At 59.7% G+C, this 56654-nt stretch carries 54 protein-coding genes and 1 riboswitch (1 of these 55 only partly in view); of the genes, 30 read left to right on the forward strand and 24 right to left on the reverse strand.

Going from position 1 to position 56654, the window contains the following annotated elements:
- Positions 1-92: 92 nt before the first annotated feature.
- From lon to gspC, 13 genes are all read right to left on the reverse strand, one after another.
- A complete protein-coding gene (lon, locus tag DTF_RS0108405; protein WP_027714962.1) occupies positions 93-2516 on the reverse strand; it encodes an endopeptidase La in 2424 nt (807 codons plus the stop codon).
- An 88-nt stretch (positions 2517-2604) separates the two neighbouring features.
- A complete protein-coding gene (gspN, locus tag DTF_RS0108410; protein ID WP_027714963.1) occupies positions 2605-3504 on the reverse strand; it encodes a type II secretion system protein GspN in 900 nt (299 codons plus the stop codon).
- The gene (gene gspM / locus DTF_RS25405) at positions 3501-4034 is read right to left on the reverse strand and encodes a type II secretion system protein GspM (RefSeq protein ID WP_027714964.1); all 534 of its coding nucleotides are present in this window, start codon (positions 4032-4034) and stop codon (positions 3501-3503) included. The genes gspN and gspM overlap by 4 nt, the downstream gene beginning before the upstream one ends.
- A 3-nt stretch (positions 4035-4037) precedes the next feature.
- Positions 4038-5426, reverse strand: a complete 1389-nt coding sequence (gspL, locus tag DTF_RS0108420) for a type II secretion system protein GspL (RefSeq protein ID WP_027714965.1) — start codon at positions 5424-5426, stop codon at positions 4038-4040.
- Between the two features lies 1 nt (position 5427).
- A complete protein-coding gene (gspK, locus tag DTF_RS0108425) occupies positions 5428-6357 on the reverse strand; it encodes a type II secretion system minor pseudopilin GspK (RefSeq protein ID WP_027714966.1) in 930 nt (309 codons plus the stop codon).
- 23 nt (positions 6358-6380) lie between these two features.
- Complete coding sequence (locus DTF_RS0108430) at positions 6381-6986, reverse strand: type II secretion system protein GspJ (protein ID WP_162148619.1); 606 nt, start codon at positions 6984-6986, stop codon at positions 6381-6383.
- Positions 6987-6994: 8 nt separating this feature from the next.
- A complete protein-coding gene (gene gspI / locus DTF_RS0108435) occupies positions 6995-7408 on the reverse strand; it encodes a type II secretion system minor pseudopilin GspI (protein WP_027714968.1) in 414 nt (137 codons plus the stop codon).
- A gap of 31 nt (positions 7409-7439) precedes the next feature.
- Positions 7440-7922 carry a hypothetical protein gene (locus DTF_RS0108440; protein ID WP_027714969.1) on the reverse strand — a complete coding sequence of 161 codons (483 nt, stop codon included), beginning with the start codon at positions 7920-7922 and terminating at the stop codon, positions 7440-7442.
- A gap of 55 nt (positions 7923-7977) precedes the next feature.
- The gene (gene gspG, locus DTF_RS0108445; RefSeq protein WP_035056345.1) at positions 7978-8427 is read right to left on the reverse strand and encodes a type II secretion system major pseudopilin GspG; all 450 of its coding nucleotides are present in this window, start codon (positions 8425-8427) and stop codon (positions 7978-7980) included.
- Between the two features lie 100 nt (positions 8428-8527).
- Positions 8528-9745, reverse strand: a complete 1218-nt coding sequence (gene gspF / locus DTF_RS0108450) for a type II secretion system inner membrane protein GspF (protein WP_027714971.1) — start codon at positions 9743-9745, stop codon at positions 8528-8530.
- Between the two features lie 129 nt (positions 9746-9874).
- Positions 9875-11572, reverse strand: a complete 1698-nt coding sequence (gene gspE, locus DTF_RS0108455) for a type II secretion system ATPase GspE (protein ID WP_027714972.1) — start codon at positions 11570-11572, stop codon at positions 9875-9877.
- A 22-nt stretch (positions 11573-11594) separates the two neighbouring features.
- Positions 11595-13679 carry a type II secretion system secretin GspD gene (gene gspD, locus DTF_RS0108460; RefSeq protein ID WP_162148620.1) on the reverse strand — a complete coding sequence of 695 codons (2085 nt, stop codon included), beginning with the start codon at positions 13677-13679 and terminating at the stop codon, positions 11595-11597.
- Positions 13680-13705: 26 nt separating this feature from the next.
- Entirely contained in the window at positions 13706-14602 is an 897-nt protein-coding gene (gspC, locus tag DTF_RS0108465) for a type II secretion system protein GspC (protein ID WP_027714974.1), read from the reverse strand.
- 381 nt (positions 14603-14983) lie between these two features.
- Between gspC and polA the strand changes: the two genes are divergently transcribed.
- The 4 genes from polA (at position 14984) to DTF_RS22670 (ending at position 20184) form a co-directional block, all read left to right on the forward strand.
- Complete coding sequence (polA, locus tag DTF_RS0108470; protein ID WP_027714975.1) at positions 14984-17659, forward strand: DNA polymerase I; 2676 nt, start codon at positions 14984-14986, stop codon at positions 17657-17659.
- 74 nt (positions 17660-17733) lie between these two features.
- On the forward strand, positions 17734-18378 hold the full coding sequence (locus DTF_RS0108475; RefSeq protein ID WP_035056349.1) for a class II aldolase/adducin family protein: 645 nt from the start codon (positions 17734-17736) through the stop codon (positions 18376-18378).
- Positions 18379-18486: 108 nt separating this feature from the next.
- A complete protein-coding gene (locus tag DTF_RS0108480) occupies positions 18487-19386 on the forward strand; it encodes an acyltransferase (RefSeq protein WP_027714977.1) in 900 nt (299 codons plus the stop codon).
- Positions 19387-19542: 156 nt separating this feature from the next.
- Positions 19543-20184, forward strand: coding sequence for a hypothetical protein (locus DTF_RS22670; RefSeq protein WP_051361169.1), 642 nt, complete (start codon positions 19543-19545; stop codon positions 20182-20184).
- A 64-nt stretch (positions 20185-20248) separates the two neighbouring features.
- Here the strand turns inward: DTF_RS22670 and DTF_RS0108490 are convergent, their stop codons facing one another.
- The 4 genes from DTF_RS0108490 to DTF_RS0108505 form a co-directional block, all read right to left on the reverse strand.
- On the reverse strand, positions 20249-22516 hold the full coding sequence (locus tag DTF_RS0108490) for a GspE/PulE family protein (protein WP_027714978.1): 2268 nt from the start codon (positions 22514-22516) through the stop codon (positions 20249-20251).
- Between the two features lie 256 nt (positions 22517-22772).
- On the reverse strand, positions 22773-23261 hold the full coding sequence (locus DTF_RS0108495) for a hypothetical protein (protein ID WP_027714979.1): 489 nt from the start codon (positions 23259-23261) through the stop codon (positions 22773-22775).
- Positions 23258-23809: an FMN-binding protein gene (locus tag DTF_RS22675; protein WP_051361170.1), complete on the reverse strand. Its 552-nt coding sequence runs from the start codon at positions 23807-23809 to the stop codon at positions 23258-23260. The genes DTF_RS0108495 and DTF_RS22675 overlap by 4 nt, the downstream gene beginning before the upstream one ends.
- 87 nt (positions 23810-23896) lie before the next feature.
- Complete coding sequence (locus DTF_RS0108505; RefSeq protein WP_051361171.1) at positions 23897-25102, reverse strand: hypothetical protein; 1206 nt, start codon at positions 25100-25102, stop codon at positions 23897-23899.
- 291 nt (positions 25103-25393) lie between these two features.
- Here DTF_RS0108505 and DTF_RS0108510 point away from each other — a divergent pair, with 291 nt between their 5' ends.
- From DTF_RS0108510 to DTF_RS0108520, 3 genes are all read left to right on the forward strand, one after another.
- Positions 25394-25618, forward strand: a complete 225-nt coding sequence (locus tag DTF_RS0108510; protein ID WP_027714981.1) for a hypothetical protein — start codon at positions 25394-25396, stop codon at positions 25616-25618.
- Positions 25619-25691: 73 nt separating this feature from the next.
- Positions 25692-26150 (forward strand): hypothetical protein, encoded by a 459-nt coding sequence (locus DTF_RS22680; RefSeq protein ID WP_051361172.1) that lies wholly within the window; start codon positions 25692-25694, stop codon positions 26148-26150.
- Positions 26151-26152: 2 nt separating this feature from the next.
- A complete protein-coding gene (locus tag DTF_RS0108520) occupies positions 26153-26704 on the forward strand; it encodes a hemerythrin domain-containing protein (RefSeq protein ID WP_027714982.1) in 552 nt (183 codons plus the stop codon).
- A 116-nt stretch (positions 26705-26820) separates the two neighbouring features.
- Here the strand turns inward: DTF_RS0108520 and DTF_RS26840 are convergent, their stop codons facing one another.
- Complete coding sequence (locus DTF_RS26840) at positions 26821-27318, reverse strand: Spy/CpxP family protein refolding chaperone (RefSeq protein WP_051361173.1); 498 nt, start codon at positions 27316-27318, stop codon at positions 26821-26823.
- Between the two features lie 240 nt (positions 27319-27558).
- On the opposite strand from DTF_RS26840, the gene DTF_RS0108535 reads away from it, so the two are divergent.
- The 11 genes from DTF_RS0108535 to DTF_RS22695 all read left to right on the forward strand — a co-directional run bounded on the left by DTF_RS0108535 (position 27559) and on the right by DTF_RS22695 (position 36533).
- Positions 27559-29004 carry an ATP-binding protein gene (locus DTF_RS0108535; RefSeq protein ID WP_027714983.1) on the forward strand — a complete coding sequence of 482 codons (1446 nt, stop codon included), beginning with the start codon at positions 27559-27561 and terminating at the stop codon, positions 29002-29004.
- 285 nt (positions 29005-29289) lie between these two features.
- Positions 29290-30645, forward strand: coding sequence for a magnesium transporter (mgtE, locus tag DTF_RS0108540; protein WP_027714984.1), 1356 nt, complete (start codon positions 29290-29292; stop codon positions 30643-30645).
- A gap of 117 nt (positions 30646-30762) precedes the next feature.
- Entirely contained in the window at positions 30763-31551 is a 789-nt protein-coding gene (locus DTF_RS22690) for a CorA family divalent cation transporter (protein WP_051361174.1), read from the forward strand.
- Positions 31544-31741: a CorA family divalent cation transporter gene (locus DTF_RS27565; RefSeq protein WP_162148621.1), complete on the forward strand. Its 198-nt coding sequence runs from the start codon at positions 31544-31546 to the stop codon at positions 31739-31741. The genes DTF_RS22690 and DTF_RS27565 overlap by 8 nt, the downstream gene beginning before the upstream one ends.
- Positions 31742-31870: 129 nt before the next feature.
- Positions 31871-32209 (forward strand): hypothetical protein, encoded by a 339-nt coding sequence (locus DTF_RS0108550; RefSeq protein ID WP_027714985.1) that lies wholly within the window; start codon positions 31871-31873, stop codon positions 32207-32209.
- A 96-nt stretch (positions 32210-32305) separates the two neighbouring features.
- Positions 32306-32842, forward strand: coding sequence for a peptidoglycan-associated lipoprotein Pal (gene pal / locus DTF_RS0108555; RefSeq protein WP_027714986.1), 537 nt, complete (start codon positions 32306-32308; stop codon positions 32840-32842).
- 141 nt (positions 32843-32983) lie between these two features.
- A complete protein-coding gene (locus DTF_RS0108560) occupies positions 32984-33316 on the forward strand; it encodes a hypothetical protein (protein ID WP_027714987.1) in 333 nt (110 codons plus the stop codon).
- Positions 33317-33424: 108 nt separating this feature from the next.
- Positions 33425-33817 carry a hypothetical protein gene (locus DTF_RS0108565; RefSeq protein WP_027714988.1) on the forward strand — a complete coding sequence of 131 codons (393 nt, stop codon included), beginning with the start codon at positions 33425-33427 and terminating at the stop codon, positions 33815-33817.
- Positions 33814-34971, forward strand: coding sequence for an ABC transporter permease (locus DTF_RS0108570; RefSeq protein WP_027714989.1), 1158 nt, complete (start codon positions 33814-33816; stop codon positions 34969-34971). Before DTF_RS0108565 ends, DTF_RS0108570 begins: the two co-directional genes overlap by 4 nt.
- A complete protein-coding gene (locus tag DTF_RS0108575; RefSeq protein ID WP_027714990.1) occupies positions 34964-35650 on the forward strand; it encodes an ABC transporter ATP-binding protein in 687 nt (228 codons plus the stop codon). The genes DTF_RS0108570 and DTF_RS0108575 overlap by 8 nt, the downstream gene beginning before the upstream one ends.
- Before the next feature lie 298 nt (positions 35651-35948).
- Positions 35949-36533 carry a helix-turn-helix domain-containing protein gene (locus DTF_RS22695; RefSeq protein WP_035056354.1) on the forward strand — a complete coding sequence of 195 codons (585 nt, stop codon included), beginning with the start codon at positions 35949-35951 and terminating at the stop codon, positions 36531-36533.
- Between the two features lie 82 nt (positions 36534-36615).
- On the opposite strand, the gene DTF_RS0108590 is transcribed toward DTF_RS22695, so the two are convergent.
- Positions 36616-36882, reverse strand: coding sequence for a cupin domain-containing protein (locus DTF_RS0108590; RefSeq protein ID WP_027714991.1), 267 nt, complete (start codon positions 36880-36882; stop codon positions 36616-36618).
- A 324-nt stretch (positions 36883-37206) separates the two neighbouring features.
- On the opposite strand from DTF_RS0108590, the gene DTF_RS0108595 reads away from it, so the two are divergent.
- The 9 genes from DTF_RS0108595 to nfi all read left to right on the forward strand — a co-directional run bounded on the left by DTF_RS0108595 (position 37207) and on the right by nfi (position 48064).
- Positions 37207-38439 carry a sensor domain-containing diguanylate cyclase gene (locus tag DTF_RS0108595; RefSeq protein WP_027714992.1) on the forward strand — a complete coding sequence of 411 codons (1233 nt, stop codon included), beginning with the start codon at positions 37207-37209 and terminating at the stop codon, positions 38437-38439.
- Positions 38440-38638: 199 nt separating this feature from the next.
- Positions 38639-38983, forward strand: coding sequence for a hypothetical protein (locus tag DTF_RS0108600; protein ID WP_027714993.1), 345 nt, complete (start codon positions 38639-38641; stop codon positions 38981-38983).
- A gap of 44 nt (positions 38984-39027) precedes the next feature.
- Positions 39028-39288 (forward strand): GSU3128 family (seleno)protein, encoded by a 261-nt coding sequence (locus DTF_RS27670; protein WP_304412856.1) that lies wholly within the window; start codon positions 39028-39030, stop codon positions 39286-39288.
- A gap of 45 nt (positions 39289-39333) precedes the next feature.
- Positions 39334-40098: a DNA repair protein RecO gene (gene recO / locus DTF_RS0108610; RefSeq protein WP_027714994.1), complete on the forward strand. Its 765-nt coding sequence runs from the start codon at positions 39334-39336 to the stop codon at positions 40096-40098.
- 143 nt (positions 40099-40241) lie between these two features.
- Entirely contained in the window at positions 40242-41111 is an 870-nt protein-coding gene (gene glyQ / locus DTF_RS0108615; protein ID WP_027714995.1) for a glycine--tRNA ligase subunit alpha, read from the forward strand.
- A gap of 109 nt (positions 41112-41220) precedes the next feature.
- A complete protein-coding gene (gene glyS, locus DTF_RS0108620) occupies positions 41221-43287 on the forward strand; it encodes a glycine--tRNA ligase subunit beta (protein WP_027714996.1) in 2067 nt (688 codons plus the stop codon).
- A gap of 176 nt (positions 43288-43463) precedes the next feature.
- Positions 43464-46133, forward strand: coding sequence for a pyruvate, phosphate dikinase (gene ppdK / locus DTF_RS0108625; protein WP_027714997.1), 2670 nt, complete (start codon positions 43464-43466; stop codon positions 46131-46133).
- 268 nt (positions 46134-46401) lie between these two features.
- Positions 46402-47367 (forward strand): D-2-hydroxyacid dehydrogenase, encoded by a 966-nt coding sequence (locus DTF_RS0108630; protein ID WP_027714998.1) that lies wholly within the window; start codon positions 46402-46404, stop codon positions 47365-47367.
- Between the two features lie 13 nt (positions 47368-47380).
- Complete coding sequence (gene nfi, locus DTF_RS0108635) at positions 47381-48064, forward strand: deoxyribonuclease V (RefSeq protein WP_027714999.1); 684 nt, start codon at positions 47381-47383, stop codon at positions 48062-48064.
- Between the two features lie 52 nt (positions 48065-48116).
- Here the strand turns inward: nfi and DTF_RS22700 are convergent, their stop codons facing one another.
- Both DTF_RS22700 and DTF_RS0108645 read right to left on the reverse strand, forming a co-directional pair.
- The gene (locus tag DTF_RS22700) at positions 48117-48986 is read right to left on the reverse strand and encodes a Rossmann-like and DUF2520 domain-containing protein (RefSeq protein WP_035056358.1); all 870 of its coding nucleotides are present in this window, start codon (positions 48984-48986) and stop codon (positions 48117-48119) included.
- Positions 48983-49639, reverse strand: a complete 657-nt coding sequence (locus tag DTF_RS0108645; protein WP_027715000.1) for a fumarylacetoacetate hydrolase family protein — start codon at positions 49637-49639, stop codon at positions 48983-48985. The genes DTF_RS22700 and DTF_RS0108645 overlap by 4 nt, the downstream gene beginning before the upstream one ends.
- Before the next feature lie 190 nt (positions 49640-49829).
- Between DTF_RS0108645 and DTF_RS25420 the strand changes: the two genes are divergently transcribed.
- Positions 49830-51002, forward strand: coding sequence for a rhomboid family intramembrane serine protease (locus DTF_RS25420; protein ID WP_051361177.1), 1173 nt, complete (start codon positions 49830-49832; stop codon positions 51000-51002).
- 212 nt (positions 51003-51214) lie between these two features.
- On the opposite strand, the gene glpK is transcribed toward DTF_RS25420, so the two are convergent.
- Positions 51215-52693: a glycerol kinase GlpK gene (gene glpK, locus DTF_RS0108655; protein WP_027715001.1), complete on the reverse strand. Its 1479-nt coding sequence runs from the start codon at positions 52691-52693 to the stop codon at positions 51215-51217.
- Between the two features lie 118 nt (positions 52694-52811).
- Between glpK and DTF_RS0108660 the strand changes: the two genes are divergently transcribed.
- Complete coding sequence (locus DTF_RS0108660) at positions 52812-53126, forward strand: DUF3467 domain-containing protein (RefSeq protein WP_027715002.1); 315 nt, start codon at positions 52812-52814, stop codon at positions 53124-53126.
- 48 nt (positions 53127-53174) lie between these two features.
- Here DTF_RS0108660 and DTF_RS22710 read toward each other — a convergent pair whose 3' ends face one another.
- Entirely contained in the window at positions 53175-55289 is a 2115-nt protein-coding gene (locus DTF_RS22710) for a bifunctional diguanylate cyclase/phosphodiesterase (RefSeq protein WP_051361178.1), read from the reverse strand.
- A 53-nt stretch (positions 55290-55342) separates the two neighbouring features.
- Positions 55343-55723, reverse strand: coding sequence for a response regulator (locus tag DTF_RS0108670; RefSeq protein ID WP_027715003.1), 381 nt, complete (start codon positions 55721-55723; stop codon positions 55343-55345).
- A gap of 371 nt (positions 55724-56094) precedes the next feature.
- A riboswitch (cyclic di-GMP riboswitch) is annotated at positions 56095-56169 on the reverse strand.
- Positions 56170-56498: 329 nt separating this feature from the next.
- On the opposite strand from DTF_RS0108670, the gene DTF_RS0108680 reads away from it, so the two are divergent.
- Positions 56499-56654 carry the 5' portion of a DUF3047 domain-containing protein gene (locus DTF_RS0108680; protein WP_027715005.1) on the forward strand. The gene runs 498 nt beyond the window's last position, so 156 of the gene's 654 nt are visible here — the first part of the coding sequence; the start codon lies at positions 56499-56501; its stop codon lies off the right edge, out of view.

Below are 56654 nucleotides of genomic sequence, written 5' to 3' on the forward strand. Positions count from 1 at the left end.
GTAAAACAACTCCTTGTTGTGATGAAGATGTGCGGGCGCAACCTATGCGCTGCTCTGAATCAAAACGATAAACCGGGCGAGGCATGCCTACCCTACGGTTTTCTCCCGTTAAATGCAACGCGGTATACATCTTCATAATCTTTTGAAAAATGCACCTCCAGCCCTTCCTTCAGATAATCGGGCAACTCGGCAAAATCCTTTCTGTTCCCCTCGGGGAAGATGAGCATTTTCAGCCCCGCACGGCGGGCGGCGATGGTCTTCTCTTTCACGCCGCCGATGGGCAGCACCCGCCCGGTGAGGGTCAGTTCGCCGGTCATGCCCAGGCTTTTGCGCACCGGCTTGCCGGTGATCATGGAGAGGAGCGCGGTGGTCATGGTCACTCCCGCCGAAGGCCCGTCCTTGGGCGTGGCGCCGGCGGGAACATGGAGATGGACGAAATGGTTGTCGAAGTAATCGTCCGGGGCTCCGTAGGTCTTCAGATGGGCCATCGCATAGGAGTAGGCGATCTCCGAGCTCTCGACCATCACATTGCCGAGCTGCCCGGTCTGCTTGAATCCCTTGCTCTTGCTTGGCATGGCGGTCGCTTCGATCTGGAGGGTTGCTCCGCCCATGCTGGTCCAGGCCAGTCCGGTGACGACGCCGGGCACCCCTTCGAAAACTTCCTCCTCGACGAAGGACGGCTGCCCGAGATAGTCGGTCAGATCCTTCTTCTCGACGACGATTTTCTCCTCCCTGCCGGAAGCGAATTCCCGGGCCGCCTTGCGCATGATCTTGCGAATGCGGTTTTCCAGATTGCGCACCCCGGCCTCGCGGGCGTAACCGTCGATGATCGCGGCGAGGGTCTCCTTGCGAATGGTCACCAGCCCTTTTTTAAGACCGTGCGCTTCCAGCGCCTTGGGAATCAGGTAGCGGCGGGCGATCTCCAGCTTCTCCTCGAGAATGTAGCCGGAGAGGCGGATGGTCTCCATGCGGTCGAGGAGCGGAGCCGGTATGGTGTCGAGCTGGTTGGCCGTGCAGACGAAAAGGACATTGGAGAGATCGAAGGGGACATCCAGGTAGTGATCGCGAAAGGCGGAGTTCTGCTCCGGATCGAGGACCTCGAGCAGAGCGGAGGCGGGATCACCCTGGAAAGAGGCGCCAATCTTGTCGATCTCGTCGAGCATAAGCACCGGATTTGCGGTGCCGGCGCTCTTCATGGCCTGGACGAATTTGCCCGGCATGGCGCCGATGTAGGTGCGGCGGTGCCCCTTGACCTCGGCCTCGTCACGTATCCCTCCGAGGGAGAACCGGTAGAACGATCGTCCCAGGGCGCCGGCGATGCTCTTCCCCACCGAGGTCTTGCCGACCCCGGGAGGGCCGACGAGGAGGAGGATGGAGCCGGAGATGTCGCCCTTCATCTTGCCGACGGCGATGAATTCGAGAATCCGGTCCTTGACGTCCTCCAGGCCGTAATGGTCGCGGTCGAGCACCCGGCGGGCCTTGTCGAGGTTGTACGAGTCCCTGCTGAATTGCCCCCAGGGGAGGATGGTCAGCCAGTCCAGGTAGTTGCGGGTGACGTTGTATTCGGGGGAGTTGGGTTCGATCAGGCGCAGCTTCTCGATTTCTTCGCGCACCGCGCGCTCGGCTTCGTCATTGAGCTTCAGTTTTTTCAGGCGCGCTTCGAATTTCTCAATCTCCGCGGTTTTCCCCTCCTTCTCCAGACCGAGCTCCTTTTTGATCGCCTTGAGCTGTTCCTTGAGAAAGAACTCCCGTTGCTGGGCGGAAACCTTTTCTTCGATCTGTTTGGAGATCTTTGTCTGGAGCTTGGAAACTTCCAGCTCCTTCTTAAGCAGGACCAGAACCCGGTCAATGCGCCGGCGAACGTCGAAAGTCTCTAGAATCTTCTGCAGCTCCTGTCCGTCCGCGCTGGTGAGGTTGGCGGCAAAGTCCGCCAGCCGCCCGGGATCATCCATGCTGGAGCGGTTGAGAAAGAGTTTGATCTCCTCGGAGTACAGGGGGTTGATCTGGACCAGTTCCTTGAGGGTGGTGATGATGGCCATGGAGTAGGCCTTGAGCTCCGGATTGACCGAGAGCTCGGCCCCGTAGTGGTAGCGCACCCGGGCGAAAAGCCCCTTCGGGTTCTGCCCCATCTCCTCGATGGTGAAGCGCTCGAGGCTGTTGATCAGAAGGTGGACGCTCTCTTCCTCCTCATGGATGACCTTGAGGATCTTGGCCACCACTCCGATGCGGTGCAGATTCTCCGGCGCGTCTTCATCCTCCGGGTTCCGAACCAGGACCAGTCCCAGAGCCTGGGAGGGGGTCGCCATCGCTCTCTTGACGGCGGCCACTTGAATATCGCCGGTGATTGCCATGGGAATGAGGATGCCCGGAAAAGCGGGACGAGGTCTCAGGGGAAGGATCGGCAGAGCGGTAGGGAGGACTTCGGCGGCAACAACCAGTCCCTCCTGGCGGTCTTTGTCCTCGGATCTGTTTCCGTTTAATTCGGCTTCGATGAAATCTTCCTTCTCTTCGCTCACGTAATCACTCCTTGCAGAATCATGCTGATGACTCCGAGCAAGCTAATCATTGTGGAGAGGAATGTCAACGGCAGACCGGATACGGAGACTATTTGACGACAGGATTCGCCACGGTGCCCGTGACCCTGAACCGGTAAGAACCATCGCGGCCGGGTTGCCGGAACAGGTTGAGCAATTCCGCCATCTCCTTGTCCAGGGACGGGGTCGGGGAGAGGATCACATTGAGATTGAGTCTGCTGCTTTCGACGGTTCGGCCGAAAAGAAGGGTTCCTCCGCCGGAAACCTTGAGGTCGCCTCCCTCGGATTCGAGCTGCTCGATTTTGAAGGAGTTCCCCCTCCCTGAGCCCCGCAGGGAAACGGCGCCAAGGGAAAGGGTGTCGCTGCCGATGCCGACGGATTTGAGCCCGATGACCCTGATGTTCTCGAGAGTGACCTCCATCCGTGATTCCGTCGTCGGCTTCGCCGGCACCGTGGTGACGAGTTCCCCATTTTTCAGATTCCCTGAAAGACGGAGACTGGTGAGCGAAGGCAGGGGGGTGTCAAAGATGACCCGGGCGATGCTGACTTCCATGTCTCCGTTTCGGCGAATGGTCCCTTCCCCCGCCCCGCCCAGTATATCGGTATGGATCGCCACGCCGGGATTCCTACCGAACAGGGAATGCCAGAGCGGTTTGACCGAGACTTTGTCGAAGGTCAGCGAGTACGGCTGCGGCTGATCGATTTTGAGAATAAGCGTTTCTGCTCTCATTGCGGGGGGGAATCCGAGGGAGAGCGCCATCAGGTCCGCTTCCACCGGCGTGCGCCCGTTGATTTCATATTCGACGCGTTCCTCCAGGGCGGAGACGGGAAAGAAGAAATACAGGCTTGCCACAAGGCCAAGGATCAGCGAGGCCAGGGCGCCGAGATAAAAGCGGAGCTTCGGTTTGGAAGAGGAAGGGAGCGTTTTCCCCCGGGCCGTTCTAAGGCGATGGAATCGGTTTAATTTCATGCACTGCCTCCGAAGGAGGAGATGGTCATGGTGGTATCGAGCAGAGCGGGATCGTCGAAACGGGTGCGCACCCGCAGGTTCTTGACCTGCAGATAGGCATCCGCCGATTCGACGCTGAAGAGGAAACGGACCAGCTGATCCAGGCTCAGCTTCTCCAGTTTGATTTCCACCGATTCCTCCTGGCGGCCCTCCCGCGTGGCGGTCTGCTGGGGTCTCATGTAGATGAGGTTTTCCTTGGTGGCGACTTGGGTAGTCTGCGATTCGATAAAGGAGAAGAGTGAGAAACCCTTGGACTTGGCCAGGCGGGTCTGCGCCTCGGCAAGCTGCCGCTGCAGCACCCGGTATTCCTGCTGCAGGGCGTCCACTTCCCGGACCTGCTTTTGGCGAGCGGCGATTCGGGCGTCCAGTCGGGACATCGCCCCCTGGTAGGGAAGGATGAGACCGAAGACCACGACGGTAATCAGCACGGCAATGCCGCCGACGATCAGGGCCGTGCGGTCGCGCCGGCTCAGTTGGGATAGATCAAACATGGCTTATCCTGGTTTGGCGAAGGAGAGGTTGAGACGGAAGTCGACCCGGGTTCCATCCAGACTCATCTTCGCGTCTGCGATCTGGGCCTGGGCAAAAAGAGGGGACTGCTCCAGGCTGCGGGCGATCTGGTTGATGGCTTCAAAGGAGGTGGATACTCCCTCAAGGCGGACCGATTCCGCCGAGAAATTCATATCCCTTATATCCAGGGTCACCTCGGCGGGGATGCTGCTCGAGATTTCCTGAAGCACCCTCAGAACCGAACCCTGTGGTCCGCTGCCGATCTGCCAGGCCTGCTGGCGCAGCTCGGTGATTTTACTGCGCATCTGCAGGGGGATGTCCACCATGGGGGCGGCTCCGGGAAACGTTTCCCGGAAGGCCGTCACCATCTGCTGCTGCAATTGCTCGGCCCGTGCTGCCTTGTGCGCGTAGTTCAGGTAACCGGTTCCGGCCACGATCAGGATGGAGAGAAGAAGGATGGAGGCCGCGGCGATCATTTCCCTTTTCAGGGTCGACCATTCATTTTTCAGAGCGTAGCGGCCGCGGCGGAAATTGAATTCCCGCTGCTTGGCCGACATCGCCGCCCGCAGGGCCAAGGCAACCGCCGGAAGATATTCCGGCTCGACCTCCCGGTGGTCCAGCGTGAAACGGGGGATTTCCACTCTCCGCGTGCCCGGGCGCAGGATGTCCAACAATTCCGGGGTGACCTCGGGGCCGATGAGGGTCAGGGACGGGCCGCCCGTATGCGCTTCGTGCTGCAGGGAGGCGCTCTCCCGCAGAAGCATGCGGGCGGTCTCCTGAACGGTCGCTGCAGGGGAGGCGGGAATTACCCGGTAGTCGCTCACCCGCCCGGCCGTCACCAGGGCGATGGTGGTCTCCCGGACTCCCAGGCTGGCCAGGATTCCGTCCGGAATATGCTCGCGCAGCCCGCGCACAAAGGCGAAGGGAGCCAGGTCGACGATATGCACCGGAATATCGGCCCTGTCGAAAACCTCGACAATTTTCTCCAGGGCATCGATGCTCACCGCTGCGGCGGTGACCCGGTACAGATTCTCCTCGGCGGGAACCGGCGCCTGGAAGTCGACGGCGTACTCGTCGATGGACACCGGCAACTGCGAGGAGAGCTCGAAGGAGAGGGTGGACTCTATCTTTCGGGTATCGGCAAAGGGGAATTTGAGCCGGCGCACGAAGGTCCCCAGCGCCGGCAGGGCGGTCGCCAGCCGGTCGCCGAAGATGCTGGTGCTGCCGACGATTTCATGCACCGCCGCCGCCATCTCCTCGGTACTGCCGAATCTCTGCTTCCCCAGGGCGATCAGCCGCTGGTCGTCCTGGGCGAGGATGGCGATGCGCAGGGTGTCCCCGTCGATATGGATGCCAATCGTCCGTCGTTCCATCTCAATCCACCTTCATGTAGTAGATGTCCTTGCCGTTGCCGCTGACCACAGCAGTGACCTGCCGGGCGCCGTCGCCGACCCTTCCCAGGGAGGTGATGCGGAATGTTTCCCCGGCCACTGTCACATCGATGTTGCGGTTCAGGGCCGTCCAGTCGTCAAGGGTCAAAATATCCTTCACGTCATCAGCGCTTTCGAAGGGAGCCGTCTCCCGGGCGAGGAGGATTTCATCGATGGCCTGGGTCGAAACGTCCTTGTCCCAGGCCTGCAGAAGTTCGGGGGTAGCGGTGTTCAGGTTCAGGTTTGCCGATCCGTTCACCGAAATGTGGGGGAGTACGACAGCCAACACCTCGGGGGTGAACCCTCTCACCATGGACAGTTCCTCGATCGAGATCATGGCCGTGTTCGCCGCAGGATAGGGGGAATCCAGCCCCTGGTAGTAGGCATCTTCTGCGCCCGTGACCGGCAAGGTGCTGTTATCCTCGAAGATGATCTGGTCGTACACGTTCCCCGGTTCATCGATCCAGTCCACCACGGCCGCCGTCAGGTCCCCGGGGGATTGAAGACCGAGGATGTCGAAGAGACGGTAGAGCCGGCGGATCATGACCGTGTTCGGGTTCCCGCCGGCACTGACCAGGGTGTTGAGATTGAGCTTTCCGTCCAGGTCCTCGATGGTGATGAATACGGAGCCGTTTTCACCAATCGGATAGCCTGGGATGCCCTGCCCCCAGAGTTCGCTCGGATGATCCCAGGCATTGGTGTCGTTCTGCAGGATCATCCGTCCCGCCTCCACGCCCCCCTTCCCCAGATACCAGGCACGGGTGCTGTCGCGGAAGGTCTCCGTGAGCCGCATGTCAACATGGGTGGAGAAGGCCCATTCCGTCAGCAGAGCCGAAAGCAGAGCCACCACCACAAGGACCAGCAGCAGCACCATTCCTTTTTCCTGGCGCAGAACTCTCATTGCGGCACGTCGAAGTTGGAACGAAACGGAACCGATTGCTCCCCGCTGGGCATGGTGATGCTCACCTCCACCATCTGCGGCAGACCGTCCCGGACGGAGGAGTCCCATTCGTCTTCCCATTGCCCGTTTCCGTAAAACCGGAAAGTCATCTCCCGGATGCCTCTGGCCAGCGGGTAACCTTCGCGATCCTGAAGCAGTACATCGAAGGTGGTGTATTCGTCGCGCATCAGCACCCAGGTGTCCGGCTCCTCCGCCTCAGTGTCGGGACGCAGCTCATAGCGGACGACGGAAATGGCGCCGCGACGGCCGCCGAAGGGGGTCCCTGCGGTGGTGGTCAGCTCCAGGAAGGTATAGTTGTCTCGAGTGCGGCCTGCCATGAAGCGGGTCTGGCGGTTCGCCTGCCGCCAGTAGGTCCCCCGCAGTTCGCGGCCGAGGCGGTCATAGAGAACCCGGGTCTGATGATAGCTTTCACCTTCCGCTTCCAGTCGCTGTTTCGCACCGCTGACGGAGGTGAAGACGCCGTACACCGCCGTCATCAGCAGGACGGTGACGGTGACCGCAACCAGCACCTCCAGAAGGGTGAATCCATTCTGTGTCCTCAAGGTTGCCGTCATCGGAAAATGAAAGAGTTGAGATCGACCAACTCGTTGCGTGACTCATCCCCCCAGGCGACGGTGACCGTCACGATCTGGAGATTCGGCAAGGGAGTGTCTTCGTAGTCTAACCGCCACCGGAATTCGGCAAAAGGCTCATCGAATACACCTTCTTCATTCAGTACCAGTAAAGCGCCGCCAGCCGCCTGGATTTCAACCTCGGTCATGCGCTGCTGAGCCAGCAATGTGGCCTGAGTGATCTTCTGCAGATGAGCGTTTACGGCAATGCTGCGGTTGCCGAGCCCCATCAGGGCAACCAGGGCAATGGCGACAATCGCCAGGGCGACCATGACTTCCAGCAGGGTGAAGCCCGCTGTTCCAGTATCGAACTTCGATCCTGGAACGGCGATGTTGCAGGTTTCAGGTTTCAAGTTCAACTCTTCACGCCTCACCCCTCACTCCTCACAGATTTTTCTCGAACTCCCGATACCCCTCGTAGATCTCCGTGGAGCCCGTAAAGGGCATGAGCCGCAGGGTCAGGGCACGACCGTCCTCGTCTTTCAGATGGATGACCGTTTCCTCCAGCCAGCCCACCGGGTGAATGACCGTGGTCACCTCGCCGGAGCTGAATTTGCCATGGCCGGCTACGGCGATATCCTGGAATCGAACCCCTCCTTTGAGCTGCTGGCGACGACCGGTGCCTGTGAGTTCGGTTAGTTGCCCGTTTAGCCTCAGAACCTTGGCTTCGTATGCGCCTTCTTCCAGATTAAAAATCAGGCGGAATTCCTCCTTCTGCAGGGCCGACTCGTTGTAGAGATACTTCACGGTACCGGCCAGGCGCCGAGCGGAGGACTGCAATGAGCCTTCTCCCCAGCCGGCGAAGATCGGCACCGTCAGGAGGCAGAATAGACCGATGAGGAGGACGACCAGCGAAAGCTCCACCAAGGTAAAACCGCCTTGCGAGGCGCAGGCGCAGCGAAAGGAGACTGCCGCCGGTCTTTTACTCGATCTCCCAGCTGTTAACGTCGGCATCGCTCCCCTCGCCCCCGGGTTGGCCGTCGGAGCCATAGGAAATGACATCAACATCGCCATGGATTCCGGGTGACAGATAGACGTAGGTGTTTCCCCATGGATCGACGGGAACCTTGTTCAGGTAGCCGCCCTCCCGATACCTGGAGGGAATGCGGCCGGTTTCCGGCTTGGTCACCAGGGCTTGAAGTCCCTGTTCGGTGGTGGGGTAAAAGCCGTTGTCCAGTTTGTACATGGCCAGGGACTGTTCGACCCCCCGGATGTCCGTGGCCGCCTTCGTCCGCCGGGCTTCCTCCGGCCGGTCCAGCAGGCGCGGCACGACAATCCCGGCCAGAATGCCGAGGATGACTACCACGACCATGATTTCGATCAGGGTGAAGCCTTTGTCATTCCTTACGATGGATTTCTCGGTTTGCTTCATTTGTGCTCCTTAAAAATTTAGGTAAAAGGTTCAAGGCCCAAAGGTTCAAGGAAAGATTTGTTCATACCTTGTGCCTTTTACCTTGTACCTTCTCCTGCCTTTACCCCATCCCCTGGCTCGCCTGGAAGATGGGGAGAAGAATGGCCAGGACGATGAAACCGACGACTCCACCCATAAGAAGGATCATCACCGGCTCCAGCATCGAAAGCAGCCCGTTCAGGGTCATGTCGACCTGATGTTCGTAGGTGTCGGCGACGCGGAAAAGCATGTCCTCCAGCTCGCCGCTGCGTTCTCCTACCGCCGCCATCTGGGCGACCATGGGTGGGAATACCCCGGAACGGCGGATAGGGGGCGCCAGTCCTTCCCCCTCGCGCACCGCCGCTCCGGTATCCTCGACAGCCTGGCGCAGCACCCGGTTCTGCATGAGATTCTGTGTAATCTCCAGGGCCTTGAGCAGCGGCACCCCGCTGCGCAGCAGGGTCCCCAGGGTGCGGGTGAAGCGGGCGGTGGCCACCAGGAGGTTGAGCCGGCCAAAGAGGGGAAAGGTGAGGGCCAGCCGGTCCAGGCGCAGCCGTCCGGCCTCGGTGCTCGCGTAGCGCTGCAGGGTGAACATTCCCAAGGCCAGCAGCGTCAACAGCAGCCACCACCACTGTGCCAGAAAGTTGCTGGTGCTGATCAGGACCAAGGTCGGCAGGGGCAGGGCCTGCCCTAGGTCCTCGAGCATGCGCACCACCTTGGGGACGACAAAGGCAAAGAGGAAAAAAAGAACTCCGGTGCCGATGAGGGCCATGAGAATGGGATAGGCCATGGCCGCGTTGATCTTGCTGCGCATCCGTGCCTGATCTTCCATGAAGTCCGCCAACCGCTGCAGCACCTTGTCCAGTGTGCCGGTGTTCTCGCCCACCTGCACCATGTTGACGTAAAGGACGGGGAAAATTCGGGGATGACGGCCGAAAGCGTCGTGCAGCGATTCCCCTTGAGTCACCTCATCCCTGACGGTGCTGTAGGCCCTGGCCAGCCGCTCGTGTTCGAGCTGGCTGGCGACGGTCCCCAGGGCTTCGTCCAGCGGCAGGCCGGCTCCGAGCAGGGTCGCCAGCTGCCGTGTGGCCGTGGCCAGTTCGCCGATGGGCACCTTCCGGACCAGGCGCAGCCGGGCGGCGCTCCGGCCCGGCGCCGCGGCTTTTTCCTCCCGCAGCTCAGTGGGAAATATGCCCCGGGACCGCAGATTCTGCAGGACCGCCCGCCGACCAGTCCCCTCGACGGAGCCTGAAACCTTCTTCCCGGCGGCGTTGAGGCCGGAATATTCAAAAAGAGGCATGTCGGGTTCCCAAACCTGTAAAGACCGGAAATTTACCACTGAGACACAGAGGCCACGGAGAAAACCTATGATTGTTCACCTCTGCGATCACTGTATTCTCTGTGGTGATAAAGATTTTTTGCAAAAGCATCAAACTTCCTCTTGGGTCACCCGCAGGATCTCCTCGATCGAGGTTTGCCCGGCCAGGGCGAGGGCCAGGCCGGCGTCGCGCAGGGTCTTCATTCCCTTTTTCACGGCGGCGCTCTTGATGGAAGCCGAGTCCTTGTTCTGCAGAAGCAGGTCGCGCACCTGCTCATCTACCGTCATCAGCTCATAGATGCCGGTGCGGCCGCGGTAGCCGATGTCCATGCACTGGCTGCAACCGGCGCCGCGATAAAATTCAACCCCTTCAGGTACGGACGCCGCCAATCCCATCTCCCGGAGCATCTCGGGGGTAGGGCGGTAGCTCTCCTTGCAACGGGGACAGATCTGACGCACCAGGCGCTGGGCCATGATGCCGACGATGGAGGAGGCCGCCAGGAAGGGCTCGATCCCCATCTCCACCAGACGGGTGAGGGCGCTGGCGGCGTCGTTGGTATGCAGGGTGGAGAAGACCATGTGTCCGGTGAGGGCCGACTGCACGGCGATCTCCGCCGTCTCGCCGTCGCGGATCTCGCCGACCATGATGATGTCCGGGTCCTGGCGCAGGATCGATCGCAGGCCGGCGGCGAAGGTCAGGTCGATCTTGGGGTTGACCTGGATCTGCCCCACCCCCGGCAACTGATATTCGATGGGGTCCTCGACGGTGATGATGTTCTTCTCCCGGCTGTTGAGCCGGGTCAGCGAGGCGTAAAGGGTGGTGGTCTTTCCCGAGCCGGTGGGGCCGGTGACCAGAAAGATGCCGTGGCTCTTGGTGATCATGTTGTTGATCAGCCGCAGCATGGGCGGGTCCATGCCGATCTCTTCCAGGGTGAGGACATTGGAGGCCTTGTCCAGCAGACGCATGACCACCCGCTCGCCGAAGGCGGTGGGGAGAGTGGAGACGCGCACGTCCACGTCCTTGCCGGCGATGCGCACCCGGAAACGGCCGTCCTGAGGCAGGCGTTTCTCGGCGATGTTCAGGTTGGCCATGATCTTGATGCGGCTGATGATGCTCGCCTGGGCCCGGTGGGGCGGGCGCAGCACCTCATAGAGGATGCCGTCGATGCGGTAGCGGGCGATCAGCTCCCTCTCGAAGGGTTCGATATGGATGTCGCTGGCGCGCTGCTTGTAGGCTTGGGTGATCAGGCTGTTGACAAAGCGGATGATCGGCGCCTCGTCGGAGGTGTCCAGAAGGTCGGTCGGTTCGAAGCCGGCGGCCAGGGCTTCGCTGCCGCCTTCGATGTCCTCGATGAACTCCTCCGTCTGCCCCGCCTGCCGCTCATAGCTGCGGTTGATGGCCCGCAGGATCTCCTCGGGGGTGGCGACGGCCGCCTCCACGCAGGAGCCGGTGAGGGAGGCCAGGTCATTCAGCGGACGGGTGTCGGAGGGGTCGGCGACGGCGACGTTCAGCCGTCCGACCACCCGGTTCATGGGGAAGATCTTGTACTCCTTGGCAAAGGCGATGGGGATGAGTTCGAGCAGTTCGGCATTGGCGGCGTCGTCGGGAATGCTCTTCAGAAAGTCGAGCCCCTGCTGCGCCGCCAGGGCGATGCCCAGCTCCTCGGCGGTGATCGCCTTCATCCCCAGGAGGATCTCCCCGATCCGGCGGCCGGATGTTTTCTGGGCGGCGAGAGCTTCTTCAATCGTTTCACCGGCGAGGCCGTGCTCCTGTTGCAGGATCTCGCCGAGGAGTTTCCACTGGTTCATAAAGGAGTCAGTTCCCTGGTATTTAGTTGTTTTCCATATCGAATTGCAGAAGGTCGGTATCGAGGATTTCCGATTTCAGCGCTCTACTCATTTCCCTGTCCCTGAAACGCTCCATGGCCCCCCTGGCCCTTTGGGTGGCCTGGGCAAGATCGGAAGCGTCCTTGATGATCTGCGGGGTAATGAAGACCAGCAGGTTGGTTTTTCTCTCCGCATTACTCTTCCGCTTGAACAGCCATCCCAGTAAGGGGATGTCCCCCAGGAGGGGGACCTTGGAGATCCTCTGCTGGGTATTGCTGCTGATCAGACCGCCAAGGACGACGGTCCGGCCGTTTTCTGCGAGCACCGTGTTTCGCAGCAGGCGCTTGGTCAGGGTCGGGCCAACCTGATTCACATCGCCCACGCTGGTTTGGGAGATGTCGGTGATCTCCTGGTAGACGTTGAGGCGGACCTGGTTCCCCTCGGTGATCTGGGGGGTGAAGCGCAGCGTCAGGGCGACGTCCTGTCGCTCGACGGAGACGCTCTGGGCCAGTCCGGTACTTCCCGAGTCGGTCAGGCGGCTGGTGATGATCGGCACGTTGGAGCCGATGATGATCTCCGCCTCCTCGTTGTCCGAAGTCAGGAGGCGCGGCGCCGAAAGGATGTTGATGTCGCTATCGGTCTTGGACAGATCGATCAGGGCCGAGAGTGCGGGCACGGTGATCTCGCTGCCGTCCGGTCCGGTGACGGTGATGGGGCTGAAAAGGCCGCCGAGCAGGATGCCGTCGATGGTCTGGGTCAGCAGGGTGGGAACCGTGCTCCCAGATGCGGGGGCAAGACTGGCGATGCCGGCCGGACCCGTGTTCAGGTTGCTGGTGCCGAATATGACACTGTCGGATCCGGTTGCCACGGCCCCCTGCAGTGAAGCGCCGAGCTGCTTGGTGGCGTCCATGGAAAGTTCCAGGATCAGGGCCTCGACAAAGACCTGTTTGCGCTTGATGTCGAGGCTGGAGATGATCCCCTTGATGATGTCGTAGTCCTCAGGAGTGGAATTGATGATCAGGGAGTTGGTCGGCTTGTCCGCGGTGATGCTGACGTTCTCCGTAGCCGGCTGAGGCTGGCCGGGAGGCTGCGCCTGGCGACCGGTACGAGGGACCTGGGCGCGGATTCCGGTCAGGATCTCGTTGAGGGTTGTGGCCAATGTCTCGGCATCGGCATGCTCCAGGTAATAGACATTGATGTGGGAGCGCTCGCTGGAGGGCTCCCGGTCCAGTTCTGCGATCAGGGACTTGATGGTGACGAGGTCTTCAGCCGAGGCCATGACTACCAGGGTATTGGTCCGGGGATAGGGCAGGACTTTACTGAGTTCCTTACCTCCGGCTGCCTGAACGTTTGCGGCGACCCGGCCTCGACGGCGTGGGGTTGCGGCTGTTTCGGTCAGGATCTGGGTGGCGATTTTGGCCACTTCCTCGGCATCGGCGTATTCCAGGCGAAGGACCGCCAGAAGGTCCAGGTCGGTCGGCACGTCCAGTTCCCGGATGATCTCGACCAGACGCTCGATATTGGCCGCGCTGTCGGTGATGATCAGGGTATTGGTGGAGGGATAGGCGACGATATTGCTGGTTTTGGGAATCAGGGGGGCCAGGACCGTATTCGCGATCTCGGTGGCATCGATATTCTGCAGCTGGATCAGTCGGGTGACGACCTGCTCTGTCGATCTGCCCCTGCCGGTGATGGTCGGCAGGTTGGTTTCCTTGGCGATTCTGAGAGGGATGATCTTGTTGATGCTGCCGGAGGGAACGGTAGTGAATCCCTTGACGTTCAGCACCGTGAGAAAGAGCTGGTACGCCTCCTCCAGCGACATGCTGTCCGGAGAGATGATAGTGACCTTCCCCTTGACCGTTTCATCATAGAGGAAGTTTTTTCCCGTCAATTCGCTGATTGTCTGGATCAGATCGGCCAGTTCGATGTCCTTGAAATCAAGGGAAACCGTCCCCTTCTCTGCTGTTCCGGCGGCTCGCCCGGTGGGGGCAGGGGCCTCCGGGGGCGCTGCGAGGGCGCCCTGAGAGCAGAGCAGGAGGCAAGCCGTCAGCGTGCCCAGGAAAACGTTCAACCACCTTTTTATAATCACTTGCAGACCTCCCGATTTGCTGCGGACTAATTGATCTCATAATCAAAACTCATCGGAGCGCCGTCCCGCTGCAGCCCGATGGAAATATGTCTGGCTTCTCTCAATTGCTGAAAAATCTGCAGGGCCTTTTCAGGGCTTGCCAGCTCCACCCCGTTGACCTCCATGATGACGTCCCCCTTCCGAATGCCCAAATTGGCCAAAAGCGATCCGGGTTGAATCATCTTCACCACAAAACCTTCCGTATTCCCGTTCACCACATTCGGCTCCATTCGGGCCGACTTCAGGAGTTCACCAATATTGTTTCGAGCTTCTTCTGCAACCTGACGATCGATCATCCACTGGTTTTCGCCGATCGGTTTGATCTGTTCGTTCCCCTCCGAGGCTGCGGCGGGGGGGGACGACGGAGCGGGCGCCGGACTGGTTGGCGCCCCGGTTTCATACAGGGAAAGAACCTCCATGGAGCCGTCGCGATTTTGTATCGTCACGAGGTTCCGGGTGATTTCCTTGATGCTGCCGCCTCCGGGAACTTCGTCCCCGATATGGTAAATGTCGATGGAACGGTTGGCCTCGATCATAGCCAGCGAACCGTCTTCGGCAGATACGGTGCCGAGCAGTTTGAGGTTGGTCCTGGCTGCCGGTTTCGTTGTCTCCGCGACCCTCTCGGGCTCCGTTTCCTGGAGATCGAAGGTAGCCCCCCTGGCGGAGGAATTGAATATGTTGCGCTTGAGAACAATCTCGAAATCGGCAAGCAACGGTTTCTGCCGTGTGACGGCACGTTCCTCCGACAGCGTTCCCCGTTCGGGGCCGGATGGAACGAGTCGGATTCCGAGGGCCGTAGAGATCAAGTGACCCAGCGAAATGCCTAGCAGGGCGAATAAAAGGAGGAATATTCCCCTGAAGTGTCTCTGGATGAATGCAAGCATCAAATAACTCTAGCGAGAAGATGTCAAATTTCTGTAACTTCTAAATGAGTTAGCATAGGGAAAAAGCGATTAAAAATCAAGGTGCAAAACCCTGTAAATTAATGAAAACATAAACTGGCCGGCGGCAGCATGCGACAAGCGGATGATCCTCACTCACCCTTGCTGGAAACCCATAACTAGCCACGAAGACACCAAGGCACCAAGAACTGCAAAAGCGATTTTGACTTGCTTGGTATCTTGGTGCCTTGGTGGCAAATCGCCTTTGGTTTTCGTCCTTCTCCTTTGGTTTTCGTTCTTCTAAGTTCTTCTAAGTTCTTGTGTCCCTTTCTGCTCCGTGGAATAATGCCCTCCAGTTTTTCCTTCTTCTGAACGAGGCATTTCATGACCGACCAGCCCCAGCGCATCTATCTCATCGACGGCTCCAGCTACATCTACCGGGCCTACTTCGCCATCCGCCATCTTTCAAACGCCAGGGGTTTTGCCACTAACGCCGTCTACGGTTTCACCAACATGCTCCTCAAGGTGGTGCGGGACGAGCACCCCGACCATCTGGCCGTGGTCTTCGACGCGAAGGGACCCACCTTCCGCAAGGAGATCTATCCCGAATACAAGGGCAACCGCAGCGCCATGCCCGACGATCTGGTCCCCCAGATCCCGGTGATCAAGGAGGTGGTACGGGGATTCAGGATGCCGGTGCTGGAGATGGAGGGGTTCGAGGCCGACGACATCATCGCCACCCTGGCCCGGCGCTTCGCCGACCGCGGCATGGAGGTCACCGTGGTCACCGGCGACAAGGACCTGATGCAGATCGTGAGCGAACGCATCCGGCTGCTCGACACCATGAAGGACAAAATCACCGGGCTGGAGGAGGTGAGGGAGCGCTTCGGCGGCTCCCCCGACAAGGTGATCGAGGTTCAGGCCCTGGCCGGCGACAGCTCGGACAATATTCCCGGGGTGCCGGGGATCGGCGAAAAAACCGCCCGGGACCTCATCGAGGAGTTCGGCAGCGTGGAGAACCTGCTGGTCAACATCGACAGGGTCCGGGGGAAAAAGCGTCAGGAGAACCTGCGGGAATTCGCCGACCAGGCCCTGCTGTCCAAGGCCCTGGTGACCCTGCGCTGCGACCTTCCCCTGGAGGTAGACTACGACGACTTCATCCTCAGCGAACCGGACCGGGAGGCGCTGACCGCCATCTTCAAGGAGATGGAGTTTCACAAGCTGCTGCAGGAATTTTCCTCCGATATTCGCGCCACCGGCGAAGAGTACCGGACGGTCCTCACCGAGGCGGATCTGGATGCCCTTACGGCCGAACTGGAGCAGGCCCCGCGCATCGCCTTCGATACGGAAACTACCAGCCTCACCCCGATGCGGGCCGAACTGGTTGGACTGTCCTTTTCCATCCGTGCCGCAGAAGGGTGGTACATTCCCCTGTCCCATCACTATCTGGGGGTGCCGGAGCAGCTTGACCGGAAGCTTGTCCTGGATCGTCTGCGCCCCGTTCTGTCCGATCCCGGCAAAGCGAAGATCGCCCAGAATGCCAAGTACGACCTGCTGGTGCTGCGCCGGGCGGGGCTCGACGTGCACGGACTCGTCTTCGACACCATGATCGCCTCCTATCTCGCCAACCCGTCGGCCAAGTCGCACGGCATGGACGCCCAGGCCGCCGGGTTGCTGGGATACAAGACCATCACCTACTCGGAGATGACCGGCAACGGCAAGAAGCAGATCGGCTTCGCCGAAGTCGAGGTGGAGAAAGCGACGGTCTACGCTGCCGAGGACGCCGACATCACCTTGCGTCTGGCCGAAAAGCTCGAACCGATGATCGTCGAGAGCGGCCAGGAGAAGCTCTTCCATGATATCGAGATGCCGCTGCTGGAGATCCTCGCCGATATGGAATGGACCGGGGTGCGCATCGACCCCGAATTTCTCGGAGGCCTCTCCCGGGAGATTCAGGCCAAGCTCAAGGTGCTGGAGGAGAAGATTCACGATATCTGCGGCGGATCTTTCAACGTCGGTTCCCCCAAGCAGCTCGGCGAGGTCCTTTTCGAACGGCTCAGGCTTCCCCGGGGAAGAAAGACCAAGACGGGATGGTCGACGGACGTCGATGTGCTGACCAAACTGGCCGAGGAGCACGAGGTCTGCGCCCGCATCCTCGATTACCGCTCCCTGGCAAAGCTGAGCGGCACCTACACCGAGGCTCTTCCCAGACTGATCCACCCGGAGACCGGGCGCATTCATACCTCCTTCAACCAGAGCGTCACAGCCACCGGCCGGCTCTCCTCCAGCGAGCCGAACCTTCAGAACATCCCTATCCGAACAGAGGAGGGGAGCCGGATCCGCGAGGCCTTCATCCCGGCGGAAGGGAACGTCCTCCTCTCGGCCGACTACTCCCAGGTGGAGCTGCGCGTCCTGGCGCACATGGCCGGCGAGGCGGTGCTCAGCGAGAGCTTCGAGCGCAATGAGGACATCCACCGGCGAACCGCCAGCGAGATCTTCGGCGTCTTTCCCGAGATGGTCACCGAAGAGATGCGTCGCCAGGCCAAAACCATCAACTTTGGTATCATTTACGGGATGAGCGACTTCGGTCTGGCCAAGGCCCTGGGAATCGGGCGCAAGGAGGCGCAGGTCTTCATCGACAACTACTTCGCCCGCTATCCGGGGGTGCTCGGGTTCATGGATAGCAAGAAGGAGGAGGCGCGGGCCAAAGGGTATGTGACCACTCTCCTCGGCCGACGCTGCGCCGTCCCCGAGATCCACAGCCCCAATCGCAACATCCGCGACTACGCCGAGCGAAACGCCATCAACTACCCCATCCAGGGGTCGGCCGCCGACATCATCAAGGTGGCCATGGTGAGGGTCTTCAGGCGTCTGGAACATGAGGGACTAAGAGCCAAGATGGTGCTACAGGTCCATGACGAACTGGTCTTCGATGTCCCGCGGGACGAACTGGAAAAAGTCAGGACCCTCGTCCGGGAGGAAATGGAAGGGGCCGTTCGTCTGGATGTTCCCCTGGTGGTCGATATCGGCATCGGAAACAACTGGCGCGAGGCACATTAACATGTCCCGGTTTTCTCCCCTCCATTGATGGGAGGGGGAATCAACTCCGATAATCAGTCATCCGAGGTTTAGCCGTGCCCCATCAGGAAGGCGTCATCAAATTCGACCTGAAGTTCACTTCGGCGCCGCCGCTCCCCCCGGAGGATCTGCGGGAGATCAACGCCTGGCGACGGATTCTCCACCTGCTCGGTCTCACCGGACAGGATCCGGAGCGCTACGACGGCCTGGGATACGGCAACATCAGCCGTCTCCTCGAGCCCTTCGACGCGCCGGCGTCCAGGCGGAGGTTCGTCATCAGCGGCACCCAGACCGGCGGCCTGACCGATCTCAACGAGGATCACTATGCCCTGGTGACGGAATGCGAACCGGAGCGCAACCGCGTTGTTGCCGAGGGGCCCATCCGCCCCTCCTCCGAGGCGCTCACCCACGGCACCCTGTACCAGGCCGACTCCTCCTTGCGCTTCATCATGCACGTCCACTCACCGGAGATCTGGCGCCGCGCCCGGGAGCTGAAGATCCCTCTCACCAACGAGAAAGCGGCCTACGGCACACCGGATATGGCGGGGGAAGTGCGGCGGCTGTTGCTCCAACCTTCCGTTCGGAAGGGGCGGATCTTCGCCATGGGAGGCCACGAGGACGGCCTCGTCGCCTTCGGCCACACCGCCGAGGAGGCCGGAACGGTGCTGGTAAGCCATCTCGCCCTGGCTTTTCAGTTCTAGAATCTTTACTCACGCGGAGCCGCGGAGTACACGGAGAATTTCAAATACTCAGAATTTCCCTCCGCGTCTCCGCGCCTCCGCGTGAAACCGTTTAGATTGGATTGTCTCATGCTCCACTTTCTTCCTCCAATCCTGCTCGCCGGCCTTTCCTTGCTCCTTTACCTGATCAACACCATCTTCTGGTGCCTGCCGGTATATGCCCTGGCCCTGCTGAAGGTCATTTTCCCTTTGCAGGTCTTCCAGCGGATCTGCGCCCGCGCCATGACCGGCCTGGCGCAGGGGTGGGTCTGGGGTCTCAGGGTCGTTATCCGCCTTACCCAGAAGATCGAATGGGACGTCCGGGGAAAGGAGGGGCTGCGGCGCGAAGGCTGGTATTTGCTCGTCTGCAACCACCAGTCCTGGGTGGACATCATTGTGCTGCAGCAGTTTTTCCACGGCCGCATTCCTTCACTGAAGTTCTTCGTTAAAAAGGAGCTGCTCCGGCTTCCCTTTCTGGGGGTAGCCATGCGGGCCCTCGATTTTCCTTTTGTCGAGCGCTACTCCCGGGAGGTTCTGGAAAAGCACCCGGAGCTGCGCGGCAGGGACCTGGAGACGGTCCGCCGCTCCTGCGAGCGTTTCCGCCAGGCCGCCGCCGCCATCGTCATCTTCCCCGAAGGGACCCGCTTCACCCCCGAAAAGCACGACGTGCAGCAATCCCCCTACCGCCACCTCCTGCGCCCCAAGACCGGCGGCCTGTCGGCAACCATGGCCGCACTGGGAGACAGGATCGACTCCCTCCTCGATGTGACCATCGTCTACCCCGACGGACGGCCGACCTTCTGGGATTTCCTCTCCGGCCGCATCTCCCGGGCGGTCGTCCGGGTGCAACCCCACCCGATTCCGCCGGAGTTGCGGACGGGGAACTGCCCGGCCGATCCCCGGTGCCGCGAGGGTTTTAATAAGTGGATGGGGGAGCTGTGGGGGGAGAAGGATGCGCGGATCGAAGGGTTTCTGCGTCAGTTGGAGTAACAGCTATTTGTGTTCGCCGCCGGTTTGGGGTAAATTGAATTCTGCCAAACAGCCCCTTGCGGGGAAACCGGGCCGGTTCAAACCACAAAGATGTTTTGATTTTCGTTGCGCCGTCGCGGCGCTTGAGACTGCTTTATAGAAATGATTCGGAGCGGGATGCCTTCTTCTCATATCCAAAATCAGCGGGGCGTCACCCTCGTCGTGGTCCTGGTCATCGTCGTGATCCTCGGGCTCTCGCTGGGGATAGCGGGCTCCACCTGGCGGACGGTCGTGCACCAGGCCAAGGAGAAGGAACTCCTCTTCCGCGGTGACCAGTACCGCCGCGCCATCGGGAGTTACTACAAAATGGTGCACGGCGGAACCAAGGCGGCGTTTCCCACGAGGCTGGAGGATCTGCTGAAGGATCCCCGCTCGCCGCAGACGCTGCGCCATATCCGGAAGCTCTATAAAGATCCCATGACCGGGGAGGACTGGGTGCTCATCCGCCAGGGGGGGACGGTGGGGGGGACGGTGACAGCCAGTGCCGGTACCGGCGGGATCATCGGTGTGCGCAGTTCCAGCGATCTGGAACCCTTTAAAAAGGACGGTTTTTCAGAGGAAAACGAAAAGTTAAAGGATAAAGAGAAATACAGCCAGTGGGAGTTCGTGTACGAGCCGTCTGCAAGCACGACACCGCCGGCGGCCAAGGCCCCTCCCGGAACGGCAGCTCCACCGGCGACAACTCCACCGGCGGGAGCAGTGCCGCCCGCGGAAGGGGGAGCGCCGCCCGCTGAGGAGGGGAATCAGGCAGGTGAATGACAGGAAGTCGAATAAAAACAGGCCGCGGATGCGGCCTGTTTTTATTCGGGAGTTTATGTCCGAATCAGAGACACACGCGGGTGATCTGCTCCAGATCGGTCAAGCCGTCGAAGATCTTGCACACTCCGTCCATGCGCAGAGTCCGCATCCCCTCGTGGATGGCGGCCGCCCGCAACACTTCGGCGCGCGATGTCCTTTTGATCAGCTCCCGAATAGGCTCTGAGTTGACCAGCAGCTCGTGGATTGCCAACCGTCCCCGGTAACCGGTGCCGCCGCAGGCGTCGCAGCCTGTCTTTTTCATCAGGACCAGGTCGGTGGAGTAGTCCGGCATGTCGTGGGGGCTGAACCATTTCGCCCCGTAAGCCTCGACCAGTTGTTCGTATGTGGCGCGATCGGGATGATATGGCTTGCGGCAGTCGGTGCACAACCTTCGGGTGAGCCGCTGGGCCAGGATGCCGAGCATGGCATCGGCGAAATTGATGGGATCCATGCCGATTTCGATCAGGCGGGTAATTGTCTCCGGAGCGTTGTTGGTGTGCAAGGTGCTGAGGACCAGGTGGCCGGTCAGCGAAGCGCCGATGGCTGTTTTGGCGGTTTCGGTATCGCGCATCTCTCCGATCATGATGACGTCCGGGTCGGCACGGAGAAACGAGCGCAGGGCGGATTGAAAGGTAAAGCCGATTTTGGCGTCGACCTGGACCTGACGCAGCCCGGCCTGGGTGATCTCCACCGGATCCTCGACCGTCCATATCTTCCGGTCGGGGGTGTTGATCCGGCCGAGTGCGGAGTGCAGGGTAGTCGTCTTGCCCGAGCCGGTTGGCCCGACGCAGAGGATGATTCCGTAAGGCTGGTTGAGCAGATGTGCGAACTTGTCGAGATTGCCGGCGGAGAAGCCCATCTCCTTCAGCGGCAGGGAACGCGAAGAGGAGAGGACCCGCAGGACCACATCCTCCATGCCGCCGACTGTCGGGGTCACTTCGGCCCGGTATTCGACTTTCTTGCGACCGAAACGCAACAGAATCTTGCCGCTCTGCGGCCGGCGCCGCTCGGCAATGTCGAGTCTGGCCATGATCTTGACCCGAGAGACGATGGCGGGTTTGTAGGCGGCGGAGATTCGATGCATCGGTCTGCAGAGACCGTCGATACGGTAGCGCACCTGCAGATCGCGGGCGCCCATGCCCGGTTCAAAATGGATATCCGAAGCCCCCTTGTGATAAGCGTCGACCAGGATGCGGTTGACGAGGGTGATGATCTTCGAGTCCGATTCCCTGAGCAGCGGGACCTCTTCGTCCTCGCTCTCCACCGCGATCTCATCGCCGCTCATTTCGTCGAGCAGATCTTCGACCGACTCTTCATTCTCGCCATAGTGTCTACGAATGGCGTCGGCGATCTGCTGCCGGCGCGCGACGACGAAATCGATATTGAAATTGCTGATGAAACGCAGGCTGTCGCCGAGACTCGGGTCGGTGGGTGAGGAGGTGGCCACAGCCAATGTGCGTCCGTAGGTTTCGATCGGCAGTACCTGGAGCCGGAATATAGTTCCTCGGGAGAGCGCCCCCAAGGCCTCGTCGGTGGGCACCACATCTTCAAGATCAATAAAGGGCAGCCGGAATTTGGTAGCCAGCGCGGAAAGGAGTTGATCCTCGGTAATCAGACCCCGCTCGATGAGCAGCGTGCCGAGCCGCTTCTTCTTGCCGCGTTCCTGATTAGCCACCGCCTCTTCGACCTGCTCGCGAGTGACGAGGCCGGTGGCGATGAGTATATCGCCCACGCGGGCGTTGGGCGGCAGTTTACGAGACTGCTCGGCATCCAGAATCGACTGCTCCACGGATGCCTGGGTAAGGTTGTTGTGCTGGGCGAGGATCTCGCCGAGCCGGCGGCTGCGCAGCAGGGATTGTTCCTGCAGCACCTCCTCCATCGCCGAGGGGGTGACCAGACCTTTTTTTTCGAGAATGTGTCCGAGAAGGTGTCTCTGTCGACGTGAGCGGATGCCGTGGCGGGCGAAGAATATGCAGCCATAGGGGGCATTCGCACCGATCGGGAAGCCGAAGAAGCCTTCGTTCTTGGAATTCTCGCCGAAGGTGCGAACTGGGAAACAGTCGCCGTGGATCGTTTCGACCTCCTCGTGGAATTCGTCCTCCCCCGGAGAGGGACTCCAGTTCCCTTTCTGTGTAAAGAAGAGACAGCAGATCTCATCGATGGGGAAGACGTGCCGGCTGCCGTCCTGCTCCAGAACGGCCTCGACCTGAAGTTCCGGCGGACGGAAGGGACGGACGAGGACGCCTCTTTCCTCGTGACCGTCCATGAATTTCAGCACCACCCTTTTTTCCATGCGACCCATCCTGACTGTGACTGGCGATAGGGGAAATCCGCTATTCACCAGAGGCGAAACAACTCGCTGCGGCCCAAAAACCTGCTCACCGAAGTGGCGATATTATCTCACAAGGCATTCTTGCTTTCCATCACAAAGAGCACAGCTTCGGGGACGGTTCTTTCGGGAAAAGGTCGCCGCGGTGGAGAGCGGATAAGCTCGTTCTGGAATTTCCGGAAAGGTGGGTTGAACAGGCGTGAACGCGGCCTGCCTGCATTCAGGTGCTTTTGTGGCGGTCTTTGCTGAACAGGGAGAGGAGGAGCCCCAGAAGCAAAAGAAGGGAAGTACCCTGCAGCAGCCAGAAGGCGCCGAGCTTGAGCCAGGCGAAAGGTGCGCCGGCATAGCGCACCAGCCATCCTGCCGCCATGTCGCCCAGGATCGCTACGGCCAGAAGTCGGATGATTACTCCCTTGAGCCCTTCGCGAAAAGGAGAGAAGAGGAGCAGATGGCTGAAGACGACGAAAAAGAGCCCCATGGCGAAGAGATGAAAGTGGGTCACCTCCAGCAGACCGATGAAGCTGCGCGGATTCATGAACATCTCCGGGTCGCCGAGATAATAGCGCACCACCGAATCGTAGCTGAATCCGAGCTTCTCCCGGAACATGAAAATGCCTGTGGCCCAGTGGAGAAGAAAATAGCCGTAGAAAAACAGCAGAATGGTTCTGCCGAGGGGGCGGCTGCCGGGACCGGACATCATCACTCTCATGGCCGGCGTTCCAGAAACAGCCGCAGCATGGCACTGCTTTTGCGCACCTGACGGGTGATCGCCTGGGCCGACAGGGTCGCGCCGGTCAGCCCCTGGATGTCGCCGCCGACGCGTAAATTGGCACTGAGCCTCTCCCCCTGGAACTGGTCGAGCCAGCGCTTCGACGGCTTGTATTCCTCCGGTTCGAAAAAAGCCAGTATCTCGACGAAATCCACGGACCCGTCCGGGTTCATCACCACCATCACCGTCTCCGGCAGTGTCCGAACCGTCGCCGCCTCGATCGCGGCGTAGCCGAGAACCTCATTTCCCCTTTTCCCCACATAAAGCATATACAGAGCCGAGTCGACGGTTGCTCCGGAGGCCCGGGTCACCTCTTTCATCTCCTCTTCGGTGAGGTAGAGATTGGTCGTTTCGATTTTGTCCGCGCCGGGAAAGGCGAGTTGCAGAGCGTCGTCTTTGGGGAGGTAAACCTTGCCTTGTGCAATGCTGCCGAAGGCGGCCAGAACGAGAGTGAAGGCGATGACGATTTCAAGAGGTCTGATCAGCATGGGCTGGCTCCGCCGGCAAAAATGGCCGGGAGATGGGATCAGCATCTCCCGGCAGGAGGCAATTAATAAGTAGAGAAGTTCCAGAAGTTAAAAGATGTAGCCGAAACCGAGATTCAGCTCGTCGGCCTTGTCGCCGACCTTTTTGTCGAAATTGCGGTAGTCGGCCTTGAGAACCACGTTGGGGATCGGCTTGTAGCTGATGCCGACGTTGTAAAGATCGAGATCCTCGTTGTTCCCCTTGTAGTCGACATCCTCGTAGCGAAAGAAGGGCGCCAGATACTGGGTGGTTCCCCGGGCGAGCAGCGGCATCACATCGTAGGCGACCTCTCCGTACCAGCCCGTGATCTCCTCGGGGACGTTCGCGCCGATCAGTTCGTTGTCGTCGATCTGGACTATTGTGCCGAGCGCCTTGAATTCGAGACCGGCGACTTTGTACTGGCCATGAATTTCATAGATTTCGGTGAAGACGTCTGCTTTATCGCCATCGGCTTCGAGGACTTCCTTCTGGCCGCTGTCGCCGACATAAAAGCTGCCGCCGAGATTGAGGCCGAGGACCGGCTCATAAGCGAGGCTGCCGACCAGGGCCCAGTCATCGGCCTTGGCTTTGGAACCCTTCTGCCGTCCGCCGCGCAGCCCCTTACTGGTGAAGTCGGCGCCCTGAAAGCCGTTCATCACATAGAGTTTGTATTCGAGGTTTTCCGCAAGTTTGCCAAAGGCGCCGGCGCCCATCTCCCGCCAGGTGCTGGGGATGACTTCGCTCTCCACGTAAGGGCGCATGTTGCCGTGAAAGAGGGTCGGCTCGTGGAGTTCATTGGTAATCCCCACCGGGGCAAGGAGAAGACCGGTGCGCAGGTTTATCTTCTCATGCAGGAGGAAGTCGAGACTGGCCATCTCGACGAACGTCTCGTTTGCATGCTCGATCTCGATTTCCGTATTCAGGATGATGCGGTCGGTGAATTTGTATCCTACATAGAGAATGGCGCGCAGCATGTCGGCGGTGTCGCTGCTGGCTCCCTTGTCGCTGACGAGATTGCTGAAGTGGCCTTCGCCGTAGCCGCCGATGGAGAGTCCCTTGTTGAGCTTGTAGACCTTGGAGGCGGCCGGGCCGAATCCGAAGTTCGAAGAGTAATCGGTCTCGCCGGTTACAGCTGATTCGTGTTTCAGGGTCTGCAGTTCCTGGGTGACGATATCGAGTCGCCGCTCCAACTCCTCCATCGTTGCGGCCGAACCCGCAACGGGGAGGGCCAGCAGGCTCATCAATACCAGGGTGCTTGTCAGTAGACGATTGAACATTTCATTTCTCCTTGCTGTGATTAAATGGATTGCTGTTTTTGCCGCGGCCGCGAGCCCTGCGTCGCAGCTGACGAAATTGAAAACTGATTTCAGAAGATACGGAAAGAGCCGTCAGGTGTCAATTAGAAAATGATTTAAAATTTCAAATTCAAAAAAGCTCAAATGTCCTTTTATTTGGCAGGCAGGCTTTTTCAGATCTGCCTCAAAAAATTGCATCTTTTGACCTGCATCATGTTTTTATGGGGGCGAAGGGGGTTATTCTGCAGTCACCATCGAGGAAGGAGAGAGACCATGAACCTGAAAAACAATATCGGCAGTGCTCAGATCAAGGACGTCATCGAAACCCACCCCCGGATCGGCGAGATCCTGGAGGCCTATGAGATCGGCTGCGTCACCTGCGGCGTGGGAATCTGTCTGCTGAAAGACGTGGTTTCCATTCACGCCCTCGGCGACGAGATCGAAAAGAAGATCGAGACGGAAATAAACGCCTATCTGGATGCAACCCCCACAGGTTGAGCATTAAAGAATTCACGAATTGATCGATAACGGATCACGAATCACTCATCACGGAATCAAAAGGAGATACACCATGAAAAATCTTGCTTGCGGATGCCCCGGTTCCAACGTACGTACCGTCGAGAAGAAAGAAAACCACAACGAAGCCGCCACCGGCCGTCTCAGTTCGGAACTGCGCCAGTGGCCGACCCAGCTCCAGCTCGTTCCGCCCACCGCTCCCTGGCTTCAGAACGCGCATCTGCTCATCGCCGCCGACTGCGCCCCTTTCGCCTATGCGGAGTTCCACAGGGACTTCATCAAAGACAAGGTGCTGGTCAACGCCTGCCCCAAACTCGACGACACCGGCCCCTATGTCGAGAAGCTTGCCGCGATTCTGAAGCATAACGACATCCAATCGGTCACCGTGACCATCATGGAAGTTCCCTGCTGCCGCGGCCTGGCCATGATGGCCGAGCAGGCGGTTGCCGCCTCCGGCAAGGACGTACCTCTCGAGGTGGCGATCATCGGAGTCGACGGCGAAAGGAGGAGCTGAGCATGACGAACGTCACCGCGGTAATGGTGGAAGAGCATAAGCTCATCCTGCGCATGATCGACCTCGTGGAGAAGAACACCCGCCTTGCCGAGGCGGGCCGTTTCACCGACTGGGATTTCTTCATCGACGCGGTCGATTTCATCCGCAACTTTGCCGATCGCTTTCATCATTCCAAGGAGGAGGACATCCTCTTCAAATCCCTGGTGGAAAACGGGATGCCTGCGGAGAATTCGCCGGTGGCGGCCATGCTGATGGCACACGACCAGGGACGGGCCTTCGTTCGCAACATGGAGGAGGCGGCGCGGAAGGCTCTTGCCGGAGAACCCGATCAGACTCCGATTCTCGCCGACAACGCTTACGGCTATGTCACTCTCCTGCGAGACCATATCGATAAGGAGGACTCTATTCTCTACCCCCTTGCCGAGCGAGTGCTCCCCGAAGCGATGCGCCCCGCCATGGTCGAAGGATATGCCAGGGCCGAGGAAAAAACTCCTGGCGTCGCGGAGCGCTACCGGAAGGTAGTGGAAAGGTACGAAGCAAAGCTGGCAGCGTGAGGTGCAAGATCGAAGGGGCGCGCAGCGTGCTGACGCCCCTTCTTGAAAACATGAGGCCCCCGGAAAAGTCCGGGGGCCTCGTTTTTTTTTAGAAGTTGCAGTACTTGCCGGAATGTTTATCGACGGTGCCCCTTGTGCCCCCGTCGCTCTTTCATGGAGGAGCGCATTTGTTCCGCCTTTTCGCGCTGCTCGGGAGTCAGCAAGGCATGGATCTGGTTCTTCACCCTGGCGTGTGAGACGATCATTTCGGTGCGGATTTCAGCCTGGTCGGCCGCCAGGGCACGCACCGCGGCTTCATCAAAGGGTTGCTGCTCTGCGGCGACGCGCAGCTGTTCGCGACCCTTTCGCAACTGCTCTTTCAGCGGCGCGACCTTATCCTGCTCGGCGGCTCGGATGGCCTTGATCTGCTCCCGCTGGTCGGGGGTCAGATCCAGGGCCTCGGCCATGCGGTCGAAGTGCCGCTCTTTTCTCATGTCATAGGTTGCCGGACTGTCACCGGCGCGCTTGTCCACGGCCAGGGCGGAGCCGGAAAGAGGGTCGGCGGCTACAGCGTACAGGGCGCTGCAGACAACGGCTGCAGCCAGGAATGCGGCGATGAGGATGGAATTTTTCACGATTTCTCTCCTTTGGATGATGGTGTGCCTCGAATTTGAGGGAGCGAGCCTGCTGAGAACTTGCTCGCATCCCCGGTTCTGCGTCTCTGTTGAACAAATAAATAACAGGCGAATATGCAGAAAATGTGGAGGAAATATGGAAATGTGGAGAGGATGCAGGTTCCCTGTGGAATTTCCGTGGAAACCTGTGCTAGTAAAGATGATGTAAATGCCAGATTTCACTGCTTTGAAGGGAACGATATGAAGGTCGGAATCAAGCACCGCCTCTTTGCAGCCCTGCTGGCCGCCACGGCGTTGGTGGCCCTGGGCATGTTCCTCATCATGCAGTGGAGCATCGACCGCGGTTTTCTTCGCTATGTAAATACCCTGGAACAGGAAAGGCTGGAACGTCTGGCGGTGGAATTCGAACAGGCTTTTGCTGAACAGGGAAGTTGGGATTTTCTGCGGGACGATCCGGGCCACCTGTTCAGGCTGGCGTACAGAACCCTGCCCGAGGGACAGGCCACCCCCGAGCGACTGGAGCGGCTTGAACGGCGTCTCGAGCGGCGGTTGAGTGCCGAGCCGCCCGGTGAGCCGTTGCCGCCGCATCTCGCCCATCGGTTCGAGGCGAGGATCCTGCTTCTGGACAGCGAACGCCGTCCGGTTGCAGGGACCAGGGCAGCGGAAGAAAAAATCGAGTTCAAGCGCCTTTACCACGAGGGGCAGGTGGTCGGCTATCTCGGCATCGTCCCTCGCAAAGGTCTTTCCGATGCTCTTCAGCTGAGCTTCGTCAAGCAGCAGAAACTGGCCATGGCGCTGGTCGCCGGAGTGACACTCCTGGTCTCGGCGCTTCTGGCCCTGCCTCTGGCGAACCGGCTGGTCCGCCCGATCAGATCCCTGGCGGACGCCACACGCTGCCTTTCGGCCGGAGACTATGCCACCCGTGTGCCGGTGACCGCTACCGACGAACTGGGTCAGCTGGCCTCCGACTTCAACACACTGGCCCTGACCCTGGAGAAGAATGAACAGACGCGCCGGCAGTGGGTGGCCGACATCTCCCATGAGCTGCGTACTCCGCTGGCGGTGCTGCGCGGCGAGATCGAGGCCCTGCAGGACGGAGTTCGTCAGGCCACACCCGCTGCGGTCGCCTCGCTGCATACGGAGGTTCTGCGCGTCGGACGACTGGTGGATGATCTCTATCAGCTCGCCCTCTCCGATCTCGGAGCCCTGAATTACCGCAAGGAAGCAATCTTCCTCTCCGGCGTGCTGAAGGATGCGTTGGAGGCGTTCCGCCCCGAGTTCGAGCGCAAGGGCATCGCCCTGCAATACACCCCCCCAGCCCGGGATATCCTTCTCTTTGCCGATCCCGAACGGCTGCATCAGCTTCTTGCCAACCTGCTGGAGAATTCACTCCGGTACACCGATGCCGGAGGCCGACTCGAAATCGTCCTGGAGCAGGAGAAGGGGAGGGCGATGCTGACGTTTCGCGACAGCGCCCCCGGGGTGCCGGCGGCCGACCTGGAACGATTGTTCGAACGGCTCTACCGGGTGGAAGGCTCACGCAGCCGCGCCTCCGGAGGGGCAGGTCTGGGGTTGTCGATCTGCCGCAATATCGTCGAGGCACATGGAGGCGACATTTCGGCGGCGCCATCGCCGCTGGGCGGATTGGCGGTAACGGTGGCGCTGCCGCTTGAAGAACGCTCTTGAGAGGAGGTGGGCTGGCTGGAGAATCGTAGTTTGACAGGTTCTTACAGCCGGTGCTACACTCACGCGTTTGACTATTCAGTTTCTGTCTGGAAACGGCCCTTTTCCGCAATCTCTGCGTCAATCTTCAGTCTTGCTTGTGCGGCGTACCTGGGTACGCCTCCGCGCAAGACTTTGATTTCCTTGATCTTGCGAAAAATTACTCGTTTCCGAATCAGAAACTAAACAGTGTCCATCCGGAGTTCCGGATGGACACTGTTTAATCCCGCCGCCCAGGAGGAGCCTGCCATGGATCAGAAACTTCAGATACTCCTCGACACGGTAAAAAAGCTCATTCGGCGCGGCGCCTATCCCAATCTCACCAACGTCGTCGCCAAGACCCATCCCGCCGACATCGCCCATCTCTTTCGCTACCTGGATCAGAAGGAGCAGCGCGTCTTCTTCAACCTGATTGAAGATTCGGAGACGGCCGCTTCGGTGCTCTCCGAGCTCGATCACGGCACCGGCGCCCAGCTCCTGGAGAAGATCGACACGGAGACCATCACCGGGATCCTCCAGGAGATGCCTTACGACGATGCCGTCGACATCATCCGCAACATGCCGGAGGAGAAAGCGGAAGAGATCCTCCAGATCATGGAGGACGAACATTCGGATGAGATCGAGGAGCTGCTCAAATACGGCGAGGATACCGCCGGCGGCATCATGGCCACGGAGATCTTCTCCCTGCGCGAAGACATGACGGTCAAGGAAGCCGTTGCGGCCCTGCAGGAAGCCAAGGACGTGGAGATGGTCTTTTACGTCTATGTCACCGACGAGCACAACCACCTGGTGGGGGTTCTCTCCCTGCGCAACCTGCTCACCGTCCCTCCCAGTACCCGTCTCCGGAACATCATGACCACCGACGTCATCAGCGTCCGAACGGACATGGACCAGGAGGAGGTGGCCCATCTCGTGGCCAAGTACGACATTCTGGCCATTCCCGTCGTCGATGAAGGGAACAAGCTGATGGGGATCATCACCGTCGACGACGTCATCGACGTCATGCGCCAGGAGGCCACCGAGGACATGTTCAAGATGGCCGGCGCCAGCGAGGAGGAACTCCTCTACGGCTACAAATCCTTCAAGATCGCCAGGCTGCGCCTCCCCTGGCTGGTGACCAATCTCTTCGGCGGGGTAATCACCGGGTACCTGATGTGGCGGTTCAAGGTGACCCTCAAGGAGGTCATCGCCCTGATCTCCTTCATCCCGGTCATCACCGGCATGGGGGGGAACGTCGGGGGGCAGTCCGCCACCATCGTGGTGCGCGGCTTCGCCACGGGGCGCATCGACTTTTCCACCCTGCGCCAGGTGTTCTACAAGGAGGTGCGGGTCGGGCTGATCATGGGGACAGTATGCGGTACTGTCACCGGTTTGATCGCTTTTTTCTGGCACCACAATCCCTACCTTGGATTGGTGGTGGGACTGGCCATGGTCACCGCCATGACGGTTGCCGCCAGCATGGGGGTCATCGCCACCTCCTTTTTCAAGAAGATCGGTATCGATCCCGCCATCGCCTCCAGCCCCTTTGTCCAGACGGCCAACGACATTACCGGCATCCTGATCTACTTCGGCACGGCGACCCTTTTCATCAACTACCTACGGTGATCCGGAAGCAGCATCATTTCACCGCGGGTTTCCGCCAGCTTCAGGAATACACCACACACCCTTCCTGTTCTTCTATAAATATCAAGTAATGTGATTAAGCCATGAAGGGGAAGACGGATGTACAGCTCAGAGCACCTTTCGCAGCAGTGGATTTATACTTTGGATGCCATGGGAGGGGGAGAGCTTCTGCCCTTCGAAAAGATCGACTCACTTCTTCCCGAGGGCAAGATACCCTGGATCCACCTGAGTTATACGGATGAGAAGGCGCAAGCCTGGCTGGCCCGGGAAAGTGGCATTGATCCCGTCGTCCTCGAATCCCTTCTCGCCGAAGACACGCGCCCGCGCAGTTTCGATCACGGGCAGGGGCTGCTCGTGATCCTTCGGGGAGTCAACTTAAATATCGGAGCTGAACCGGAGGACATGGTCTCGGTCCGACTGTGGATCGAGCCTTCCCGGATCATCACCATCAGCCACCGTAAGCTCATGGCCCTGGAGGATCTCACCCGCAGTCTCGCAAAGGGAGAAGGGCCGGTCGGAGGCGCTGATTTCGTTCTCATGCTTGCGCAGAGTCTGGTTCGCCGGATGTCTGCCGTTCTGGGTGATCTGGAGGATGGGGTCGCAATACTGGAGGATGATATCCTCGCTCAGGAGAGTCACACGCTTCGAGGCAGCATCAGCCTGCTGCGACGAAAAGCGATCCGCTTTCGCCGCTACATGGCACCTCAGAGGGAAGCCCTGGAACGTCTGCACGCTGTGAAAGGCCCATGGTTCGATGAAATTCAGAAGGTAAGAATTCGAGAGATAGCGGATCAGATGACCCGATATGTCGAGGACCTTGATGCGACAAAGGACCGCGCTGCGATCCTTCAGGACGAACTGGAGGCGGATCGGGAATCAGATGAATAAGACAATGTATCTTCTTTCGATTGTCGCGGCCATTTTCCTGCCCCTGGGTCTTCTGACGGGATTGCTTGGCATCAATGTCGGCGGCATTCCCGGGACGGAGAGTCCCTATGCCTTCTTCATCGTCTGTGGCATTCTGTTCGTCATCGCGGCCATGCAGATCCTGATCTTCCGTCGCATGCGCTGGATGTAGCTCGATCACCATGTCCAATGAGATTCCCTTTTCCCGGAAATCACGCTCTTTCCGAAATCGATTGACTCTTTGCGGGCAAGTGATAATATCTGCGCTGCTTTCGGGACCCCTTGAAATTCACCGACTGGTATGCGCGGATATTCCCTCACGAAAAAGATCCTTTCCCTGCTCGTCGTCGCCGCGCTTCTCTCCCTGCGCCTGGGAAGCCTTACCGACGAAATTTTTGCCACTCCCGTCGAAGAAGCCATCTTCGATTGCGCCTTCATTGCCGAAGAGAATCATACCGAAGGAAAATCGATTAAAGTCAAGGCCAAGCGGATGTTCGAGCTTATCCTGACATCTGTCGACGCAATCCAACCCCACATCGAAATACCGGAACCGGCCGAGAGGGCCGTCGTACCCGTCCTGCTTCCCCAGGACATCCCCTTTGAAATCTTCATCCCCCCCGAGAACGACCTCCTGAGCTGAACATTGGCGATCCTTGTCCCCGCTGCCTGAAAGCAAAGGCGCTTGAAGGCCGGCAGGGATGAAAAAAAAGTTCTTAACAAGCTTGGGAGACCAAACATGCATCGTTCTTACGTTGTTGCCGCCATCATTCTATCGATTCTGATTGTTTCGGGCGGATGCGCCCGTAAAGCAAGTCGATCAGCCCTCGATCCGACCGGATCTTCCGGCGCCGTCACTGCCGTTCAGCCCTCTGCCGAAGAGGCAACGGACAGCATGCAAAGGGAGACGGATGGCGATGTCAGGACCGCGACGCTTAATACCCTTGATGGAAAAAGCCTGGAAAAGGTTTACTTCGATTATGATTCATACACCTTGAAACCCGAAGCAAGGCGGGCCCTGGATGTCAATGCGGGGTGGATGCGGGACAATCCGGAGGCCATCGTCACCATCGCGGGACACTGCGACGAGCGGGGCTCCGATGAATACAATCTGGCGCTCGGCGACCGCCGGGCCAAGGCGGTGAAAAGCTACCTGGCGGCGCTCGGAATCGCTCCGGAGCGTCTGGGCACGATCAGCTACGGCGAAGAGATGCCCGCCTCGGACGGCCGGGACGAAGCGGCCTGGAGCAAAAACCGCAGGGCCGAGTTCAGGTAATGTGACGGAAAGAGCGCACCGGGCAGGCTGTTCAGCCTGCCCGGTGCATGCACCTCCCAAGGGCCTTTTTCCTGCCGATTCCGATCTCCCGAACGCCGTTGGAGGTTGACACGCCCTGTACTGCGCGGATAAAGTAAGCAGATGCTGACCTCCCTCATGAAAATAGCGGCGCCCCTGACGCTGCTCCTTGCCCTGATCTTCCTGGCCGGAGCGGTCTCCGCGGCGGTTCCCCTTGGGGAAAAAGCCGAGGCCAGCCATTGCTGCGAGAAGGAGGCGGATGAAGAGGCGCCCTCAGCAGACGGCGAATGCACCGATCCCGGATGCGGCTGCCTCTCCTGCAGCGCTTCCCTGCTTTCCCAGATTCCCCGGATCTCATCCTCCACTTCCGAATACCGTCCACTTTTGTGGACCCTGACCCTCTCCCTCCCCTCGGCCCCCGGCCGATCCATCGACTATCCCCCCGAATTTCTCTGATTCGCCCAGAACGTTGTGCAACTGACCGGCGATCCGCCGCCCGTGGTGCATCCGCGCCCTACGGGTGTGGTTTGTTCGACTGTAACGTCTTTCAGAGGAGTCCGAATCATGAGAAATCTTCGCTATCTTTTTATCTTCATAACCGCCATTTCCCTGCTTGCCCTCTCCGCCGGCTGCAAGAACGAGGCCCCCTCCTTTCAGGTCAACGACCTGGCCTCCGATCCCGGCGCCTTCAGCGGTCCGCTCACTGTGGTGGGCATCGCTTACGGCTACTCCAAGTCCGACGCCACCATTGTGGGAATCATGGACAAGAAGGAGCTTCAGTGCACCACGCCCAACTGCAACAAGGTGCTTCTGCCGGTGAAAATCGCGGGAACCCGTCCAGCCATCGGTGATGAAGTGAAGATCTCCGGCTCCTTCAGCCGTGAACCCGGGGGATACCTCTTCCGCGCCGAGAAAATGGAAGTGGTAGCCAACCACAAGCTGGGAGGGCAGGGATGACCCCCGGTAAACTGGTCTTAAAGAACATCGTCCGCAGGCGCGGCCGGTTCGTCTTCACCCTCCTTGGCATCATCATCGGCATGGCCTCCTTCGTCACCTTCATGGCGCTGGGAGGGAGTCTGAAAACCCAGATCGAGCGGGAGTCGGCCGCCCTGGGGGCGAATCTGGTGGTCACGCCCAAGGGGAGCTGCGCCTACGAGCAGGTCTCCATACTCACCGGCGAGCAGCTCCCCACCACCATCACCGCCGAGGAGGTGGCGGCCATCCGCGCCATCGATGGGATGACCGCCATCCCCTATCTGGCCGAGCGATCGGCCATCGACAACCGGCCCGTTTCGGTGATGGGGATTCTCCCGGCCGAGACGCTGCGGTTCAAGGAGTGGGCCCTCGCCTCGGGAGGCTACTTCTCCTCCGAGGAGTCCGAGGGAGCCGTTCTGGGTTCGGTGCTCGCCGAGCAGTTCGGTCTGCAGCCGGGCGCCGAGGTGCGCATCCGAGGGAAGCAGATTCCCGTACTGGGGGTTCTGGAGGAGACGGCGGGGAAGGATGACCTGACGGTCTTCCTGAGCATGCCGGCGGCCCAGCAGCTCTATGAGCAGAAGGACAGGGTCTCCTACGTCGCCGTGCGGGTCGACCGTCTTGACGAGGTGGACCTCTACGCCATGAAAATCAAGGATGCGGTGAGCCTTGGCGTCGTTTCGGACAAGCAGATGCTCGGTTCGGTGCTCTCCATCGTGGGCACCGTCAACATGACCCTGCAACTGATCGCGGCGGTGGCCATTCTCGCGGCGGCCTTCGGCATCGTCAACACCATGATGACCGCCACCTACGAGCGCAAGCGCGAGATCGGCATCCTGCAGGCCATGGGCGCGACCCGGGGCGGCATCTTCCGCCTCTTTCTCCTCGAGTCCGGGGTTTACGGACTGCTGGGAGGGCTGGGCGGGGCGGTGCTGGGGTTCGCGGCCTCCCTGGTGGCGGCGCCCTACATCGGTCAGAACGCCGCCACGTCCTTCGTGAAGGGCTCCCAGACCAGCATCGATCCCCTGCTCTTTGTCGGGGCCGTCCTGTTCTCGACGCTGGTCGCCATGGTTTCCGGCCTCTATCCCGCCTGGAAGGCCTCCAACCTCTCACCCGTGGAGGCCATCAGCTATGAGTGACGCCATCATCAGAACAGAAAGTCTCACGAAGGAATACGGCCGGGGCGCGACCCTGACCCGAGCGCTGCGGGGTGTGGACCTGGAGATCCCCCGGGGCAGCTTCACCTGCATCGTCGGCCCCTCCGGTCACGGCAAGTCCACCCTCATGCATCTCATCGGCGGCCTCGACCGCCCCACAGGCGGCAGCGTCTTCCTCGACGGGCAGGAGATGTTCCGTCTCGGAGGACGGGAGCTGGCGGCGATGAGGGCAAGCAAGATCGGTTTCGTCTTCCAGTTCTTCAACCTCCTTCAGAGCCTTACGGCGATGGAGAACGTGGAGACGGCGCTGATGCTGGCCGGAGTCCCCGAGGCGCGGCAGAAAGAGCGGGCGAGGGAGCTGCTGGCCCTGGTCGGTCTGGAGGAAAAAGCCGGCGCCAAGCCGGGACAGCTCTCCGGCGGACAGCAGCAGCGAGTCGCCATCGCCCGCGCGTTGGCCAACGACCCGCCCGTCCTGCTGATGGACGAGCCCACGGGCAACCTGGATTCCGCCGCCGAAGGCGAGGTGATGGCCGTGCTGGAAGAGCTCAACCGACAGGGAAAAACGGTCATCCTGGTCACCCACAGCAGCGAGATCGCCGCCCGGGCGGGGAACCTGGTGCGGGTGCGCGACGGGCTGATCGATGCGAGTCCAGCCATTTGAATAGAGGATCAATGTTCATCATTAAGGGCCGCTTCCGGAGAAGGAGCGGCCCTTTTTTAATGGGGTTCTTTTGCAGGAGATTGCCAACTGGGAAGAGTTCGGGCAGAGGAAGTCGAAGAAAACTATAGCATTCCTTAACCCAGCGGATATAATGCGGAAGATATTTCGGATTCAATGACTTGTCGGCGGACCAGCCGACGGCGGAACGCCGGCTGAACTTTACGTGTTAAAGGCTTTTCCCGAGTTACATGAAAAAAGCTTCCGTTGCGCCGGACGTCTATCTCAAAGGAGAAAAACGATGACGGACCAAAAACAGATCGGCGAAAGAATCAAATCCCTGAGGACCAGAAAACAGATGTCATTGGATGATGTTTCAAAGGAATCCGGGATATCTCCATCGACCATTTCGGGGATTGAAGACCTTTCTGTCGCGCCGCCTCTGGGACATATTATCAGTCTGGCAAAGGTCTTCAACGTTTCGGTGGGTGAGGTTTTCGGAGACAGCGCGGATTCGCCTTTCTGCATCGTTAGAAGCGATGACCGAAAAACCGTATCCCGATTCAGTCAGGCCGGCGGCAAATCCGGGGGCTACGGTTATGAGTCTCTGGGCCACCACAAGCAGAACAGGCAGATGGAGCCATTCCTCGTGACCCTGACGCCGCTTGAAGACATTGCTGAGCCCAATCAGCATGTTGGGGAAGAATTTCTTTTCGTGTTGACGGGGCATGTTGAAATAAGGCTTGCAGGCCATACCGAGATCCTAAACCCCGGTGATTCCATCTATTACGATTCGAATCTACCTCATGCCGTTTCCTGCCATGGGAATGATCCTGCAACGATACTTGCCGTTATTTACGCAAAAAAGGAATTGATGATTTTTTAACTTGCGCCCACCAAAAAGTTACCTCCTTCGTTCGTTTTTACCAAGCGACTTACCGTCCCAGCTAGGGACACTTGTACCGTCGTTAATCTTTCTTCACAACCGGTACAAGGAATGACGTTACATAGATCTCATCATCAGATCTCATGCTGTGCTTGACCCCTGCAGGTACAATAAAGGCCTTGCCGGTCGTGAGTTTCACTTCGCCATTCTCCAGCACTCCGAAGCCTGCACCTTTTATGCAGTAAAAGATCTCATCATGATCTGCATGAGAGTGAAGGGGGACCTTTCGTTCGGCGGGGATATGGTACACGTTTGTTACAATGGCATTCTTGATCTTTTCCAGATCCATTTCGTCCTCCTCGTTTTTCCCCTTTGATGTTGTTCCCGAACTTTTTCCTCGCGGCGACATCCCGGCGATTGTTGAGCAGAATCTGTTCCCTTTGTAGCACAGTAACCCGTTTTTTCACAGCAATGCACATGAAACCACGGTATTAAAGCGGACGATTTTGGTTTAAAGTAGGCTGGCAGGTCTCTTCAAAGAGGCAAGGGGCGCCCGCTGCAACAGGGTTTACCTGTTCAGACCTCAACATTGGTGCAGTTATTGCTGCTCTGTAATTCGTTCGCAAACTGGACCAGGCAGAGGTCCTGGGCTATTCACCGTTGAATTTTAAATATGACTGCTAAGAGCATCCCCGTGGCGGAGTTGTCGAACAAGGATCCCGCCTCGCTTCTGAGCCAACTCATCAAAATTGCCTTGGTCTCCCTCCTCGTCATCCTCTCTCTGGCGGCCGCCAGCATCTATTCCGTCTATTCCCGACATGTAATCTCTCGCGCCGAGATGAATGCGGTCCGAATCGGCAGCGCTCTTTTGGCTTTGGAGCGGGGCACGCTGCTGGCCCACTCTGCAGAGGGGAGCCGCATTGCCCTCGATGTCGAAAACCTCCCCCAGCTTGACCGTCGACTTCGGCAATTCCTGAAACCCTTCGCGATCATCAAAATCAAGATTTTTTCGTATGACGGCAGGATCATCTACAGCACCGATCCGTCGATTATCGGTCGTATCGATGCCGAGAACTCGCGCTTGAAAAAAGCGCTCGCGGGGGAGGTCGATTCCAGGCTGGAGAAAAAGGACGAGGTTATCGACTTGGCTGAAGAGCGCAAGTTCGACCTTGATGTGGTCGAGACCTATATCCCGATCAGGAATGACAAGGGCCGGGTGATCGGCAGCTTCGAGCTGTATGTGGATGTTACTGCTGCCCGCCGTGATATTTCCTCCGGTGTGGGGATGTCGATGTTGCTGCTCGCTCTCGCCCTGATCTTCGTCTTTGCCTGCGCTTTCGTTCTGGTGCGGCGAGGGACCAACCAGCTCAAGGCGACGCAGAATATTCTGCAAATCCTGGCGACGACCGACACCCTGACCTCACTGCTCAATCGCCATCAGATATTTCTGCGGGCTGAACAGGAGTTTGCACGCCTGGGCCGCGAGCGTGAAGGCGGCGGTACGAAGAAGGCTCTCGGCTTGCTGATGCTTGACGTCGACTACTTCAAACGCCACAATGACACCTATGGCCACCAGGCCGGCGACCTGATCCTGAAGGAAATTGCTGACCGCCTCGTCCGGTCGCTCCGTTGCTACGACTTCGTGGGCCGCTACGGCGGCGAGGAGTTTCTGGCCGTGCTGCCCGGCACCGGCTTTCTTGGAACCCGGGGGATTGCCGAGAGGATCCGGGAGAGGGTGGAAGCCGAGCCGGTCATCATCGGCGGAATCGAAGTCCCGGTAACGGTGAGCCTTGGGCTCGCCTGCACTACGGGTGAGGAGGGGAGTTTCGAAGATGCTCTGAAACGGGCCGATGAGGGACTCTATCGGGCCAAGAGCGAAGGCCGAAACAAGGTCGCCTGGATTTAAGGGTTAAGTGTGATCTCCGATCGAAGGCACGGGGACAGGGATCGCAGTGCGTGGGGATGTAGTTACCGATCGTTTTCACAGAGTCTGTCGGCACGATTCGACGGTGACCTCCAGCACCGCCCGGAGCCAGGGGTTGGCTTTCTTCATCTCTTCCACCTCCGGTCGCTTAAGATATAAGAAGCGAACTCAAGGAGACGCCATGAAAATCGAATTCACACCCGTTCTCCGGGTGGCCGTCGCCGTCCTGGCACTCTTGCTGCTGGCCGGGTGTGCGGGGGTCGGCGCCCGTACGCGGGATCTTCTTTCTCAAGACTATCACGCTATGAACGACATGGAGATCCAGACCTACTTCTATCAGCTCAACGACCAGATCGCCAGGGAGGAGAGAGCGGCCAGAGGGACCTCCGTGGGGGTGGGAGTCGGCACCGGCCCGGTGAGCGTCGGAGCCTCTCAAGACGTGACGCGCGGGCGAATCGCAGAGGATCTGAGGGACCGGCGCAACGAAGTCCGCGCAGAGCTTAGCAGGCGGGGTCTGATGCCGTAAAGGTGTTCCGGCGAGAACAGGACGACTTGCAAAGGAGAGATGGCATGAAGGTGCGCAAGAAGTTTCTCGATTACGAGTACGAGGAAGTCCTCGATATCAAGACCCGGGAACTGATCCGTGTCGCCTGCGCCGTGGCGGTCGGCTGCCCCGACTGACTGAAAAAGCACTTCGCGGTCGCGAAGGAAGCAGGCGCCGGCGATGCGGAGCTGAAAGAGGCGATCGCCTACGGCATGATCGCCCCATCGGGGCGGGCCAAAAACTTCACCCTTCGGATGCTGGAGGAGTTGGGGATGGACGAGAGATAAGGCTTTTCCACCAATGACCAATGACAAGGGACCAGTGACAGGAAAATGAAGCTCCTCTCCTCCGAAGCGATCATCCTGCGCCACCTCGATTACGGAGAGGCCGACCGCATCGTCACCTTTTTCACTCCCGAGCACGGCCGCCTTCGAGGCTTCGCCCGAAGCGCCCGGAAGAGCCGCAAGCGATTCGGCGCGGCCCTGGAGCCCTTTTCCCGGGTCCGGATGCACTGGTCGCCGCCGTCTTCGGGGGATCTGGTGCGTCTCCGCGAAGCAGAGCTCCTCGACCTGCGTACCGGGCTGCGCGGCGATCTGACGGCCATCGCCCTGGCCGGCTACGGGTGCGAGCTGGTCGAGGAGATGCTGGGGGAAGAAGGGGGGCAGGTAAGGGCCTACGCGCTGCTCGGCGCCTTTCTCGACCACCTGGCCGGGCACGGCGCGTCCCCTGAAGCACGCTTCCTTTTCGAGCTGCGCCTTCTGGTCCTGGCCGGCTACATCCCCCATCTGCTCCATTGCTCCGAGTGCGCCGCCGGACTCCGCGGCGACGAGGCTGCTTTCGACGCCGCCCGCGGCGGCAGCCTCTGCCCGGAGTGCGCCCCTCCCGGTACGGCCCTGCGGGTCAGCCCCCTGACCCTGGGAAGCCTCTCGCGTTCCCTGCAGAGCCCGCTCACCCATTTCGCCGGTTTCCGCTTCGGCAGCCGCACTCTTGAGGAGGGACGGGCCATCCTGACCGGCGCCCTGCGGCTGCATCTGCACCGGCCGCTCCGTTCCCTCTCATTCCTGGAACGGATGGAGGCAGATAGCGCCTGTTTTTAGCGAGGCTGAATACGCCTGCGGAGGGGGAGTTTAACCTTGACAGCCCCAGTCCGCCGGGCTAGAATTTTCAACTTTAAACTTGTATACAGTATACGTCACTCGGTCCTGAAGACGACGGGTGAACGGTTTCGCATGGAGGCAACGTGACCTTTCAAGATCTTATCCTTTCACTGCAGAACTACTGGGCCCGGCAAGGGTGCATCATCCAGCAGCCTTACGACGTGGAAAAGGGGGCAGGGACCTTCAATCCCGCCACTTTTCTCAGGGCGCTCGGACCCGAACCCTGGAACGTGGCCTATGTCGAACCTTCCCGGCGTCCTACCGACGGCCGCTACGGGGAGAACCCCAACCGTCTCCAGCACTATTATCAATTCCAGGTGATCCTCAAGCCGTCGCCGATGAACATTCAGGATCTCTATCTCGACTCCCTGAAGAGTTTCGGCATCGATCCGGCCAAGCACGACATCCGTTTTGTCGAGGACGACTGGGAGTCCCCCACTCTGGGGGCCTGGGGGCTGGGCTGGGAAGTCTGGCTCGACGGTATGGAAATCACCCAGTTCACCTATTTCCAGCAATGCGGAGGGATCGACCTCAAGCCGGTCTCCGGCGAGATCACCTACGGTTGCGAGCGGATCGCCATGTATCTGCAGGGAGTGGACAACGTCTACGACCTCGAATGGATCAAGGGGATCAAGTACGGCGACGTTCACCACCAGACGGAGGTCGAATTCTCCACCTACAATTTCGAAGAGGCCGACACCGGCATGCTTTTCCAGCTCTTCGACATGTACGAGAAGGAGTGCATCCGCCTGACCGAGCGCCAGCTGGTCTTCCCCGCCTACGATTTCGTCCTCAAGTGTTCCCACGCCTTCAATTTACTCGATGCCCGCGGAGCCATCTCGGTGACGGAGAGAGCCCACTATATAGGCCGGGTGCGTAATCTTTCCCGGCTCTGCGCCGAAGGATACGTGGCTCAGCGGGAGAAGTTGGGGTTTCCGCTGCTGAAACGTTGAATCAAATTAAAGGTTAAAGGTTAAAGGAAAAAGGAGAAAGGTTTAACGCCTTTGATTTTCTTTAGCCTTTTACCTTGAACCTTTTACCTTGAACCTGGAGCCTGCTTTTATGACCGCAGAACTTTTTCTTGAAATAGGCGCCGAAGAAATTCCCGCCGGCTTCCTCCCGACCGCCATGCGGGATCTGGAGCGGCTGCTGGGGAAGGAACTGGAGAATGCCAGGGTTTCTTTCGGCGGAATGCGCACCTTCGCCACCCCGAGACGCCTGGCCATTTCCGTTGCCGATGTGTCCCTGCAGCAGGAGCGCCGTGAGCTGAACGTGGCCGGACCTTCGGCCAAGGTGGCTTTCGATGCCGATGGGAACCCGACAAAGGCGGCGCTCGGCTTCGCCCGCTCCAACGGAGTGGAGGTTTCGCAGCTCTCCCGCATGCAGACCGACAAGGGGGAATATCTCTACCTCTCCAAGGTGGAGGAGGGCGGGCCCACGGCCGACCTCCTGCCGCAGATCCTGCCCCGGGTCATCGCCTCCATCCCTTTCAGGAAGTCGATGCGCTGGAAGGATCTGGATATCCGCTTCGCCCGCCCCGTCCACTGGATCGTCGCCCTTTTCGAAGGGACGGTTGTCCCTTTCCCCTTCGGCAACCTGGAGAGCGGCAATCTCTCCCGGGGACACAGGTTCATGGCCCCTGAGGCTTTTCCGGTCCAGGGGGTGGTGAGCTATCTTGAAGAGGCCGAGCGCCGCTTCGTCATTCCCGATCCGAAGAAGCGCCGCGAAATCATCGCGCGACAGGTCGAGCGGGAGGCTCACACGGCCGGCGGCGAAGTGAATCCCGATGAGGAGCTGCTGGACGAGGTGACCTATCTCGTCGAAGATCCCACGGCCCTGTGCGGCTCCTTCGAGGAGAAATACCTGGAACTCCCCCGGGAGCTCCTGATCACATCGATGCGCGAACACCAGCGCTACTTCACGCTGCTCGATGCCCAAGGCAGGCTGCTGCCGCGCTTCATCACCATCGCAGGCACTCGCCCCGAGGATCGCGCGGTGGTGGCCCGGGGGAATGAGCGGGTGCTGCGGGCCCGCCTCGCCGACGCCATGTTCTTCTGGACCGAAGACCGGAAGGTGAAGCTGGAAAGCCGCCTTGAGGCGCTCAAAAGCGTGGTCTATCAGGCCAAGCTGGGTACCAGCCACGCCAAGGTCATGCGCTTCCGGGAACTGGCGGCCGGGCTGGCCCGGCAGCTCGATCCGGCCGTTGTGGAGTTGACCGACCGGGCGGCGCTTCTGGCCAAGTGCGACCTGGAGACGGGGATGGTCTATGAATTTCCGGAACTGCAGGGGGTTATGGGACGGGAATACGCCCGGCTGGAGGGGGAGGACCCCCGGGTGGCAAAGGCGATCTTTGAACATTACCTCCCGATCCAGGCCGGAGGCGAGCTCCCCTCCGACAACGTGGGGGCCTTCGTCTCCATCGCCGACAAAATCGATACCATATGCGGCTGTTTCGGCGTCGGTCTCATTCCCACCGGCACCGCCGATCCTTACGCCCTGCGCCGCAGCGCCATAGGCATTCTTAACATCATTCTCGATCGCGCCTACGCTCTCTCCATCAGGGACCTGGTCGGGCGCAGCGTCGACCTGCTGAAGGAGAAGCTGCAGCGGCCGCAGGAAGAGGTGGCGGCCGAGGTCGTCGAATTCATCCGGCTGCGGTTCCTCAACATGCTCACCGCTCAGGGCTATGCCCAGGATGTGGTCGATGCAGTGCTGTCGGCATCCTTCGACGACGTGCCGGACGCCCAGGAGCGGGTCAAGGCACTGGCCGCCCTCAAAGGGCGAGAGGATTTTGAGCCGCTGGCAGTTGCATTCAAGAGGATTGGTAATATTATTAAGGCCGGTGTCGATGAGGCTGTTGATCCCGCCCTCTTTGAAGCTTCCTGCGAGAAGGATCTCCATCAGGCTCTGCAGCAGGTTGAAAAATCAGTCGAAGACAGCGTCGCCCGCGGAGATTATATGACAGCGCTTCGGGCGATCGCATCTCTTCGCGCTCCGGTGGATACGTTTTTTGACGAAGTCATGGTGATGGCCGAGGATGAGAAGGTGAAAAAGAACCGGCTGGCGCTTCTCACGGCCGTGGCCAGACTCTTCGGCGGGATCGCCGACTTTTCCCGCATCGCCGATTGAATCTCTTGGGCGGTTCTGCAACCCGCTCCAAAAAAAATAAACGCCGGTCATTGGGGGATCGACGCAATTAGGGGGATGGCCGGACTGGACCGGCTACAACTAAAACTGGAGGAGGAACACTTTACATGGCAGACACAAAGGAGCAGCTGAAGGTCGTCAAACCGGAGGAGGCAGAGATGGCAGAGAAGTACGTGTATTTCTTCGGGGACGGGAAAGCCGAAGGAAAAGGGGGCATGAAGAATCTGCTGGGGGGCAAGGGAGCCAACCTGGCGGAGATGACCGCGATCGGCCTGCCGGTTCCGCCCGGATTCACCATCACCACCGAGGTGTGCACCGAATTCTACAAGAATAACCGCCGCTATCCCGCCCTTCTCCAGGAACAGGTGGAAGAGAACATGGCCAGGGTGGAAAAGCTCATGGGAAAGACCTTCGGGGATCCCAAAAAGCCCCTGCTGGTTTCCGTGCGCTCCGGCGCCCGGGCATCCATGCCCGGTATGATGGATACCGTTCTCAATCTGGGCCTCAATGACGAGACGGTTCAGGGTGTCATCGAACTGAGCGGAGATCCACGCTTCTCCTATGATTCATACCGCCGCTTCGTCCAGATGTACTCCAATGTGGTCATGGGAATGGACGGAGACGTGCTCGAGCACCTTCTGGAGCAGATGAAGGAGGATCGGGGAGTCAAGCTGGACACCCAACTTTCCGCTGACGACCTGAAAAAGCTGGTGGGGCTCTTCAAGAACAAGGTCAAGGAGGAATTGGGGAAGGAGTTTCCCGACGATCCCAACGAACAGCTCTGGGGGGCGATCGGCGCCGTTTTCGGCTCCTGGATGAACCCCCGCGCCAATACTTACCGCAAGCTCAACAATATTCCTTCCGAGTGGGGGACTGCGGTCAACGTGCAGTCGATGGTCTTCGGCAACATGGGCGATGACTGCGCCACCGGCGTCGCCTTTACCCGAAATCCATCCACAGGCGAGCATCTTTTCTTCGGCGAGTTCCTGGTTAATGCCCAGGGCGAAGACGTGGTGGCCGGCACCCGCACTCCGCAGCCGATCAACAAGGCCGGCGGTGACGGCTCCCTCCCCTCCATGGAAGAGGTGATGCCCCAGTGCTACGATCAGTTGATGCAGGTCCAGGTCACCCTGGAGAAGCATTACCGCGACATGCAGGACATCGAGTTCACCATCGAGAAGGGCAAGCTCTACATGCTGCAGACTCGCAGCGGAAAGCGCACCGCCCGGGCGGCCATCAAGATCGCCGTCGACATGGTGAAGGAAGGGCTGATCAGCGAAAAAGAGGGGGTGCTGCGGGTCGGTCCCGAGCAGCTCGATCAGATCCTGCATCCGACCCTCGACCCCAAGGCGCCCAAGGAAGTCATTGCCAAGGGGCTCCCGGCCTCTCCCGGCGCCGCCAGCGGCGAGGTGGTCTTCTCTGCAGACGAAGCCGAGGAAGCGGCCAAGCTCGGGCTCAAGGTCATCCTTGTTCGCATCGAAACCAGTCCCGAGGATATCCACGGGATGCATGCCGCCCAGGGGATCCTCACCGCCCGAGGCGGCATGACCTCGCATGCGGCGGTGGTGGCACGAGGCATGGGCAAGTGCTGCGTTGCCGGTTGCGGCGACATCAAGGTCGACTACCGTACCCAGCAGTTTACCGCCCGGGGCGGATCGGTTATCAGCAAGGGCGATATCATCACCCTCGACGGCTCCACCGGCGAGGTGATGAAGGGGCAGGTCCCCACCGTCCAGCCGGAGCTGACCGGAGACTTCGGCACCCTCATGAAATGGGTGGATAAGTACCGTCGTCTCGGTGTGCGCACCAACGCCGACACCCCTCACGACTCCAAGGTCGCCCGCCAGTTCGGGGCCGAGGGGATCGGCCTGTGCCGCACCGAGCACATGTTTTTCGAAGGGGAGCGGATCATGGCGGTTCGGGAGATGATCCTGGCCGAGGACATCGAAGGGCGCAAGCGGGCCCTGTCCAAGATCCTGCCCATGCAGAAGGGCGACTTCCTCGGCATCTTCCGCGAGATGAAGGGACTGCCGGTCACCATCCGCCTCCTCGATCCGCCCCTTCACGAGTTCCTTCCCCATACCGAGGCGGAAATCGAGGAACTGGCCAAGGTGATGAACGTGTCGGTCGCTACCCTGAAGAACAAGGTCGAGTTCCTCCACGAGTTCAATCCCATGCTCGGCCATCGCGGCTGCCGGCTCGGCATCACCTTCCCTGAAATCTACGACATGCAGGTGCAGGCCATCATGGAAGCCGCCTGCGAACTGGTCAAGGACGAAGGGTATGAGATCATTCCCGAGATCATGATTCCGCTGGTCAGCGAGGTCAAGGAACTGGCGATTCTCCGGGGCCATGCCATCCGCGTCGCCGACGAGGTGATTTCCCGCTACGGCATCAAGGTGAAGTACCTGATCGGGACGATGATCGAACTTCCCCGCGCCGCTCTTACCGCCGACGCCATCGCCCGGGAAGCCGAATTCTTCTCCTTCGGCACCAACGACCTGACGCAGACCACCTACGGGCTGTCGCGCGATGACGCCGGCAAGTTCCTCCCCTTCTACGTGGAACGGGAGATACTCCCCAACGATCCCTTCGTCGCCATCGACCAGGAAGGGGTGGGGCAGCTGGTGAAAATGGGGTGCGAAAAGGGGCGCCAGACGCGCCCGGATATCAAGCTTGGCATCTGCGGCGAACACGGCGGCGAGCCCTCCAGCGTCATCTTCTGCCATAATATCGGCCTCGATTACGTTTCCTGCTCCCCCTTCCGGGTCCCCATCGCCCGGCTGGCGGCCGCGCATGCGACGCTGCTGGAAGAACTTGGCCGGTAAATCTTTATCTTTGTGATGCACTCAGACCCCCGGCAGATCATCCGTCGGGGGTCTCGTCTTTGGCGAGTCCACTTCGTCAAAGTTATGAGGTTTTCAGGATCAAGGCATTAACCACTAAGTCACAGAGACGCTGAGAAAATCATAAAATCATCAGGTTTTCTCTGTGCCTCTAGTGAGCAAAGCGAGCGGGTGGTGGAAAGAATTTTGTGGAGTTTCGCAACTATTCCGTCATAGTTTCTTCAGATCACATCCTTAGGAGAACAACCAGATGAACATCGTGGTGCTGGACGGGTACACCCTGAATCCGGGTGATCTGAGCTGGGAGGGGCTGGAACGGCTGGGAAGCTGTGACGTCTTTGATCGGACCCCGGCCGCGCAGGTGGCCGAGCGGGCGAAGGAAGCCGAAATCGTCCTGACCAACAAGGCGGTGCTCAACCGGGAAATCATCGGGAAGCTGCCGCGGCTGCGCTATATCGGCGTGCTTGCCACGGGATACAACGTGGTCGACCTGGAGGCGGCCCGGGCACAGGGGGTTGTGGTGACCAACGTGCCCGCTTACTCCACCGTCTCGGTGGCCCAGATGGTCTTCGCCCTGCTGCTGGAGCTGACCTCTCACGTCGGCCATCATGCCGGACTGGTTCGCCGTGGGCGGTGGAGCGAGAGCCCGGATTTCTGCTTCCGGGATACGCCCCTCATCGAACTGGAGGGGCTGATCATGGGGATTATCGGCTTCGGGCAGATCGGCCGCCGCGTGGCGCGGATCGCCGATGCATTCGGGATGCGGGTCCTGGTGCAGACCCGGAACCCCGCCCGCTATAAAGGGAACCTGCAGAATGCCGGGATCGAATTTGTTGAGCTGGTCGAGCTGCTGCGTCGCAGCGACGTGGTCTCGCTGCACTGCCCTCTGACCCCCGAGACCGAAAGGATGATCGATGTCGAACGGCTGGCCCTGATGAAGCCGACCGCCTTTCTGATCAACACCGGAAGGGGGCCGCTGGTCGACGAGGCGGCCCTTGCCGCGGCCCTGAACGGGAAGCGCCTGGCGGGCGCCGGTCTCGACGTCCTCTCCCAGGAGCCGCCTCCTGCCGACAACCCCCTCCTTCATGCCGATAACTGCTTCATCACTCCACACATCGCCTGGGCCACAAAAGAGGCGCGGGAGCGGTTGATGAAGGTCGCTGTGGACAACGTTCGAGCTTTTCTGGAAGGCGGTCCGCACAACGTGGTGAGTTGAGCTAGGATGTCGAATGGATTTTCCGCAACTGCACAACTGGTCGATGACTTACCGGGAGGCGGCGGAGCTGCAGCGGGACCTGGCTAAAAGAGTGGTGCTCAGGGACTGTCTACCCAGGCCGGTCAGATTCGTGGCCGGTGTGGATGTTTCCTACGAGAAGCATGGCGATCTTTTTCATGCCGGCGTGATCGTCCTCTCCCTCCCCGACTTTCGAGTCATCGAAGAGGCCACCGCCTCGGGGCGGGTCGTCTTTCCCTATATCCCCGGTCTGCTCTCCTTCCGGGAACTCCCCATCATCCTCGATGCCTTCCGCGCCTTGTGCGCCGTACCCGATGCCATCCTCGTCGACGGCCAGGGCATCGCCCATCCCCGGGGCCTCGGGATAGCCAGCCATCTGGGATTATGGCTCAACCTGCCTACCGTCGGCTGCGCCAAAAGCCGTCTATGCGGGGAACATCCGGAGCCCGGCTGCAAGCGGGGAGAGATGGTCCCTCTGCTGGTAAACGGCCGTCAGGCAGGGGTGGTGCTCACCACCCGCGACGGAGTCAAACCCCTCTACATATCCCCCGGTCACCTGATGGACGTCGCCGCCGCCGCCCGCCTGACCCTTTCCTGCGGCGCCCGCTACCGGATGCCGGAACCGACCCGGCTGGCACATCATCTCACCAACCGCGTCCGGAGAGAGGCGAAGGGCTGAGGACAGAGGACAGAGGACAGAGGACAGAGGACAGAGATCTTCCTTCCAGCCCCTAGCCCCTCAATATCCTTAAAATCTCCTCCGCCTTTTCCCGGTTCAGGGTCCCTTTCTTTCGCGCCACTTCAACCGTCTTTCTTCCCAGGACTCGATAGATCTCCTGAAGATCCGGGTCGAGGTCAGCCAGCGCTTGCAGGTGGCATGCAATGGTTTTTATGTCTCCGCGGGCGATGGGGCCGGTCAGCGCTTGTTCGGGGCCGAGAGCACCCAGGTTCTTTCCCGTTCCCCGAAGCAGGGGAGTGAGGAGATGAAAGGCCTCCTCTTCGGAAAAGCCGCAGGCGGACATGATCTGCCGGGCGACGACAATGACGGTGACCATGTAATTGGAGGCGACGGAGGCGGCGGCGTGGTAGAGAGGCTTGCTTCGGGTAGAAATACGAAAGGGTGTGCCGCCCATATCCAAGACGAGTTCTTCGGCCAGCGGGAGCAGGGATTCATCTCCTTCCACCGCAAAGGGGGAGCCTGGGAGGGAGCGAATTCCGAGGACGGAGTCGGCAAAGGTCTGCAGGGGATGAATGGACAGGGCCCTCGGCGAACCATCTTTGCCCTGGAGGATGGCGGCGGGCAGAATCCCGCTGAAGTGAATAAGGACTGCATTGGGCGCCAGATACCCCTCACGCCGCAGAGTCGCGCCCATCTCCTCGATATGATCGTCGGGAATGGCAATGAACACGAGTTCTCCCTCGCGGGCCCTGGAGAGATCGGTTGTGCCGGATCCGGGGATACCTATAAAGCGTGCCGCGGCCGCAGCCCGTACCGGGTCGCGGCTTATGATTGACTTGAATTCATGTCCTGCCTCGTGCAGCAGACGGGCGATGGCCTGTCCCGCCCGGCCGGGACCGATGAGAACCATGGATTTCTTCATCGGACGGAGACCTCAAGCGACCCGAGACCTTCGATTTCCGCGGTCAACTGATCGCCGGCGGCAACCGGTCCCACCCCCTCCGGGGTGCCGGTAAGAATGACATCCCCCTGCTCGAGGGTGAACATGGCCGAAATTTCGCTGATAATCGCCGGAATGCGGCGCATCATGCAGGCGGTGGAGGAATCCTGGCGCAGTTCGCTATTGACTTTTAAGGAGATGCGCAGGCGGTGGGGGTCGGCAATCCTGTCGGCGGGGACGAAGTCCGAAAGGGGGCAGGAGGTGTCGAAGGCCTTGGCCGCCTCCCAGGGCAGTCCCTTCTTCTTAAGCTCGGCCTGAACGTCCCGCAGAGTCATGTCGAGGGCCACGCCGTAACCGGCCACATGGGCCATGGCGTTTTCCTCGGGGATATTCCGGCCCCACTTGCCGATCAATACGGCCAGTTCCACTTCGTGATGGCACTCGTTTGAATAGAGAGGGATAACCACCGTTTCCTTCTGTCCGATGATGCTGGAGGAGGGTTTGATGAACAGGACGGGTTTTTCAGGGACCTCGTTGCCCAGTTCCCGGATATGTTCGCTGTAATTGCGGGCAAGGCAGACCACTTTGCCCACACGGTAGGTTTTATGGCTTCCGGTCAGTCTTACGGTATGCATGAAATAGTATGCCTCCTGTCAGTGGGAGAAACTTTCCGATACGACTCGTTCAGGTCCAATTGCGGATTGAGCGAGAATATCGGGTCGATCCGCAAAATGCAAGATGCCAGCGGTCGTAAGCCATGGTAAAATGGCCCTTCAACCGCCGCCTTTCATTTGCATCAGTCTACCCGTCCGAAAGAAGTCTGTCATGTTTCTTCCCATCGGCGACACTCCCAACTCCACGCGAACGCCTTATGTCAATTTTCTCCTCATCGGCGTCAACATCTCTGTATTTCTTTTCGTTTCTCTTCCCCTGATGGGTGCGGCACCCGATCTTTCCGACCCGTTGCTGCTCGATTATCTGCACGCCCTGGGAGCCCGGGGTGCCGTTCCGGCCCAGAGCATTCTCGAGCGGGTCAGCGCCTACGATCTTTTCATCTTCCGTTACGGGTTCCGTCCCGCCGAGCCCTCCCTCGCCACTCTTTTTACCGCCATGTTTCTGCATGCCGGCTGGATGCATCTGGCGGGAAACATGCTCTTCCTCTGGATTTTCGGCGACAACGTCGAGCATCGTATCGGCCGTCTCGGCTATCTCATGGCTTACCTGGGAACCGGCCTCGCCGCCACTTTCTTCTTCGCCCTTTTCGTTCCAGGCTCAGAGGTCCCTCTGGTGGGGGCCTCAGGGGCGATCTCGGGGGTCCTCGGCTTCTATTTCCTCTGGTTTCCCCGCAACCGGGTCAAGACCTTCGTCTTCCTGTTTCCATTCATCATGACCACCTTTATGATTCCTGCCCGCCTGGTCCTCGGTTTCTACCTTCTCCTCGATAACCTTCTCCCTTTTCTGTTCACCGGCGGACGCGGTGCGGGGGTGGCGCATGGAGCCCACATCGGCGGTTTTCTGGCGGGACTCGGCTTTGCCTATGGAATCGATCGCCTCCCAAGCCTGGTGCGCCGGGAAAAGGCCCGGCAGCGATTGCAGAAAGAGCGCGATTATATTCCCGATCCGATCGAAGAGATCGGTCGCAGTCTCCATCGAGGTGACGTGCGCCGCGCCGCCACCCTCTACCTTGGGCTCGAGGGGCGGGAGGAGCGCGGCCGATTGGCATCCGGAGATGTTTTGCATCTCGGCCGGGCGCTTCTCGGGGCCGGCGAGTTCGATCAGGCTCTAACCCTCTATCGACGATTCATTGCCGAGCGTCCCGCCGACCCGGACCTTGACCGGGCCCATCTGGGGGCTGGCAAGGCCATGATCCATAAGCCCCGCCATATCACCAGCGCTTACCAGTATTTTCTCGATGCCCTCGACCTTGCCCACAGCCATGAAGTCGCCGAGGAGGCGCGGATGCATCTGCGCGCGATCGAACGTCTGGGAGAGGATTAGCAGCTGATAAAAAACCAGCCTTCGCCAAGGCTATGGCCCGGCAAGCGCCCATCTGCGGCGTTGGCCTCATCCCTCGTCAACGACGTACCTTCCAGGTACGCCTTATTCCACAGGATTTCAGCCGCCTTGCATCTGGACATTTTTGATCAGCCAGGGAAACCACTTTTTCAACTCTCTGGTAGTGATAAACGGTGAGGCGTAAGGAGATCGCATTATGCCTTTCCCACCGCCGTACGCCAGCGCTGCTGCAGCTCCTCCCGCCAACTCGGGGGTTGCCGGCGCAGGAAACGCCGCTCCTCCCGCCAGCTTGCCTTGACCTCGTCGAGGTCGCGCCAGAAGCCTGTGGCCAGCCCCGCCAGCATGGCGGCTCCGAGGGCGGTGGTTTCCAGAGTCTGCGGCCGGACCACCGGCAGGTCGATCAGGTCGGCCTGCAACTGCATGAGGAGGTTGTTGCCGGCCGCTCCGCCGTCCACCTTCAGCAGAGCCGGAAGCTTGCCGCGATCCGCCGCCATTGCCGTCACCAGATCGGCGATCTGCAGCGCGATCCCCTCCAGTGTGGCCCGCGCCAGGTGAGCGGCGGTCGTGCCGCGGGTGATCCCAAAAATGGCGCCCCTCGCTTCGCTCCTCCAGTGGGGAGCCCCCAGGCCTGCCAGGGCCGGAACGAAGACGAGTCCGCCGCTGTCGGGCACCGATGCCGCCAAAGCTTCGATGTCCATGGACGACTGAAACAATCCGAGCCCGTCCCGCAGCCACTGCACGGCGGCCCCGGCGATAAAGGCGCTCCCTTCCAGGGCGTAGCTGACCTCCCGGCCGATCTGCCAGGCAACGGTGGTCAGCAGTCCGCTTTTGCTGAAGACGATCTCCTCTCCGGTGTTCTCAAGGAGAAAGGCTCCGGTGCCGTAGGTGCATTTGGCCTCCCCGGGCTCGAAGCAGGCCTGGCCGAAGAGGGCCGCCTGCTGATCGCCGGCCATCCCGGCCACGGGAATGCCGTCGGGCAGGATCTCCAGCCCCCTGGTGACTCCGTAGACATGGGAGGAGGGTCGGATGTCGGGAAGCATGGGGGAGGGGACTTCCAGAAGGGTGAGGAGCTCATCGTCCCAGGAGAGGTTCTTCAGGTCCATCAGAAGGGTGCGCGAGGCGTTGCTGATGTCGGTGACATGGTGCGTGCCTCCGGTCAGGCGCCAGACCAGGAAGGAGTCCACGGTGCCGAAGGCCAGCTCGCCGGATTCGGCCCGGCGGCGCAGGTTCGCATCCTCCCGCAGGCGCCAGGTAATTTTCGTCCCTGAAAAATAAGGATCGAGGACCAGCCCGGTCTTCTCGCGGACCCTGGATTCGGTTCCTCTTTCCTTCAATTCGCGGCAGATGCCGGCGCTGCGGCGGTCCTGCCAGACGATGGCGTTGCCCGCCGGCCGACCGGTCTCCCGGTCCCAGAGCAGGGTCGTTTCCCGCTGGTTGGTGATGCCGATGGCGGCGATTTCCGAAGCGGGCACGGCCGTTTCCTTCATCACACGGCGGATCGCCTGGAGAACCGAGAACCAGATCTCTTCCGGGTCGTGCTCCACCCGTCCCGGCTCGGGGAAGTGCTGGGGGAAGTCGACGGTAACCTTGCCGCGGATGACAAGGTCACGGCCGATGAGGAGGGCTGTCGTTCCCGTCGTCCCCTGGTCGATGGCAAGAATATAGTGGATCATGCTTCCCCCCGCTTCACTGGGTTCTGATTATATCTGTTTATTATAGGGGCGCGTTCAATGGAGTCAAGTCGGCGCGTTTACTGCCATTTTTAAGACGATCACTGATAACGGAGGTAAAATGAGCGAGAAAAAAAAGCAGGAAGCCGGCAAACCGGTAAAGCTGGAGATCCAGTTGGATGAGGAAATCGCCCAGGGGGTCTACGCCAACCTGGCGGTGGTGAACCATACCGATACCGAATTCACCCTCGACTTCATCTTCGTCCAGCCCCAGGTGCCGCGAGCTAAGGTCCGCAGCCGGGTGATCACCTCTCCGCGCCACGTCAGACGCCTCATCGCGGCGCTGGAGGAGAACCTGCGGCGTTACGAGCAGAAGTTCGGTTCAGTGAAGGAAGAGACCGGGGCGGCGACTCCCGTGGAGGGGAATTATCACTAACCTGTCGGACTTGCAAGACGGGGTCTGGTTACACGGACAGGTGTGCTATTATAAGGGCTCCGGCGCCAGCTCCAGCCACCGAACCAGATCCTCCGCCGCCATCGGAGCTCCCAGGAGGAATCCCTGGGCCTCGCTGCAGCTGTGATTTTGCAGGAACTCCAGTTGAGCCCGGGTCTCCACTCCCTCCGCCAGGACCCTGATCTTCAGGGTGCGGGCCAGGGCAATGACGGCCGCCACGATAGCGGTGTCACCCGGGTCGCGATTGATGCCGGCGACAAAAGCCCGGTCGATTTTGATCCGGTCGATCGGGAAGTGCTTCAGGTAACTGAGGGAGGAATAGCCGGTGCCGAAGTCGTCAATGGAGAGCTGAATCCCCATTCCCTTGAGAGTTTGCAGTACGGCCACTGTCTGATCCGCATGCTCCATGAGGACGCTCTCGGTGAACTCGAGCTCGAGACTCGCAGGATCAAGCTGCGTCTCCGTCAGGATGCGCTTAATGAGATCGGGGAAATCGGACTGGCGCAACTGATGGCCCGAGATGTTGATCGCCACCCTCTCCACTGGGCAGCCCGCCTCAGCCCAAGCCTTGGCCTGGGAGCACGCAGAGTGCAGCACCCACTCGCCAAGGCGGAAGATCTGTCCGCTGGTCTCGGCCAAGGGGATGAACCTCGTCGGCGAAATTTCCCCAAGCTCGGAGTGACGCCAGCGGGCCAGTGCCTCCACCACGCATCGGCTCCCGCTCTGCAGGTCCCACTGGGGCTGATACAAAAGGGTGAGCTCCTCCCGCTCAAGTGCCTGCCGGAGAGCGGACTCCAGAGCCACCTTCTCCACGATTTCCCTGTTCATCTCGGCCGAAAAGAATTGAAAATTCTGTCGTCCACGGGACTTGGCCTGGTACATGGCCGTATCGGCGCTGCGCAGCAGCCCCTCCAGGTCAGGAGCATCGTCGGGGTAGAGGGCGACTCCGATGCTGAAGCCGGCATGGGTCAGTCGCCCATCGATCTCGAAGGGCGTACGGAAGGTCTCCAGAATGCGCAGTGCCGTGGCGCTGGCCGTCTCGTGGCCCGTGGCGGCCAACATGACCACGAACTCGTCCCCTCCCAACCGGGCCAGGGTATCGGCTGCACGGATGCAGCCGGAGAGCCGCTGGGCCACCTCCTTGAGAAGCTTGTCGCCGAATTCGTGCCCCTGGGTGTCGTTGACGTCCTTGAAATTGTCGAGGTCGAGAAAAAGGACAGCGATCGCCTGCCTTGATCGATCAGACAAGGCCAACGCCTTTTGCAGGCGATTCAGGAAGAGGGCTCGATTGGGTAGTCCGGTGAGAGGGTCGTAATAGGCAAGCTGGTGGATTTTTGCCTCGTTCTTCTTGCGCTCGTTGATGTCCTCGCAGGCGGTGACGATGCCGAGGAATTCCCCCTCCGGGCTGCGGACGGAGACTGAAGAGAGCTGGACCTGAAACTCCTCCCCGCATTTGCGCCGGTTCACGCTCTCCCGACGCCAGAGGCCGCATTTCTCAAGCTTTTCCGCGAACGATGTGCGGTGCAGGTGTTGTGGCGCCAAGACTCGGGCCTCCCGGTCAAGCAGTTCTGCAACCTCGAACCCGTGCATTGCCGCTTCGGCCGGGTTGGTGTAGGTGATTTTCCCTTTCGCGTCGCTGATGGTGATGCCGATCGGAAGAGACTCCACTGCCGTTCTCAGAAGTCTAAGATTGGCCTCGCTTCGGGCCAACTCTTCAAGGGCCCTGCCGGCCCGCACCAGGTAACGAGCCCGATAGCCCAAGAGTTCGCCGCTGACCGGCTTGCAGATGAAATCAGTCGCCCCAGCCTCGAAGGCATGGTGAAGGGAGGCAGTGTCATGGAGTCCCGTGACCACCAGGATCGGAGTGTGTCGTCCCTCTGCCAGGTTTCGCAGGGCGGCGCAAGTCTCGAACCCGTCCCTTTCCGGCATCACCAGGTCCAGGACAACCAGGTCAGGGCGCAGGCGCTGAAAAATGCGAGCGCCCTCCTCACCACTGCTGGCTTCCTCCACCCGGCAGCCGGCCTCCTCCAGGGCCGCGCGGAAGTTAAGGCGCATGAAGGCCTCATCATCGATCACCAGGACCGAGGGCGAAGCAGTGTCAGCGCTGGCTCCCGGCTGCAAGGTATTGCATGATTCCTGCTTCATGTAACCTCCGGCAACTGCATCAAATGGGCAGCATTTTGCCTGACAATATTGGCCTACGGGGTTGAGGGAAGGAATCGCCGGATCAAACCAACAAGAACATCGGGGCGCAGCGGCTTTGCAATCCACCCCTCAGCCCCCGATTCATGCGCCAGAGTTTCAAGACCCTCCGGTGACTTGTGGGACATGAGGATGGTGGGGATATCCCTGGAGCTCTTTGACTCTTTGAGGAGCCGGACCTTGCGGTCACCCCGCAGCATCGGCAGTTCGACATCGATCAGGAGAAGGTCGGGACGCGGCAGTCCGAAGATGTGAGGATTGGCTTCAATTCCCGACTCGGCTGTCAGCACCTCGAAGCCCGCATTTTCAAGCATATCCCGGGCCATTGCCAGGGTCAGTCTGCAGTCATCGATGACTATGATGCGTTTAGGCTTCATGAGTGCTCCTCCTGTTTCGAATGTCAGTGAATTCCCAGTCAGGGAAGATCGAGAAAGGATTTTGGAACCGCCTTGCCTGTCGGTATGAATTGATAATCCGGGAATTTTCCGTCCTTCTGAAATTTTTTCCTGTTCTCGCAAAACTTGAACCCGTTTCCTATGCAGTAATAACCGAACAGACCTTTCCAAACGTTGCTCTGCCGATTTCCGAACTTTCGAAAGAAGCCGCACTGGTCCTGGATATCACATGCCATGCATTTCTCCCAAACTGATGATCTTTTGCACAGGAACAATTGGAAATAAAAAAAGCCCGTTTTCGTAACCGAAAACGGGCGTGAGCATCTCTCGAAAACAAAAGACGATCATCTCTCTTCGGCGGCTCGGCTATCCACTTGGGACCCGTGACTCTGCGTCTCTGGATTGCTCCAGATTTGCTATTGTCGGAGAAAACTATTTAATTATTATCAACTTTCCCGCTCCAGGCGGGTTTGTTTTGAATTTGGCCAATAATAACATAAAAATGAAAATATTCATAGATGGGAAACTGCTTATTTCTCTGTATTGAAAACCATTGTTTTTTTTGTAATGTTTTTTTAAAATTTATTAGAATTTATACAGAATTACCTTCATCGGGGTGATTATCAGGCGGCTGCACTGGGAAAATATGTCAGAAACAGCTCAGAATTATTCATTGCTTGCTTTTTGCCTGGTATTTTTATTCTTCGGGGTTAGATTTATCGGTGAAAACAATCGTAAGTATCGGAAGGGCAGCCGGATGTTGGATTTGTGGGTAAAAGTAGGTTTGCCGCTGTTGATGATGCTCTGGGCTGCTTCGGCCGTTGCCACGGATCGTGTGCTGCTCATCGACGATTTCGAGAACGGCCTCCGCCCGGAATGGAAGGAGAAGGTGTTCAAGGGTCGGACCGAATAC

The sequence above is a fragment of the Desulfuromonas sp. TF genome, from assembly GCF_000472285.1.
GTDB lineage: Bacteria > Desulfobacterota > Desulfuromonadia > Desulfuromonadales > ATBO01 > ATBO01.

What these genes read in the sequence shown, in the direction of transcription:
- DTF_RS27565 (WP_162148621.1), top strand. Translation starts at nt 31,544, where the DNA reads ATGAATAAGACAATGTATCTTCTTTCGATTGTCGCGGCCATTTTCCTG.
- DTF_RS22680 (WP_051361172.1), top strand. Translation starts at nt 25,692, where the DNA reads ATGAAAAATCTTGCTTGCGGATGCCCCGGTTCCAACGTACGTACCGTC.
- gspC (WP_027714974.1), bottom strand. Translation starts at nt 14,602, where the DNA reads ATGCTTGCATTCATCCAGAGACACTTCAGGGGAATATTCCTCCTTTTA.
- DTF_RS0108590 (WP_027714991.1), bottom strand. Translation starts at nt 36,882, where the DNA reads ATGGATCTGGAAAAGATCAAGAATGCCATTGTAACAAACGTGTACCAT.
- DTF_RS0108505 (WP_051361171.1), bottom strand. Translation starts at nt 25,102, where the DNA reads ATGTTCAATCGTCTACTGACAAGCACCCTGGTATTGATGAGCCTGCTG.
- gspF (WP_027714971.1), bottom strand. Translation starts at nt 9,745, where the DNA reads ATGCCTCTTTTTGAATATTCCGGCCTCAACGCCGCCGGGAAGAAGGTT.
- gspE (WP_027714972.1), bottom strand. Translation starts at nt 11,572, where the DNA reads ATGAACCAGTGGAAACTCCTCGGCGAGATCCTGCAACAGGAGCACGGC.
- gspN (WP_027714963.1), bottom strand. Translation starts at nt 3,504, where the DNA reads ATGAAATTAAACCGATTCCATCGCCTTAGAACGGCCCGGGGGAAAACG.
- DTF_RS0108670 (WP_027715003.1), bottom strand. Translation starts at nt 55,723, where the DNA reads ATGAAGCCTAAACGCATCATAGTCATCGATGACTGCAGACTGACCCTG.
- ppdK (WP_027714997.1), top strand. Translation starts at nt 43,464, where the DNA reads ATGGCAGAGAAGTACGTGTATTTCTTCGGGGACGGGAAAGCCGAAGGA.
- gspL (WP_027714965.1), bottom strand. Translation starts at nt 5,426, where the DNA reads ATGGAACGACGGACGATTGGCATCCATATCGACGGGGACACCCTGCGC.
- DTF_RS0108510 (WP_027714981.1), top strand. Translation starts at nt 25,394, where the DNA reads ATGAACCTGAAAAACAATATCGGCAGTGCTCAGATCAAGGACGTCATC.
- glpK (WP_027715001.1), bottom strand. Translation starts at nt 52,693, where the DNA reads ATGATCCACTATATTCTTGCCATCGACCAGGGGACGACGGGAACGACA.
- recO (WP_027714994.1), top strand. Translation starts at nt 39,334, where the DNA reads ATGAAGCTCCTCTCCTCCGAAGCGATCATCCTGCGCCACCTCGATTAC.
- DTF_RS0108480 (WP_027714977.1), top strand. Translation starts at nt 18,487, where the DNA reads ATGCTCCACTTTCTTCCTCCAATCCTGCTCGCCGGCCTTTCCTTGCTC.
- glyS (WP_027714996.1), top strand. Translation starts at nt 41,221, where the DNA reads ATGACCGCAGAACTTTTTCTTGAAATAGGCGCCGAAGAAATTCCCGCC.
- nfi (WP_027714999.1), top strand. Translation starts at nt 47,381, where the DNA reads ATGGATTTTCCGCAACTGCACAACTGGTCGATGACTTACCGGGAGGCG.
- DTF_RS0108490 (WP_027714978.1), bottom strand. Translation starts at nt 22,516, where the DNA reads ATGGAAAAAAGGGTGGTGCTGAAATTCATGGACGGTCACGAGGAAAGA.
- DTF_RS0108565 (WP_027714988.1), top strand. Translation starts at nt 33,425, where the DNA reads ATGAGAAATCTTCGCTATCTTTTTATCTTCATAACCGCCATTTCCCTG.
- DTF_RS0108535 (WP_027714983.1), top strand. Translation starts at nt 27,559, where the DNA reads ATGAAGGTCGGAATCAAGCACCGCCTCTTTGCAGCCCTGCTGGCCGCC.
- DTF_RS0108550 (WP_027714985.1), top strand. Translation starts at nt 31,871, where the DNA reads ATGCGCGGATATTCCCTCACGAAAAAGATCCTTTCCCTGCTCGTCGTC.
- DTF_RS22670 (WP_051361169.1), top strand. Translation starts at nt 19,543, where the DNA reads ATGCCTTCTTCTCATATCCAAAATCAGCGGGGCGTCACCCTCGTCGTG.
- polA (WP_027714975.1), top strand. Translation starts at nt 14,984, where the DNA reads ATGACCGACCAGCCCCAGCGCATCTATCTCATCGACGGCTCCAGCTAC.
- DTF_RS0108575 (WP_027714990.1), top strand. Translation starts at nt 34,964, where the DNA reads ATGAGTGACGCCATCATCAGAACAGAAAGTCTCACGAAGGAATACGGC.
- DTF_RS22690 (WP_051361174.1), top strand. Translation starts at nt 30,763, where the DNA reads ATGTACAGCTCAGAGCACCTTTCGCAGCAGTGGATTTATACTTTGGAT.
- DTF_RS0108600 (WP_027714993.1), top strand. Translation starts at nt 38,639, where the DNA reads ATGAAAATCGAATTCACACCCGTTCTCCGGGTGGCCGTCGCCGTCCTG.
- mgtE (WP_027714984.1), top strand. Translation starts at nt 29,290, where the DNA reads ATGGATCAGAAACTTCAGATACTCCTCGACACGGTAAAAAAGCTCATT.
- gspK (WP_027714966.1), bottom strand. Translation starts at nt 6,357, where the DNA reads ATGGTGCTGCTGCTGGTCCTTGTGGTGGTGGCTCTGCTTTCGGCTCTG.
- DTF_RS22700 (WP_035056358.1), bottom strand. Translation starts at nt 48,986, where the DNA reads ATGAAGAAATCCATGGTTCTCATCGGTCCCGGCCGGGCGGGACAGGCC.
- DTF_RS0108560 (WP_027714987.1), top strand. Translation starts at nt 32,984, where the DNA reads ATGCTGACCTCCCTCATGAAAATAGCGGCGCCCCTGACGCTGCTCCTT.
- pal (WP_027714986.1), top strand. Translation starts at nt 32,306, where the DNA reads ATGCATCGTTCTTACGTTGTTGCCGCCATCATTCTATCGATTCTGATT.
- DTF_RS22695 (WP_035056354.1), top strand. Translation starts at nt 35,949, where the DNA reads ATGACGGACCAAAAACAGATCGGCGAAAGAATCAAATCCCTGAGGACC.
- DTF_RS22675 (WP_051361170.1), bottom strand. Translation starts at nt 23,809, where the DNA reads ATGCTGATCAGACCTCTTGAAATCGTCATCGCCTTCACTCTCGTTCTG.
- DTF_RS0108660 (WP_027715002.1), top strand. Translation starts at nt 52,812, where the DNA reads ATGAGCGAGAAAAAAAAGCAGGAAGCCGGCAAACCGGTAAAGCTGGAG.
- DTF_RS25420 (WP_051361177.1), top strand. Translation starts at nt 49,830, where the DNA reads ATGTTTCTTCCCATCGGCGACACTCCCAACTCCACGCGAACGCCTTAT.
- gspM (WP_027714964.1), bottom strand. Translation starts at nt 4,034, where the DNA reads ATGTTTGATCTATCCCAACTGAGCCGGCGCGACCGCACGGCCCTGATC.
- DTF_RS0108630 (WP_027714998.1), top strand. Translation starts at nt 46,402, where the DNA reads ATGAACATCGTGGTGCTGGACGGGTACACCCTGAATCCGGGTGATCTG.
- DTF_RS22710 (WP_051361178.1), bottom strand. Translation starts at nt 55,289, where the DNA reads ATGAAGCAGGAATCATGCAATACCTTGCAGCCGGGAGCCAGCGCTGAC.
- DTF_RS0108520 (WP_027714982.1), top strand. Translation starts at nt 26,153, where the DNA reads ATGACGAACGTCACCGCGGTAATGGTGGAAGAGCATAAGCTCATCCTG.
- DTF_RS0108570 (WP_027714989.1), top strand. Translation starts at nt 33,814, where the DNA reads ATGACCCCCGGTAAACTGGTCTTAAAGAACATCGTCCGCAGGCGCGGC.
- DTF_RS0108595 (WP_027714992.1), top strand. Translation starts at nt 37,207, where the DNA reads ATGACTGCTAAGAGCATCCCCGTGGCGGAGTTGTCGAACAAGGATCCC.
- DTF_RS0108495 (WP_027714979.1), bottom strand. Translation starts at nt 23,261, where the DNA reads ATGAGAGTGATGATGTCCGGTCCCGGCAGCCGCCCCCTCGGCAGAACC.
- DTF_RS0108645 (WP_027715000.1), bottom strand. Translation starts at nt 49,639, where the DNA reads ATGCATACCGTAAGACTGACCGGAAGCCATAAAACCTACCGTGTGGGC.
- gspG (WP_035056345.1), bottom strand. Translation starts at nt 8,427, where the DNA reads ATGAAGCAAACCGAGAAATCCATCGTAAGGAATGACAAAGGCTTCACC.